The organism is Allopseudospirillum japonicum (assembly GCF_900108915.1).
GTDB lineage: Bacteria > Pseudomonadota > Gammaproteobacteria > Pseudomonadales > Halomonadaceae > Pseudospirillum > Pseudospirillum japonicum.
Map to the genome: position 1 here is coordinate 230,686 of NZ_FNYH01000002.1, position 57,671 is coordinate 288,356.

The 57,671-nt window shown below is 45.5% G+C and carries 54 protein-coding genes and 1 other RNA gene (2 of these 55 only partly in view); 21 read left to right on the plus strand and 34 right to left on the minus strand.

All coding sequences use genetic code 11. The features are described from left to right. On the minus strand, positions 1 to 25 hold the beginning of the coding sequence (locus tag BMX05_RS03365) for an NADP-dependent isocitrate dehydrogenase (protein ID WP_093308548.1). 2,201 nt of this gene lie to the left of the window's left edge; the window shows 25 of its 2,226 coding nt (coding positions 1-25); it begins with the start codon at positions 23 to 25; the stop codon falls past the left edge of the window. A gap of 377 nt (positions 26 to 402) precedes the next feature. On the opposite strand from BMX05_RS03365, the gene BMX05_RS03370 reads away from it, so the two are divergent. Beyond that, the gene (locus tag BMX05_RS03370; RefSeq protein WP_093308549.1) at positions 403 to 2,745 is read left to right on the plus strand and encodes a diguanylate cyclase; all 2,343 of its coding nucleotides are present in this window, start codon (positions 403 to 405) and stop codon (positions 2,743 to 2,745) included. A gap of 79 nt (positions 2,746 to 2,824) precedes the next feature. Here BMX05_RS03370 and BMX05_RS03375 read toward each other — a convergent pair whose 3' ends face one another. Then, entirely contained in the window at positions 2,825 to 3,490 is a 666-nt protein-coding gene (locus tag BMX05_RS03375) for a YiaD family glycine zipper/OmpA-like lipoprotein (RefSeq protein ID WP_093308550.1), read from the minus strand. A gap of 474 nt (positions 3,491 to 3,964) precedes the next feature. Between BMX05_RS03375 and BMX05_RS03380 the strand changes: the two genes are divergently transcribed. From BMX05_RS03380 to BMX05_RS12955, 3 genes are read left to right on the plus strand one after another with little or no spacing between them, the layout of a single operon-like run. Next, on the plus strand, positions 3,965 to 4,477 hold the full coding sequence (locus tag BMX05_RS03380; protein WP_093308551.1) for a tetratricopeptide repeat protein: 513 nt from the start codon (positions 3,965 to 3,967) through the stop codon (positions 4,475 to 4,477). 33 nt (positions 4,478 to 4,510) lie between these two features. Next, on the plus strand, positions 4,511 to 4,654 hold the full coding sequence (locus BMX05_RS03385; protein WP_218138972.1) for a helix-turn-helix domain-containing protein: 144 nt from the start codon (positions 4,511 to 4,513) through the stop codon (positions 4,652 to 4,654). A gap of 50 nt (positions 4,655 to 4,704) precedes the next feature. Beyond that, complete coding sequence (locus BMX05_RS12955; protein WP_395854922.1) at positions 4,705 to 4,869, plus strand: zinc ribbon domain-containing protein; 165 nt, start codon at positions 4,705 to 4,707, stop codon at positions 4,867 to 4,869. Positions 4,870 to 4,976: 107 nt separating this feature from the next. On the opposite strand, the gene recN is transcribed toward BMX05_RS12955, so the two are convergent. Then, positions 4,977 to 6,638: a DNA repair protein RecN gene (recN, locus tag BMX05_RS03395; RefSeq protein ID WP_093308552.1), complete on the minus strand. Its 1,662-nt coding sequence runs from the start codon at positions 6,636 to 6,638 to the stop codon at positions 4,977 to 4,979. A 208-nt stretch (positions 6,639 to 6,846) separates the two neighbouring features. Between recN and grpE the strand changes: the two genes are divergently transcribed. The 8 genes from grpE (at position 6,847) to BMX05_RS03435 (ending at position 15,750) form a co-directional block, all read left to right on the plus strand. Further along, a complete protein-coding gene (gene grpE / locus BMX05_RS03400) occupies positions 6,847 to 7,410 on the plus strand; it encodes a nucleotide exchange factor GrpE (protein WP_093308553.1) in 564 nt (187 codons plus the stop codon). A 201-nt stretch (positions 7,411 to 7,611) separates the two neighbouring features. After that, positions 7,612 to 9,534: a molecular chaperone DnaK gene (gene dnaK, locus BMX05_RS03405; RefSeq protein ID WP_093308554.1), complete on the plus strand. Its 1,923-nt coding sequence runs from the start codon at positions 7,612 to 7,614 to the stop codon at positions 9,532 to 9,534. 184 nt (positions 9,535 to 9,718) lie between these two features. Beyond that, the gene (dnaJ, locus tag BMX05_RS03410) at positions 9,719 to 10,864 is read left to right on the plus strand and encodes a molecular chaperone DnaJ (RefSeq protein WP_093308555.1); all 1,146 of its coding nucleotides are present in this window, start codon (positions 9,719 to 9,721) and stop codon (positions 10,862 to 10,864) included. A 123-nt stretch (positions 10,865 to 10,987) separates the two neighbouring features. Continuing rightward, positions 10,988 to 11,608, plus strand: a complete 621-nt coding sequence (gene gmk, locus BMX05_RS03415; RefSeq protein WP_093308556.1) for a guanylate kinase — start codon at positions 10,988 to 10,990, stop codon at positions 11,606 to 11,608. Between the two features lie 156 nt (positions 11,609 to 11,764). Continuing rightward, positions 11,765 to 12,007 (plus strand): DNA-directed RNA polymerase subunit omega, encoded by a 243-nt coding sequence (rpoZ, locus tag BMX05_RS03420; protein ID WP_093308557.1) that lies wholly within the window; start codon positions 11,765 to 11,767, stop codon positions 12,005 to 12,007. A 183-nt stretch (positions 12,008 to 12,190) separates the two neighbouring features. Then, a complete protein-coding gene (gene spoT / locus BMX05_RS03425; protein WP_093308558.1) occupies positions 12,191 to 14,305 on the plus strand; it encodes a bifunctional GTP diphosphokinase/guanosine-3',5'-bis pyrophosphate 3'-pyrophosphohydrolase in 2,115 nt (704 codons plus the stop codon). Positions 14,306 to 14,344: 39 nt separating this feature from the next. Beyond that, complete coding sequence (locus BMX05_RS03430) at positions 14,345 to 14,734, plus strand: RidA family protein (RefSeq protein WP_093308559.1); 390 nt, start codon at positions 14,345 to 14,347, stop codon at positions 14,732 to 14,734. Between the two features lie 122 nt (positions 14,735 to 14,856). Continuing rightward, complete coding sequence (locus tag BMX05_RS03435; protein ID WP_093308560.1) at positions 14,857 to 15,750, plus strand: helix-turn-helix transcriptional regulator; 894 nt, start codon at positions 14,857 to 14,859, stop codon at positions 15,748 to 15,750. Here BMX05_RS03435 and BMX05_RS03440 read toward each other — a convergent pair. The 9 genes from BMX05_RS03440 to def form a co-directional block, all read right to left on the minus strand. Beyond that, positions 15,730 to 16,143, minus strand: a complete 414-nt coding sequence (locus BMX05_RS03440; RefSeq protein WP_093308561.1) for a hypothetical protein — start codon at positions 16,141 to 16,143, stop codon at positions 15,730 to 15,732. The two genes, BMX05_RS03435 and BMX05_RS03440, sit on opposite strands and share 21 nt — an antisense overlap. Before the next feature lie 14 nt (positions 16,144 to 16,157). Then, the gene (gene trxA, locus BMX05_RS03445) at positions 16,158 to 17,006 is read right to left on the minus strand and encodes a thioredoxin (RefSeq protein WP_093308562.1); all 849 of its coding nucleotides are present in this window, start codon (positions 17,004 to 17,006) and stop codon (positions 16,158 to 16,160) included. Positions 17,007 to 17,086: 80 nt separating this feature from the next. Continuing rightward, positions 17,087 to 17,467: a DUF2628 domain-containing protein gene (locus tag BMX05_RS03450; RefSeq protein ID WP_093308563.1), complete on the minus strand. Its 381-nt coding sequence runs from the start codon at positions 17,465 to 17,467 to the stop codon at positions 17,087 to 17,089. Positions 17,468 to 17,507: 40 nt separating this feature from the next. Then, positions 17,508 to 18,959 carry a TrkH family potassium uptake protein gene (locus tag BMX05_RS03455; protein WP_093308564.1) on the minus strand — a complete coding sequence of 484 codons (1,452 nt, stop codon included), beginning with the start codon at positions 18,957 to 18,959 and terminating at the stop codon, positions 17,508 to 17,510. A gap of 23 nt (positions 18,960 to 18,982) precedes the next feature. Next, entirely contained in the window at positions 18,983 to 20,362 is a 1,380-nt protein-coding gene (gene trkA, locus BMX05_RS03460; RefSeq protein WP_093308565.1) for a Trk system potassium transporter TrkA, read from the minus strand. Positions 20,363 to 20,449: 87 nt separating this feature from the next. Continuing rightward, on the minus strand, positions 20,450 to 21,328 hold the full coding sequence (locus tag BMX05_RS03465) for an RNA-guided endonuclease InsQ/TnpB family protein (protein ID WP_093308566.1): 879 nt from the start codon (positions 21,326 to 21,328) through the stop codon (positions 20,450 to 20,452). A 91-nt stretch (positions 21,329 to 21,419) separates the two neighbouring features. Then, on the minus strand, positions 21,420 to 22,730 hold the full coding sequence (rsmB, locus tag BMX05_RS03470; RefSeq protein ID WP_093308567.1) for a 16S rRNA (cytosine(967)-C(5))-methyltransferase RsmB: 1,311 nt from the start codon (positions 22,728 to 22,730) through the stop codon (positions 21,420 to 21,422). After that, positions 22,727 to 23,716, minus strand: coding sequence for a methionyl-tRNA formyltransferase (gene fmt / locus BMX05_RS03475; protein ID WP_093308568.1), 990 nt, complete (start codon positions 23,714 to 23,716; stop codon positions 22,727 to 22,729). The genes rsmB and fmt overlap by 4 nt, the downstream gene beginning before the upstream one ends. A 104-nt stretch (positions 23,717 to 23,820) precedes the next feature. Then, positions 23,821 to 24,333, minus strand: coding sequence for a peptide deformylase (def, locus tag BMX05_RS03480; RefSeq protein ID WP_093308569.1), 513 nt, complete (start codon positions 24,331 to 24,333; stop codon positions 23,821 to 23,823). Between the two features lie 180 nt (positions 24,334 to 24,513). Between def and BMX05_RS03485 the strand changes: the two genes are divergently transcribed. Further along, a complete protein-coding gene (locus BMX05_RS03485; protein ID WP_093308570.1) occupies positions 24,514 to 25,659 on the plus strand; it encodes a LysM peptidoglycan-binding domain-containing protein in 1,146 nt (381 codons plus the stop codon). Positions 25,660 to 25,711: 52 nt separating this feature from the next. Here BMX05_RS03485 and BMX05_RS03490 read toward each other — a convergent pair whose 3' ends face one another. Beyond that, on the minus strand, positions 25,712 to 26,086 hold the full coding sequence (locus BMX05_RS03490; protein WP_093308571.1) for a hypothetical protein: 375 nt from the start codon (positions 26,084 to 26,086) through the stop codon (positions 25,712 to 25,714). 333 nt (positions 26,087 to 26,419) lie between these two features. Between BMX05_RS03490 and phaR the strand changes: the two genes are divergently transcribed. Next, complete coding sequence (phaR, locus tag BMX05_RS03495; RefSeq protein ID WP_245710419.1) at positions 26,420 to 26,962, plus strand: polyhydroxyalkanoate synthesis repressor PhaR; 543 nt, start codon at positions 26,420 to 26,422, stop codon at positions 26,960 to 26,962. 109 nt (positions 26,963 to 27,071) lie between these two features. On the opposite strand, the gene BMX05_RS03500 is transcribed toward phaR, so the two are convergent. Beyond that, positions 27,072 to 27,458 (minus strand): phasin family protein, encoded by a 387-nt coding sequence (locus BMX05_RS03500; protein ID WP_177166770.1) that lies wholly within the window; start codon positions 27,456 to 27,458, stop codon positions 27,072 to 27,074. 430 nt (positions 27,459 to 27,888) lie between these two features. Between BMX05_RS03500 and BMX05_RS03505 the strand changes: the two genes are divergently transcribed. Continuing rightward, complete coding sequence (locus BMX05_RS03505; RefSeq protein WP_093308573.1) at positions 27,889 to 28,140, plus strand: hypothetical protein; 252 nt, start codon at positions 27,889 to 27,891, stop codon at positions 28,138 to 28,140. Positions 28,141 to 28,178: 38 nt separating this feature from the next. Here the strand turns inward: BMX05_RS03505 and metW are convergent, their stop codons facing one another. The 11 genes from metW to BMX05_RS03560 form a co-directional block, all read right to left on the minus strand. Further along, positions 28,179 to 28,769, minus strand: coding sequence for a methionine biosynthesis protein MetW (gene metW, locus BMX05_RS03510; RefSeq protein WP_093308574.1), 591 nt, complete (start codon positions 28,767 to 28,769; stop codon positions 28,179 to 28,181). Between the two features lie 12 nt (positions 28,770 to 28,781). Continuing rightward, complete coding sequence (gene metX / locus BMX05_RS03515) at positions 28,782 to 29,999, minus strand: homoserine O-succinyltransferase MetX (protein ID WP_093308575.1); 1,218 nt, start codon at positions 29,997 to 29,999, stop codon at positions 28,782 to 28,784. A 14-nt stretch (positions 30,000 to 30,013) separates the two neighbouring features. Then, a complete protein-coding gene (locus BMX05_RS03520; RefSeq protein WP_093308576.1) occupies positions 30,014 to 30,349 on the minus strand; it encodes a DUF167 family protein in 336 nt (111 codons plus the stop codon). Beyond that, positions 30,350 to 30,946: a YggT family protein gene (locus tag BMX05_RS03525; protein WP_093308577.1), complete on the minus strand. Its 597-nt coding sequence runs from the start codon at positions 30,944 to 30,946 to the stop codon at positions 30,350 to 30,352. A gap of 30 nt (positions 30,947 to 30,976) precedes the next feature. Then, entirely contained in the window at positions 30,977 to 32,980 is a 2,004-nt protein-coding gene (locus BMX05_RS03530) for an LTA synthase family protein (protein WP_245710421.1), read from the minus strand. A 90-nt stretch (positions 32,981 to 33,070) separates the two neighbouring features. Next, positions 33,071 to 33,880, minus strand: a complete 810-nt coding sequence (locus tag BMX05_RS03535; protein WP_093308578.1) for a hypothetical protein — start codon at positions 33,878 to 33,880, stop codon at positions 33,071 to 33,073. Next, complete coding sequence (locus tag BMX05_RS03540) at positions 33,877 to 35,508, minus strand: methyl-accepting chemotaxis protein (protein WP_177166771.1); 1,632 nt, start codon at positions 35,506 to 35,508, stop codon at positions 33,877 to 33,879. The genes BMX05_RS03535 and BMX05_RS03540 overlap by 4 nt, the downstream gene beginning before the upstream one ends. A gap of 62 nt (positions 35,509 to 35,570) precedes the next feature. Continuing rightward, a complete protein-coding gene (locus tag BMX05_RS03545) occupies positions 35,571 to 36,770 on the minus strand; it encodes a class I SAM-dependent rRNA methyltransferase (protein WP_093308580.1) in 1,200 nt (399 codons plus the stop codon). Positions 36,771 to 36,811: 41 nt separating this feature from the next. Then, a complete protein-coding gene (gene gcvH, locus BMX05_RS03550) occupies positions 36,812 to 37,186 on the minus strand; it encodes a glycine cleavage system protein GcvH (RefSeq protein ID WP_093308581.1) in 375 nt (124 codons plus the stop codon). 26 nt (positions 37,187 to 37,212) lie between these two features. Continuing rightward, a complete protein-coding gene (locus BMX05_RS03555) occupies positions 37,213 to 37,533 on the minus strand; it encodes an RnfH family protein (RefSeq protein ID WP_093308582.1) in 321 nt (106 codons plus the stop codon). Next, on the minus strand, positions 37,523 to 37,957 hold the full coding sequence (locus tag BMX05_RS03560; protein WP_093308583.1) for a type II toxin-antitoxin system RatA family toxin: 435 nt from the start codon (positions 37,955 to 37,957) through the stop codon (positions 37,523 to 37,525). Before BMX05_RS03560 ends, BMX05_RS03555 begins: the two co-directional genes overlap by 11 nt. Before the next feature lie 209 nt (positions 37,958 to 38,166). Between BMX05_RS03560 and smpB the strand changes: the two genes are divergently transcribed. Both smpB and ssrA read left to right on the plus strand, forming a co-directional pair. Then, positions 38,167 to 38,646: an SsrA-binding protein SmpB gene (smpB, locus tag BMX05_RS03565; RefSeq protein ID WP_093308584.1), complete on the plus strand. Its 480-nt coding sequence runs from the start codon at positions 38,167 to 38,169 to the stop codon at positions 38,644 to 38,646. Between the two features lie 73 nt (positions 38,647 to 38,719). Continuing rightward, positions 38,720 to 39,074: a transfer-messenger RNA gene (gene ssrA, locus BMX05_RS03570) on the plus strand. 26 nt (positions 39,075 to 39,100) lie between these two features. Here the strand turns inward: ssrA and BMX05_RS03575 are convergent. Then, a complete protein-coding gene (locus tag BMX05_RS03575; RefSeq protein WP_093308585.1) occupies positions 39,101 to 39,853 on the minus strand; it encodes an enoyl-CoA hydratase-related protein in 753 nt (250 codons plus the stop codon). A gap of 75 nt (positions 39,854 to 39,928) precedes the next feature. Between BMX05_RS03575 and BMX05_RS03580 the strand changes: the two genes are divergently transcribed. Then, entirely contained in the window at positions 39,929 to 42,136 is a 2,208-nt protein-coding gene (locus tag BMX05_RS03580) for a tRNA(Met) cytidine acetyltransferase TmcA domain-containing protein (protein ID WP_093308586.1), read from the plus strand. Here BMX05_RS03580 and BMX05_RS03585 read toward each other — a convergent pair. After that, the gene (locus BMX05_RS03585; protein WP_093308587.1) at positions 42,117 to 42,587 is read right to left on the minus strand and encodes a DUF2202 domain-containing protein; all 471 of its coding nucleotides are present in this window, start codon (positions 42,585 to 42,587) and stop codon (positions 42,117 to 42,119) included. The two genes, BMX05_RS03580 and BMX05_RS03585, sit on opposite strands and share 20 nt — an antisense overlap. Positions 42,588 to 42,754: 167 nt before the next feature. Here BMX05_RS03585 and trmL point away from each other — a divergent pair, with 167 nt between their 5' ends. Genes trmL through BMX05_RS03600 form a run of 3 tightly spaced genes read left to right on the plus strand, consistent with a single transcriptional unit; the run spans position 42,755 to position 45,708 of the window. Then, on the plus strand, positions 42,755 to 43,219 hold the full coding sequence (gene trmL, locus BMX05_RS03590; RefSeq protein WP_093308588.1) for a tRNA (uridine(34)/cytosine(34)/5-carboxymethylaminomethyluridine(34)-2'-O)-methyltransferase TrmL: 465 nt from the start codon (positions 42,755 to 42,757) through the stop codon (positions 43,217 to 43,219). Positions 43,220 to 43,240: 21 nt separating this feature from the next. Next, positions 43,241 to 45,298, plus strand: a complete 2,058-nt coding sequence (gene rep, locus BMX05_RS03595) for a DNA helicase Rep (RefSeq protein ID WP_093308589.1) — start codon at positions 43,241 to 43,243, stop codon at positions 45,296 to 45,298. A gap of 5 nt (positions 45,299 to 45,303) precedes the next feature. Continuing rightward, positions 45,304 to 45,708: a hypothetical protein gene (locus BMX05_RS03600; protein ID WP_093308590.1), complete on the plus strand. Its 405-nt coding sequence runs from the start codon at positions 45,304 to 45,306 to the stop codon at positions 45,706 to 45,708. 12 nt (positions 45,709 to 45,720) lie between these two features. Here the strand turns inward: BMX05_RS03600 and BMX05_RS03605 are convergent, their stop codons facing one another. The 7 genes from BMX05_RS03605 to aroK all read right to left on the minus strand — a co-directional run. Further along, entirely contained in the window at positions 45,721 to 47,376 is a 1,656-nt protein-coding gene (locus BMX05_RS03605) for a methyl-accepting chemotaxis protein (RefSeq protein ID WP_177166772.1), read from the minus strand. Between the two features lie 101 nt (positions 47,377 to 47,477). Then, complete coding sequence (locus BMX05_RS03610; RefSeq protein WP_093308592.1) at positions 47,478 to 48,110, minus strand: CoA pyrophosphatase; 633 nt, start codon at positions 48,108 to 48,110, stop codon at positions 47,478 to 47,480. 98 nt (positions 48,111 to 48,208) lie between these two features. Continuing rightward, positions 48,209 to 49,627, minus strand: a complete 1,419-nt coding sequence (locus tag BMX05_RS03615) for an FAD-dependent oxidoreductase (protein WP_093308593.1) — start codon at positions 49,625 to 49,627, stop codon at positions 48,209 to 48,211. A gap of 141 nt (positions 49,628 to 49,768) precedes the next feature. Next, the gene (gene gltB, locus BMX05_RS03620; protein WP_093308594.1) at positions 49,769 to 54,223 is read right to left on the minus strand and encodes a glutamate synthase large subunit; all 4,455 of its coding nucleotides are present in this window, start codon (positions 54,221 to 54,223) and stop codon (positions 49,769 to 49,771) included. A gap of 437 nt (positions 54,224 to 54,660) precedes the next feature. After that, entirely contained in the window at positions 54,661 to 56,307 is a 1,647-nt protein-coding gene (locus BMX05_RS03625; RefSeq protein ID WP_093308595.1) for an AAA family ATPase, read from the minus strand. Positions 56,308 to 56,342: 35 nt separating this feature from the next. After that, entirely contained in the window at positions 56,343 to 57,452 is a 1,110-nt protein-coding gene (gene aroB, locus BMX05_RS03630) for a 3-dehydroquinate synthase (protein ID WP_093308596.1), read from the minus strand. Between the two features lie 38 nt (positions 57,453 to 57,490). Next, a protein-coding gene (gene aroK / locus BMX05_RS03635; RefSeq protein ID WP_093308597.1) for a shikimate kinase AroK crosses the window boundary here: on the minus strand, positions 57,491 to 57,671 show its final stretch. It continues 386 nt past the right edge of the window; 181 of the gene's 567 nt are visible here — the last part of the coding sequence; its start codon lies off the right edge, out of view; the stop codon is at positions 57,491 to 57,493.

The window sequence follows — 57,671 nt, forward strand, 5'->3', positions numbered from 1 at the left end:
AAATGGTATTTTTGTTTGTAGTCATTTTTCATCCCCAAATTTATCTGCTTGATGCCTCAAGGCGTTACCTTATCAGTAGCATGCCGACACCCTCTACCAAGAGGCCAAGCTATTTTAGTAGGTTTTGCGCGGCAGATTATACCGAAAGAATGCGCAAGGTAACACGTTTCGCCTTTGCACTTAAGGATAATACCCTGGGGTTTTTTGTAAAAAATCTACAGTCTGGGCAAAGTTTCTGCAGTTAAACTTTCACCTTTTGACACATATCTACTTTTATGTGTGCAATCAGCATAAGATGATATCAAGCTTGCCAGTAATTCACCTTTGCTTACAGGTTTTAGATGCAAAACCGAGTAAACTCCTCCCTTGGATACCGGCATTGGACACCTTAGAGGTCTTGGAGTGACACAAAAAAACGCCACCTTATATACTCATAAACGCACCTTAAGTTTAGTGCTTTTGCTTGCTTTAGGGGCCATTTTACTACTTTGGCAACGTTGGCAAGTGCAAATAGATGCCTACATTAATCAAAGCCGGTTCCAACTAGAAAGCCAATACTATGGCTTTTTACAAAAGCACACACATTTTATGGATGTGCTTGCTTCTCATATGATGGCGCGTGAAGATGTATTAACTATGTTAAATATGGCAAATCAAGATGAAGCTTGGCGACGTCAAGCCGCACGCCATGAGCTTTATTTAACTTTAGCAGAACCTTATTTACAACTTGGCCACTTGGGAATCGAACAAATGCAATTTGTTAACCGCCAAGGGCAAAGTATCTTACGCTTACATGCACCAGATCATTATGGCGATCCAATTCAAACCATCCGCCCTAACTTTAGTTTATTAGCACAACGCCAACAGCCATTATATGGTTTTGAGCAGGGTGCTTTTTTTAGCGGATTTCGAGGTCTATATCCTTTATATCAAGCGAAAGAATATCTTGGTGTACTTGAGTTTGGCTATGCTGCCAGCACACTTGCAAAAGCATTAAATACTTTAATGCCAGCAGATTATTACTTGTTAGCTCCTATGCCAAAAGCACAGGCATTACAGGATTATTTAGAAAAAGAAAATACATTACGTCACCAACATCTAGATTTTCTGCCGGATCATTATCTGCAACTTTTGTGGAACTCGCATACACAAACACCAGACGCTTATGCACTAGAACACATCAAAAATTTATTATCCCAGCAAGAAGAAGCCAGAACTTGGCTGTACAGTCAGCCACAGCAAGCTGCTTGGTATCGTATCGATCAGTTGAATAATTGGTGGGTGTTGTATTTATTGCCAGTGCGAGATCCACAACAAAATATTAATACTTGGATTTTGGTGGTGGAACATAATGGTGTATTACAAGAGCTATTTATTAATTGGCTAGCACAAGTTGGGATTATTTGTTTGCTTACTTTATTACTGCTTGCTTGGCTACGCCAATTACAAGTTGGTGCTAAAGGGATGCAAACCCTCATGCTGCACTTGGATAATGCACAAAAAATCGCCCATTTTGGTAGCTGGGAATACTCAGCAGCTGAGGAGCGTATTTATTTGAGCCTAGAAGCCCGACGTTTATTAAATTTGGACACAGGGCAAGACTATATTAGTTTGCCACATTTATTACAGGTGTTAACCCCAAGTCAACAAGTTCAGGCCTTACAACAAGATATCCAAGAAATGCTCGGCGGCAAGATTAATGAAGCTCGTCAACGTCTAGAATTATACCGTCCACGCTTGTCGGTTTTGGTATTAGATGTGGCTATGTTTGCATTGCGTGTTGCAGGGCAAAGGCAACGTATTTTCGGGGTGATGCGTGATGTGACCCATGAACACCAGATGCGTCAGCAGCTACGCGAGCAAGAAGAACTCTTTCGGACGCTATCAGAAAAATCCCCCTTGGGTGTCATCTTATTTCGTGAGTATCCCATTTATGCCAATGCGGCAAGCTGCAAATTGTTGGGTGTGGAGTCCAGCCAGTTAATGCGCACCCCAATTTGGCAAGTCTTTGAAGAAGGGGATAGAGAGCTGGCTTATGAGACCTTGCAACGACGCTTACGCGGTGAATTATTGCAAGAAGTGCGTGAATATACCATCCCTGTCACCACAGAAGAGCAAACACGCTGGATTTTATTTAAAGCTTCTACGGTACAACATGAAGGCCAACCTTTAGGGATGGCAGTACTTGATGATATTAGTGAGCGTTTATCGCGCGAGCAGCATTTAAAGTTCTTGGCAGAACATGATGCACTAACGGAATTACCTAATCGTCGTATTTTGCAAGCGCGTTTACGGCAATTGGCTGGTGAGTCTAGTTTAAATTGGTGTGTCTTATTTATGGATTTAGATCATTTTAAATTTGTGAATGACACTTATGGCCATGATATTGGGGATCAGGTACTGATTCAGTTTACCCGCATTGTTAAATCACAAATGCGTAAAACGGATATTTTTGGTCGTTGGGGCGGAGAAGAATTTGTGCTGTTAGCGCCTGCATCGGATATACAAGAAGCACGCAAACTGGCAGAGCGTATTCGTATTGCAGTGAGCAAAGCCGACTTATTGCCAGATCAAAACAAGCATCAAACTGTGAGTATTGGTCTTGCTCAGTGGCAGACAGGACAAGATTTAGATGAGCTGTTGCAACAAGCAGATGCGGCTGTCTATCAAGCTAAAACAGATGGGCGCAACTGTGTGCGCGTTTACACTAACTATTGTGCTTTGCCGGAGTCGCTTGATCGATAGCTTTACAGGAGCGTCTTGGCTATCCATTCCTTCATAAGGAAAGCCCCCTTTCGGGGGCAAATGTCGAGGAAAAAAAGAATTAAAGCGGTTGCAACTGAATTTCTACACGACGATTTTGTGAGCGCCCGCTTTCTACACGATTATCTGCTACTGGTTGAGACTCACCATAGCCCATCATCATTAAGCGACTGATAGCAATCCCACCGCGTGCCAGATAATTACCGACAGCATTGGCTCTTAACTCGGACAAGCGCTGGTTGTAAGATTCTGAACCTATGCTATCGGTATGACCTGCAACCAGCACGCGTGTTTTTGGATATTCTTTCAAAACAATTGCCACAGAATCCAGCACACTATAGGCGCTCGAGTTGAGTTGCGTGGCATCGTTCGCAAAAGTAATGGCATTTGGCATATTTAAAATGATGTTTTCGCCATTACGAGTGACGCTGACGCCGGTTCCTTGCAAACGCTGGCGCAACTTAGTTTCTTGCACATCCATGTAATAACCAATCCCACTACCAAGAGCAGCACCAGCGGCCGCACCGATTAACGCTTTATCTAAACGGTGACTGCTGCTGTGGGTTGCGCCTGCAATGGCTCCAACACCTGCACCTATCATAGCGCCTGTTGTCGCGTTAGACGTTTGCTGCTCGCCTGTGTAAGGATTCACAGTCGCACAACCACTCACGATCAAACTCATCGCCAAAGGAAGGGCATAAAAGCGCAATTGAGAAGCTTTACTCATTTTAAATTACCTGTTTATGGCTAAAAGAAACATACTTGTATAAAGTGCGACTTGAAAGTCGCGTTCAAGTCTAGCTTTTTTGTGATATCAGGAGTAGCTTGCCTGTACCTTTGCTAGTAAGCAAAAGAGAGCAATAAATAGCAAGCATGCAGTGCACAAAAAAACCATGCGCTAAGTCAAATAAAATAAATTTGCGTGTTAATACAAAGTCGCCTTGCAGTGTCTCTAGAAACCACTAGATTTACCCTAACGTGTGTGTTGCAAGTGCGAAATCCCCAAAGCTTCCCTTGGCTTGTTAGAGTGGTTTTTAGATAAGGGTATTGCCATCTAAGGCGTCAGCTTAAAGCAGGAAATAGCACTTACCTTTGAGCACTTGCTTGGTATAGAATGCGCGTCCGGTCGATTTTTGCCGCAAAGTCTGTGGGAAAATCGTGATTTTTACTGATTATCGACTTTATAACATGGGTAGAACTTATGGCTCGCAGTCTGGGTTTCTTCGCCGATCTAGAATATTCATTGGCAGCTAAGCTATACAGTACCCGCTGGCTTCCTCGCTCTTACCGTAAGCATCAAATGACGATGCGCTTATTTCAACGTGCAGCGGATGCCGGCCACTTAAAAGCTTTATCAACTTATGGACACTTGTTATTTCATCGTGGTTTAAGTGAGCAAGATAAGGCACAGGGCGCAAGTTACCTACTGCGTGCAGCTCAATTGGGTGAGCCGAAAAGCCAATATCAGGCGGCTTGTATTTATGAAAAAGGCTGCCATACCTACAGACGCAGTGATGAAAAAGCCGTCACTTGGTATGCTCGAGCTGGCGAGGGTGGCCATTATCTGGCAGCGATGCGCCTTGCGGAAGCTTACGCGCATGGGGATTTGGGTTTACTTCAATGTGAAAGTAAAAGTCGCCATTGGCGTGAGCTTGCGTTTGCAAACGCAAAGCGTGCTCATGAATCTGTCCAAGAATTAGCAAAAACCGCGTAAACCCTCGCCCAATCGGGCGGGGATATAAACAGCATGATCAAAGCCACGAAAGTACGCATCTACCCCACACCCGAGCAGGCAGATTTTTTAAACCGCCAGTTCGGTGCTGTGCGCTTTGCGTATAACAAGGCTTTGCATATCATCAGCTTATTGCCGATGCCAGCTGGTCAGCTTTGATCCAGAAGCTGGAATATAAAGCCAAAGAGTAAGGCAAGCATCTGGTTAAAATCGCCTCCTGGTTCGCCAGCTCCAAGACCTGCTCCTGCTGTGGGCACAAGGTAGACATTCTGTCCTTGTCAGTACGCAAGTGGACATGCCCTGTTTGTTCAGCAGGGCTTGACCGCGACACAAACGCTGCGATCAATATCCGTCAGCAGGGTGTGTCAAACTAAGGGCCGAAGGACTGTCGGTTCCTGCCAATGGAGGCTTGCGTCAATCCGGCCACGCGCCGGTTGCGGCCTGACAAGTTGGAAGCCTCGCCTGTCAGGGTGGGGAGCAGTCACGCCTGTGCCGTTGCTAATAAAGCTTGTGCATGTGCGATTGTATGGTCTGAAACGTGAATCCCGCCCAATAAACGTCCTAATTCCTGAATCCGCCCTTGAGTATCTAAGACTTGAACTTGTGTGCGTGTTTCTTCTTGTTCAACATGCTTACTAATACGCCAATGCTGATCCCCCAAGGCGGCAACCTGTGGCAGGTGTGTAATGCACAAGACTTGCCCTCTATGACCAAGACGTTGCAGTAAGCGCCCAACAATTTCTGCGGTGGCACCAGAAATTCCGACATCTACTTCATCAAAGACCCAAGTGGGTGTCCGTCGCGTTTGGGTACTTACCACCTGGATCGCAAGACTAATGCGTGACAATTCTCCACCAGAGGCAATACGTACTAAGGGTTTTGCTGGCTGGCCTGGATTGGTGGCAATGTAAAATTCTAATTGATCTGTGCCAGTGGCTGTGGCACTGCTCGTTTGTAATTGCACCTCAAAGTGTGCATTGGGCATCCCCAAAATATGTAAATGTTGATTCACCTCTGTGCTTAACGCTTGCCCCGCTTGCTGACGTGCTTGAGATAACTGGTGCGCAGCTTGCTGGTATTGTGCTCTAGCCGCTTTAATATGTTGTTCTAATATGTCTGAATCTTGGTTTTCCTGCGCTAGTTGCTGTAAATCTCGGCTAAGGCGCGCATGGAGCTGGGGTAATTCTTGCACTGCGACCTGATGTTTTCGTGCGATACGATAGATTTGATCCAAACGTTGCTCAACAAAGTGTAAGCGCTGCGGGTCCAGTTCCAAGGTAGAGACATAATGCTCTAACTCACGTGCACTTTCTTGTAATTGGATGCGTGCTTCCTGCAGCATTTTTAGGACATTATCCAAACGCGGATCTTGATGCGCTTCCAAAGTTTGTAAGGCTTGATGGGTCGCTTGTAACGCGCCACCATTTTCTTGATCACAAAGTTTTAAAGCGTGTTCACCTGCACGAATGAGACTTTCCGCTTGCGATAATTGATATTGCTCTGCCTCTAACTGCTCGATTTCGTTGGCTTCCAAAGCAAGTTGTTCTAACTCTTCCCATTGATAACGTAAAAGTTGTTCTTGGGCGGCTAAAGCGGCTTCTTGTTGCTGGCGGCGGATGTGTCGTTGTTCTAATTGTTGCCAATGGCGGTAAAGATGGCGGATTTGCTCGACTTGGGGTTCGAGGTGCGCAAATTCATCTAAAAGTACCCTGTGATTATCTGGTTTTAATAATCTGTGGTGTGCATGTTGACTATGCAAATCAAGCAAATGGCTACCGAGTTCTTTTAACTCGCTGAGGGTACAGGTGTGACCATTAATCCAAGCACGAGAGCGTCCACTACGGCTAACAACTCGGCGTAACCAACATTGATCTTGGCTATCTTGATAGCCTTTCTCTTGTAGCCAGTGCTGGGCATCTTTTGTGAGTTGGGCATAAGTAAATTCTGCTTGGATTTCTGCCTGTTTGGCACCGTGGCGTACGCTGTCGGCATCAGCGCGATCTCCTAAGACCAAGCCCAGTGCAGCAAGCAAGATCGACTTGCCTGATCCTGTCTCTCCGGTAATCACCGTCATCCCAGAGTGAAAGCTCAAGGTAAGATGATCCACAATGGCTAGATCTTGAATACTTAAGCTAGACAACATACAAGCGGTTTCCTCAAAGTGGGGAAAAAGGTGAAAAAGCATACCAGAGGTTGCCAGCTCAAAGTGAGATTTCCAAGACAAGCGAGCCTCTAGGCAGATGTGTGCTCAGCTGTAATACAAGAGATTTTATCCTACACCTTGAATCCCTTGAAAGCCTCCCCATATTAAGGCGTATCTCGATTGAATGCCTCAGTAACGGAGATCCCTTATGAGTACGCAGGATACGCAAAGCCAACAGCAAGAAACGCAAAATCCAGAGTTGGAACCACAAACAGAGACACTAGAAGCATCGACAAGTGATACCTCTGATGTCAGCACACATATCCAAACCCTAGAAGATGAGCTGGCGCACACAAAAGACCAGTTGTTGCGTGCGGCGGCTGAAATGCAAAATGTACGCCGTCGTGCAGAACAAGACGTTGAAAAAGCGCATAAATTTGGTTTGGATAAGTTTGCGCGTGAGTTGCTAACTGTTGTGGATAGTTTGGAAAAAGCGTTGGAAAATGCCCCACAAGAGGCTTCAGAGGCAGAGCAAAGCTGGCGTGAAGGGGTCGAGATGACGTTAAAACTTCTGCTCGATACCTTGAAAAAATTTGGGGTTGAACAAATAGATCCTATGGGCGCACCTTTTGATCCTCAAGTACATGAAGCGATGAGCTTAGTACCTAATCCGAATGTAGAACCAAATACAGTCATGGCGGTGATGCAAAAAGGTTATACCTTGCATGAACGCTTATTACGCCCAGCGATGGTGATGGTGTCTTCTGGCTAAGTGCGAAAAAATCTTGTTGCCTAGGCTTGAAATCTGCATCACAGCGCCAATATTCACAGCAAGATCGTTTTTACAATTTCTTTTTTAACTCTCCCCAAAGACTTTGGGGCAAATAAATGAACATTTTGGCAAGCTTGTAAGCCAACATCTAGGCCTTAATTGACAAGCTGCCAATGCCAGCTAAAAAACGCGGAGATTTTTATGGGACGTATTATTGGTATTGACTTGGGTACAACCAACTCATGTGTTGCTATTTTAGATGGTGACAAGCCTAAGGTCATCGAAAATGCCGAAGGTACACGCACCACGCCTTCTATCATTGCCTACACAGACGACGGCGAAACCCTAGTTGGTCAAAGTGCTAAGCGTCAAGCGGTAACGAACCCTAAAAATACCTTGTTCGCTGTGAAGCGCTTGATCGGTCGCCGTTTTGGTGACGATGTGGTGCAAAAAGACATCAAAATGGTACCTTATAGCATTGTAGAAGCGGACAATGGCGATGCTTGGGTCGAAGTCAAAGATAAAAAAATGGCACCGCCGCAAATCTCTGCGGAAGTGTTGAAAAAAATGAAGAAAACCGCCGAAGATTACTTAGGCGAAGCCGTGACCGAAGCGGTCATTACTGTACCGGCTTACTTTAATGATTCTCAGCGCCAAGCGACTAAAGATGCAGGTAAAATTGCTGGCTTAGATGTTAAGCGGATCATTAACGAACCCACAGCAGCAGCCCTAGCTTACGGGATGGATAAAGACCGTGGCGATAAAGTTGTGGCAGTTTACGATCTAGGGGGTGGTACCTTTGATATCTCCATTATTGAAGTGGCTGATGTCGACGGTGAAAAACAATTCGAAGTTCTTGCAACCAATGGGGATACCTTCCTTGGTGGTGAAGATTTTGATATGCGCCTTATCGAATACTTGGCAGAAGAGTTCAAAAAAGATCAAGGCATGGATTTACAAGGTGATCCTTTAGCCATGCAGCGTTTGAAAGAAGCGGCCGAAAAGGCAAAAATCGAGCTTTCTTCTAGTCAACAAACGGAAGTCAATCTGCCCTATATCACAGCAGACCAAAGTGGTCCTAAGCACTTAAATGTCAAAGTAACGCGCGCTAAGTTGGAATCCTTGGTGGAAGATTTGGTAGAGCGTTCTTTAGCACCGTGCCGCATCGCGTTAGAAGATGCAGGGTTAAGCGCAGCGAAAATCGACGACGTAATTTTGGTCGGCGGACAAACACGGATGCCTTTAGTGCAAGAGCGTGTCGCCAACTTCTTCGGTAAAGAAGCCCGCCGTGATGTGAACCCAGATGAAGCAGTCGCTGTAGGTGCAGCGATTCAAGGTGCGGTACTTTCTGGTGACGTAAAAGATGTGCTCTTGCTGGATGTGACCCCTTTGACCCTAGGGATTGAAACCATGGGTGGGGTGATGACACCCTTAATTGAGAAAAACACTACGATTCCAACCAAGAAATCTCAGGTGTTTTCAACCGCAGATGATAACCAAACTGCAGTAACCATTCATGTACTGCAAGGCGAGCGCAAAATGTCAGGCCAGAATAAATCCCTAGGTCGTTTTGACTTAGCGGATATCCCGCCTGCACCACGCGGTGTGCCACAGATCGAAGTGACTTTTGATATTGACGCCAATGGTATCTTAAACGTTTCTGCGAAAGATAAGGCGACAGGTAAAGAACAATCTATCATCATCAAAGCATCTTCTGGTCTATCGGATGAAGAAGTAGAAAAAATGGTCCGTGATGCTGAGGCACACGCTGCTGAAGACAAAAAGTTTGAAGAACTCGTCCAAGCACGCAATCAAGCAGACGGCATGATTCATGCCACACGTAAAACCATTAAAGAAGCCGGTGATAAAGCAACCGCAGCAGAAAAAGAAGCGATTGAAAAAGCGATTAGCGACTTAGAAGCTGTGTTGCAAAGCGACAATAAAGACGAGATTGAAACCAAAACCCAAGCTCTGGCAGAAGCCTCCGGCAACTTAGCGCAAAAGCTCTATGCAGAACAAGCACAAGGAGAGCAAGCAAGCCAGGCGACAGATGCAGGCGCGAAAAAGCCAGCGGATGACGCGGTTGATGCTGAGTTTGAAGAAGTGAAAGACGATAAAAAATAAGTTGGCTCCAAGTACTCAGGGTTCCCCTAGACCCTAGCTATCTATAGAACTTGGGTTTACCATTCGTCTCAAGTAAGCGCGGGAGCCTGCTCCCGCGTTTTTGTTTTATGGGCGAGTTCACTCGCATGACCTTGGGCCTGCGTATCTCATCCCGAGGTCATTTCTAGACAACAGGTTAAGAGGCATGGCCACGAAAGATTATTATCAAGTGCTCAATGTGGCACGTGATGCAGATGAGCGCGAGATTAAAAAAGCTTATCGCCGTTTAGCGATGAAATATCACCCAGATCGCAATCCAGACGACCCAGAAGCAGATCAGAAATTTAAAGAAGCAACCCAAGCTTACGAAGTCCTTTCGGATGAGAAAAAGCGTGCTGCCTATGACCAATATGGGCATGATGCTTTTGAAAATGGCGGTTTTGGCCAAGGGGGCGGTGGTTTCAGTGGTGGCGGCGGTGGTGCGAGCTTCAACGATATCTTTGGTGATATGTTCGGTGATATTTTTGGTGGCGGTGGTCGCAGTCATCCAAATGCACCACAGCGGGGTTCGGATCTTAGATATAAGTTAGATTTAGATTTAGAAGAAGCGGTAAAAGGCACTACAGTCACCATTAAAGTGCCTACCTTGGTGGCTTGTGAAGCTTGCCATGGACAGGGTACAGCAGATGGGAAAAAACCTGAAACTTGTCCAACCTGTCATGGCCAAGGTCAAGTGCGTATGCAACAAGGTTTCTTTGCGATTCAGCAAACCTGTCCGCGTTGTCATGGGCGTGGCACCCTGATTACTGATCCTTGCCGCCAATGTCATGGCCAAGGTCAAGTAGAAGAGCAAAAAACGCTTTCGGTGAAAATCCCCGCAGGTGTGGATACAGGCGACCGCATTCGTTTGTCCGGTGAAGGGGCAGCAGGTGCCAATGGTGGTCCAGCGGGTGATTTATATGTGCAGGTACAAGTACGTGAACACCCTATCTTCCAGCGTGATGGTGCGAACTTGTATTGTGAAGTTCCCATTAGTTTTGTTGATGCGGCTTTAGGTGGCGAGTTAGAAGTGCCAACCTTAGAAGGACGTGTGAAACTTAAAATCCCTGCGGAAACGCAAACCGGTAAGCTATTTCGTTTACGTAATAAAGGGGTTAAACCCATTCGTGGTGGTATGGCTGGCGATTTGTTATGTCGTGTGGTGGTGGAAACCCCAGTCAACTTAAACGCAGAGCAAAAAGAGCTCTTACAGCGCTTGCATGAGAGCATGGAAGCGACGCAGAAGCATTCGCCACGTTCGCATTCTTGGTTTGATGGGGTGAAGAAATTCTTTGAAGATATGAAACTTTAACTTTGCCAGTTGATGGCGTAAGTTTCTATTGTAAAAGTCTAAAAAGCTGCACCCATAGCCCTTGGGCTATGGGTGTTTTGTTTTATACTGGGAGTTCCAATTTATAATCAAAGAGATTTGCATATGTCTGAAGTAGGAAGCTTATATATTATTTCTGCGCCTTCAGGTGCTGGTAAAACGAGTCTAGTTGCCGCTTTATTGGCCCAAGTGCCTCAGTTGAAACTCTCTGTTTCACATACAACGCGGGCGCCGCGTCCGGGTGAACAAGATGGGGTGAACTATCATTTTGTTTCTCAGGAAGACTTTCAAAATCTGATTGCACAAACAGGGTTTTTAGAACATGCACAAGTCTTTGATCATTTTTATGGGACTTCTAAGGCTTGGGTACTGGAACAATTACAACAAGGACAAGATGTAATTTTAGAAATTGATTGGCAAGGCGCGCGCCAAGTGCGTCAAGCTTATCCGCAAGCTGTAGGGATTTTTATTTTGCCACCCTCTAAAGCGGCCTTGCAGGAACGTTTGCAAAATCGTGCGCAGGATAGTGATGAAGTGATTCAAAAACGCATGACCCAAGCGGTGGATGAGATGTCGCATTATCCGGAATATGATTATGTGATTATCAATGATGATTTTCAGCAAGCGCTCACTGAGTTAACCAGTGTATTACAAGCCAGACGTTTACGTTTGCAAGTGCAAGCTCAAAAGCAAGCCGCCTTGCTGAGCTCTTTAGTTGTATCCTAAAAAAGATTTAGGTAAGCTGACCAGTCGTAAAAAAATTTGTTGCACTGCACCTTGGATTTAACTTTAATTAATCTAGATGTGTAGTGTTTTTCGCTCAAACTTAACAGCTTGGGCACAAGACTCCCTCCTCATTATCTATAAAGGTGAAATAGGCTTATGGCTCGCGTTACGGTTGAAGATTGTTTAGAAAACGTTAGTAACCGTTTTGAGTTGGTTATGGTAGCGAGTAAGCGTGCACGCCAACTGAGTATCGGTGGTAAAGATCCGCTGGTTGCTTGGGAAAATGATAAGCCCACAGTCGTGGCCTTACGTGAAATCGCCGAAGCAAAAATTGATCCGCAATATATCTTGAGCGAAAGCGATGTGATTGCAAAACCAAGCAAGACGCTGGTGTCTTAATTATTCCTGTGGCTTGTACTTTGTGCTGGTGGTCAGCTGATTTTTTGAGCAGTTGGCGTCTGAGTGGAGGCTGACTAGAGTTTTTGGCTTCTGATCTAAAAGCGGCAAGTCCTTGATAGATATACCTCACACCATGTGAGCCGTCGTGGAATTTCGTTAACTTAAACGTATCGGTAACCTCAGATGATGACTATTGATGACCTCGCCGACCGCTTAAAAGGATATCTACCGCCAGAGGAAGTGCAAGCTGTTAGGCGTGCTTATTACTATGCAGAGCAAGCCCACTTTGATCAAAGGCGCAGCAGTGGTGAACCTTATGTCACCCATCCTTTGATGGTGGCGCACATTCTTGCCAACATCCATATGGATTATGAAAGCCTAATTGCAGCTTTACTACATGATGTGATTGAAGACACCCGAGTCACCAAGGAAGCGGTTGCACAACAATTTGGGGAATCAGTGGCAAGCTTAGTGGATGGTGTCACTAAGCTGACACAAATTCCTTTTAGCTCGAAAGCAGAAGCGCAAGCAGAAAATTTCCGCAAGATGGTGATGGCGATGGCACTGGATATTCGAGTGATTATTGTCAAGCTGGCTGACCGTCTGCACAATATGCGTACTTTAGGGGCTTTGCGACGTGATAAGAAAGTACGTATTGCGCGGGAAACTTTAGAAATTTATGCCCCTATTGCCCATCGTCTTGGTATTAACACCTTCCGTTTAGAGCTGGAAGAACTGAGTTTCCAAGCCATCTATCCCATGCGTGCAGAGCGTATTCGACGTGCAATTGCGAGTACGCGTGGCCACCGTAAAGAAGTTGTCAAAAAAATCCAACAAGTCATACAGCAGCGTTTAGAAGATGAAGGCATTGTTGGGCGCGTGATAGGGCGCGAAAAACACCTATGGTCGATTTACAGCAAAATGCGTGAACGTAAAAAATCCTTTAAAGAGATTATGGATGTCTACGGTTTTCGTATTATTACAGATAATGTTGATAATACCTATCGTGCATTAGGTGTGGTCCATAATTTATATAAACCGGTAGAAGATCGTTTTAAAGATTATATTGCTATTCCAAAAGCCAATGGTTATCAATCCTTACATACTAGTTTAATTGGTATGAATGGCATTCCTATTGAAGTACAAATCCGTACTCGAGATATGGAAGAAATGGCAAATAAAGGTATTGCATCTCACTGGTTATATAAAGCAGGTAAAACAGATAAACCCATCGGGGGCGTTAACCAAGATCGTACCCGTCAATGGGTGAAAGGTTTATTGGAAATGCAGCGTCATGCAGGTAATTCTCTAGAATTTATCGAGCATGTCAAAGATGATTTATTCCCCGATGAAATTTATATTTTTACCCCAAAAGGGGAGATTATGACCTTGCCTGTAGGGGCAACACCGGTGGATTTCGCGTATTTTGTGCATACAGACATAGGTAATGCTTGTGTTGCTTGTCGGGTTGATCGGCGTTTAGCCCCTTTATCACAAGCTTTGCGTAGCGGGCAAACTGTGGAAATCATTACTGCACCAGGGGCGCGTCCTAACCTGGCTTGGCTGAACTTTATTACCACAGCGCGTGCGCGTTCAGCAGTGCATCATTTTCTTAAAAATCAACAGGTTAGTGAATCAGTCACTTTGGGGAAACGTCTGTTAGAACGTGCCTTAGTCCATTTTGACGCGGCTCTAGAAGATGTACAAGAACACACCATGCACAAGGTGTTACAAGATTTAGGGTATCAACAACAGCAAGATTTGCTGGAAGCAATTGGTTTAGGTACACAAATGGCTTATGTCATCGCACGTAAGCTTTTAGGCTTGGTAGAAACGGAAACCCAAGCGGTGGCAAGCCGTCATACGCTCGCAATTCGTGGTACTGAAGGTATGGTAACCACGTATGCGCGCTGTTGCTATCCTCTGCCTGGTGATCCTATTATTGGCCATATTAGCTCTGGGCGCGGTATTGTCATTCACCGTGAACAATGTCCGAATTTAAATGAAGTGCGCCAAGATCCAGAAAAATGTACGCCGGTGCATTGGGCAGAAGATATTGATCGATATTTTCCTGTTGCTTTGCGGGTGGAGTTAGCAAATCAAAAAGGTAATATTGCTCAGCTTGCCACCATAGCCACAGAGTTAGATGCTAATCTTGAGCAAATTAATACGGATGAAAAAGATGCACACTTATCTATTATTAATTTAATTGTGAGTGTACAGAATCGGATTCATTTAGCACAATTAATGAAAAAAATTCGTAAATTGACCCAAGTTCACCGTATTGTAAGACGTTAATTTTAAAGTTAAGAGTTTTGAACTGAAAGGAAACTATGAATGAGCAATCGTGCGGTTATTAACACAGAAGCAGCGCCTGCAGCCATAGGTACTTATTCACAAGCGGTGAAAGTGGGCAATACAGTGTATTTATCTGGGCAAATTCCACTTGATCCAAAGACAATGGCATTAGTGAGTGAGGATTTTCGTGCACAGGCTGTACAAGTATTTACTAACTTACAAGCAGTTTGTGAAGCAGCTGGTGGTAGTTTAAAAGATATTGTTAAAGTTAATTTGTACCTAACAGATTTAGCAAACTTTGCTACGGTCAATGAGGTCATGGCAGAATTTTTTACGGCACCTTATCCCGCGCGTGCGGCGGTACAAGTATCTGCTTTGCCAAAAGCGGCACAGTTTGAAGCCGAGGCGGTCATGGTGATTGGAGACTAATCACCCACTAAGCCAAACTAAAAAGCCCTGCATTTGCAGGGCTTTTTTATGTTGTTGCTGACACAGCCTGTCAAAGCATTAAGTTATACTTGGGTTTTAGCTGATCTATAAAGGATATCAAGATGCATAAAACGGAAAAATCGCATGAAACCTTAGCCTTACGTTTAAGTAGTATCCTGTGTTTATTAAATGAAAGCGAATCGATTTCTCGGCAAGCATTAGCTCAAGAATTTAATGTCAGTGATCGTACCTTATATCGAGATTTACATGAGCGTCTTGCAGGTGTTGTTGAACATATTGGTGAAGGACGTTATCGGCTGACAACACCGTATCGTGGTCGTTTATCTACGCAAGATTTGCAACGCTTTGCCCAATTTATGGGTTTAGATGGTTTATTTCCTAAACAAGATAAATCTTTTTTGTTAGCTTTACTTGATACTCTCACCAGTAGCAGTTACTTAATTAAAGGCGGCCATTATGAGAAGCTACCACGCCCAGATTTAGTCAATCATCTTGATCCTTTAATTCAAAATAACAAGCGCTGCTGTTTCGAATATAAAGGCAAGCAACGCAAAGTAGAACCTTATCGTGTAGTGAATAATTGTGGTATTTGGTATTTGGCTGCAACAGAAAATCAAGTGCTAAAAGCCTTTAATTTAAGCCGGATTAGCTTGTTTTATGCATTAGAGGAAACGTTTGTTCCAGAGCAAGCCATTCAAAAAAGGATAGAAAAAGAAGATGGGATCTGGTTTAGCGAGAAAAAAACAGAAGTGATTGTTAATGTGAATGCTAACATTGCTTATTATTTTAAGCGCCGAGACTTGCTTCCATACCAAGAGATTGTAAAAGAGTGTAGTGATGGGGGACTAATTTTAAGCTCACAAATTAGTCATGTAAACCAAATATTGCCTTTGATTCGCTATTGGCTGCCTAATATTAATATTATCACCCCTGAGTGGTTAGGAATCCAGTTGAAGCAAGAGTTGCAAGCCTATTTAAGTGCTTCTTGTACGTAACCAAGGATATATTAAGATATTACACAAAATTAAAGATGCCCATAAGCTAAAACTTGCCCAATGTAACACCCACCAAAATTTTAAAATATCTGTAAGTCTATCACTTGTGGGTGTTGGTAAGCTAAGATGAATACTGACAACCAGTAAAAAAATAAGGGCACCTAAGTATAAGCTAAAAATTAAACGAATCAGAGATAATCTAGGTAGTAATACAAGTGCTTGTAGATAAACAAGGAAGTTGGCTATCAATAAATAGCCAAAAAGAGAGATCCAATTGGTTGACATGGCAACTAATAAAGTGCCAAGCCCTAGATTAAGAAGCACGGCATTAAATCGCCATACGCGCGTATTAAAAACTTCGTAATTCATCAAAAAAATAAGAAGCGGGCGCATGGCGAAAGTCTCAATTAGTATAAAAGTGTGAAAAGCTTACGTCGATAGTTGAGGGTCAGTGGGTGTTTATCACCGAGCATATTAAAAACATCCAACAAGGTTTTGTGAGCTATGCCATTATTATAACTCGCATCTTCACGCATCACTTGTAGTAGATGTTGTAAAGCGGTTTCTTCTTCACCCTGCAATAAAGCAAACATGGCTTTTTTGTATAAAGCTTCGGCATCTTGGCGCTCACCCAAAGCTTGGATTTCTTCCAAAGTCGGTGCTTGATCACTAAAACGCATACGCGCAAACAAGCCTTTCACCTCTGGATTCATCTTATCTGCATCAGACAGCTGATCTAAAATAGCACGCGCATCTTGGGCTTGCCCGCGTTGGATTAATAAACGTGCTAAATCGATAGACCAGTGAATTTCTTCTGGCCATTGCAGCATGGCTTGATTTAATAAATGTTGTGCTTGATCTAATTCACCAGCGGCAACGAAAGCTGCAACTTGCTCACGGATTTGATCACTGGGATCTTCTGGTAAATAAGGCTTTAAAAATTCACGGATTTTGCTTTCTGGTAAGGCGCCATTAAATTGATCCACCACTTGGCCCTCGTGCACAAGTAAAACAGTTGGCACGGAGCGTACTTGGGCTTGTGCAGCAAGTTGCTGATTTTCATCAATATTGACCTTTGCCAGAATAAAAGCGCCTTGAAATTCATCGGCGAGTTTTGTCAGTACAGGCATCAAGGCTTTACAAGGACTGCACCATTCAGCCCAGAAATCGAGCACTACAGGGGTTTGCATGGAAGCTTGCATCACCTGCATAAAATTATCAGCAGTTACATCAATAATATAAGGCGCATCAGACATAGTGAGGGTTCCTGTTTGGGTAAGTCCGCAAGATGCTAACTTAAATGGCGGTTTTGGTAATAAAAATCAAGCCTAGGGTGTTATGACTTACGTCTTGCTTCCTTGGGTTGGGCGCTACGAATGGCGGATTGGGCACTTTCAGCATTAATTTTTTTCACTAATTTATAGCCTTGTTTCTCTAGACGTTCGCAATACCAATGATTGGCTTGCATTCCCGCCCATAAAGGCACCAGGGCCAAGCCGGCAGCCACCGCCAATAGCATCATTTGTGAGTTCAGCTGTCCGGCGGTCACTAGCATGGCCCCCATCCCCGCAAAAGCAATGAATAAAATACCTGCTTTTCCCCAAAGTCCATTGGCAGCTGCCCACAAAAAGCTTGTTGCGAAAGCTGCCCAAGAAAAAGTCACAGGAATTGCACAATAACCTTTACGTTCATGGTGATAAACACGAAACACTTGCATAACCACAACCATCCACACAAAAAAGAAAAAGATGTTCGCTTTAGCGCCGCCAAAACATTGGCGTAAATAAAACGAGCAAGGTAAAAATTTCTAGGCGTCCTAACAACATAGCAATCACTAAAATCCATTTAGCTGGATCGGGAATATTGCCATAATGTGCTGCGACTTCTCCTAAACCTGGACCCAAGTTATTTAAGCAAGAACCCACTGCAGACCAAGCGGTGACCTGATCTAGGCCGGTGGCTAATAAACCAATCAGCATCACCACGAAAATCATCAGATAAACGGAGAAAAATCCCCAAACAGCTTGCGCAATTTGATCTGGAATCGAGTAATTACCCACTTTCACTGGGAAAACCCCATTGGGATGCAAGAGGCGTTTCATTTCGCGAATCCCTTGCTTGATGATTAAGTAAATACGGATCACCTTCATACCGCCAGCCGTTGAACCCGCACAGCCACCGACAAAAGCTAATAAAAACAAGGTAAAAGGTAAAACGCTCGGCCAGATGCTAAAATCTGCGACTCCAAAACCTGTGGTGGTCGCCACTGAAACCACCTCAAACACGCCTTGGCGAATGGCATCCTGATAGGTTTCTGTAGTGTGCGAGATAATTAAAATGGTGACAGTAACCACGCAGGAAATCACCAATAGCCAGAATAAAAAGCGTACTTCGGGATCTTGGGTATAATGGCGGAAGCTGCGTTCGTGCCAAGCGACAAAGTGCATGGCATAGTTGATCGAAGACACCAGCATAAAGAAAATTGCGATGCTTTCGATTAAAGCACTATCAAAATAACCTATGCTGGCATCATGGGTGGAAAAGCCACCAATGGCCACAGTAGAAAAGCTATGCCCCATAGCATCAAACCAGTTCATGCCCGCGTACCAGTAAGCAAGGAAGCAAGCAAGGGTAAGAAAAAGATAGATATACCAAAGAGTTTTAGCAGTTTCAGTAATCCTAGGGGTCAGCTTGGCGTCTTTCATAGGGCCTGGGATTTCTGTGCGATATAGTTGCATCCCGCCGATACCTAACATGGGTAAAATAGCGACTGCCAGGACGATAATCCCCATACCACCAAACCATTGTAGTTGTTGGCGATACCACAAAATAGATTCAGGTAATAAATCCAAGCCGGTAATAACAGTCGCACCTGTGGTGGATAAACCTGACATAGATTCAAATAAGGCATCGGTAAAAGAAAGATGAGGTTCGGTAGAGAAATACAGGGGTAAGGCACCGAAAAGGCCTAAAACAGACCAAAATAAAACGGTAATTAAGTATCCATCTCGGGTACGTAATTCACGCTTAATGCTTCTATGGGGTAACCAAAGAAAAAAACCCGCCAATAAAGTACAGGCAAAAGCTAATAAAAAGGCTGTATGCGAACCGTCGCTATAAATCCAAGAAATAACAACAGGTGGTAACATAGAAATGCTAAACACCATGAGCAAAATCCCAAGGATGCGTAGCGTTAATTTAATGCTCACAAGCTAACTCCCTTAAGATAAGGCTATAAATAGCCAAAGCCTGCTTCAATAAGGCGCTCAACATCACGAATCCGGCTTTTATCGACAAGGAACAAAATAATATGATCTTTTTCTTGGATCACTAAATCCCCATGGGCAATGTGCACTTCGTTATTACGTACAATGGCGCCAATGGTAGTGCCTTTGGGAAGCGGAATGTCTTCAATCGCGCGACCAACGATTTTCGATGTGCGTTCATCACCTAAGGCAACCACTTCTATTGCTTCTGCAGCCCCTCTGCGTAAAGAATGCACACTTTTGATTTCGCCGTGGCGTACATGAGTTAATAAGCTGCCAATAGTGGCTTGTTGTGGGGAAACGGCAATATCAATATCATGCCCTTGGACCAGATCAACATAAGCCGCATTATTAATTAAGGTGATAACCTTACTTGCCCCCATGCGTTTTGCCAGCATAGAAGACATAATATTGACTTCATCATCATTGGTGAGCGCACAAAATAAATCAACATCTTCGATATTTTCTTCTTGTAATAATGCCTTATTGGTAGCTGAGCCATGTAAGACAACGGTGCGGTTGAGCTTGTCAGAAAGATCTTTACAACGTTTGAAATCATATTCAATGATTTTGATTTGGTATTGATGTTCTAAAGATTCCGCTAAGCGTTCACCAATGTTACCTCCACCGGCAATCATGATATAACGATAATCATGGTCTACTTTACGTAACTCACTCATCACCGCGCGGATATTGTGACGTGCCGCAATAAAAAAGACTTCATCGTCGGCTTCGATCACGGTATCCCCGTGTGGAATCATGGCGCGATCTCGCCGATAAACTGCCGCAACCCGAGTGTCTACATTCGGCATATGTTGACGTAAGGTGCCTAATTCTTGACCGACCAAAGGCCCACCATAATACGCACGTACGGCCACCAGTTGCACACGCCCATCGGCAAAGTCCAAGACTTGTAACGCCCCTGGATACTCGACTAAACGGCGAATATAGTTAGTGACGACTTGTTCTGGACTGATGGTGACATCAATAGGAATGGCAGCATCGCTAAAAAGCCCCTTGCTACGTGTTAGGTAAGCGGTGGCACGCACGCGGGCAATTTTGGTCGGTGTGTTAAATAAAGAATGGGCAACCTGACAAGCCACCATATTCACTTCGTCAGAGTTAGTCACTGCCACCAAAATATCAGCATCTTCGATGCCTGCTTGCCGCAGCACCGCAGGAAAGGAGGCACGCCCTTGGACTGTACGTATATCGAGTCGGTTTTGTAACTCACGCAGGCGCTCGCCAGAAGTATCAACAATCGTAATATCGTTATCTTCTTTGGCAAGATGTTCCGCGAGGGTGCCTCCGACCTGACCAGCACCCAAGATGATGATTTTTTTCATAAAATTAAAGTCTTCAGCGTTAAGTATCTTAAAGGCTTAGGATATGTGTGACTGCTCCCCGCCCTGACAGGCGCGGCTTCCAACTTTTCAGGCCGCAACCGGCGCGTGGCCGGATTGACGCAAGCCTCCATTGGCAGGCACCGACAGTCCTTCGGCCCTTAGTTTAATCATGCCCTGCTGACGGATATTGATCGCGGCGTTAACGTCGCGGTCAAGCGCTACTGTACAAACAGGGCATGTCCACTTGCGTACTGACAAGGGCAGAGTGTCTACCCTGTGCCCACAGCAAGAGCATGTCTTAGAGCTGGCAAACCAGGGGTCGATTTTAACCAGGTACTTGCCTTGCGCCTTGGCTTTATATTCCAACTTCTGGATCAAAGCTGACCAGCTGGCATCTGCGGTGTGCTTAGATAGCTTCCGGTTTTTCAGCAGGTTTTTGACTTTTAGTGTCTCAACAATCACCGCTTGGTTTTCGTCAACAATCGTTCGAGACAGCTTGTGCTGAAAATCAGCACGGGCGTTTTTCAGCCGCTCATGCGCCTTAGCAAGTTGAAGACGCGCTTTGATCGGCTCCATTTTTGGCACCTTGATCCAGTTTTCTCTAGCACTCACACTCATACAGTGATAGCTGGATTGCTTACCATGTTTGCGCTTGAACTTGGGGTAACGGGCGGGGCACTTGGGATCAAAGAAATTCTGGAAGGCTTTATCGAGGTTGATGCACGCTTGCTGAAGTGCAATCGAATCAAAATCCTTGAGCCAGGGATACTTGCGGGATTTCTTCGCAACAGCCAGCAGGGGCTTCATGTCCCTTTTTGCATTCAGCTTGGTGCCATGACGCTTGTACTGGCTGCTGATGATATGCAAAGCCTTGTTATACGCAAAGCGCACAGCACCGAACTGGCGTTTGAGAAGTTCTGCCTGCTCGGGTGTCGGGTAGATGCGTACTTTTGTGGCTTTGATCATGCTGTAAATAATCCAGTATTATTTATCCGCTGATATCCCTGCCCGATTGGGCGAGGGTTTACGCGGTTTTTGCTAAGGTAAGACGGGCCTGTTAAGATGCTACTTTTTTCAGGCAAGCATAGAAAAAGCCATCATGCCCTTGAGGTTGCGGCAGTAACTGACGCCCTATGCCTGATGCTTGTCCCCAAGAAAAGGTGTCCAACTTGATCACTTCAGCATCTGGGTGCTGATAGATGAAATTAGCCATCACATCCTTGTTCTCACGCGTTAAAGTTGAGCAAGTAGCATAAACTAAGATGCCGTTAGGTGTTAGTAGTGGCCACAGACTTTGTAAGAGTTTTTGTTGTATAGCAACCAGAGCATCTATATCTGAAAGGCGGCGTAGATGTTTGATATCTGGATGACGGCGAATGACCCCAGTCCCAGAACAAGGAGCATCTAGCAAAATGCGATCAAAGGCCTGACCATCCCACCAAGTATCAGGTTGTGCCGCATCCGCACAGATGAGCTGGCAAGGTGCCTGTGGTTGCAAACGATCTAGGCTCGTTTGTACGGCTTGCAAACGTTGCGGATCTTTATCGAGGGCAACTAATTCACCCAGTTGGGGATAAGCCTGCAACAAATGCATACTTTTACCACCAGGCGCACAACACGCATCCAAAACCCGCATCTTGGCTTTGACTTGCAATAGATCAGCAGCAAGTTGTGCAGCTTCATCTTGTACACTGACCCAGCCTTGGGCAAAACCTGGTAAATTTTCTACCTTAAGCGCTTGTGCAAAATAAACACCCGTGGTGGCATAAGGGGCTGGCTCAGCTTGGATGCCTTGGTCTGCAAGTGTTTTTAGGTAGTCATCTCGACTAATCGCCTGAGTATTAACACGCACGGTAAAAGGCGGGCGTTGGTTATTGGCTTCAGCAATGGCTTGCCAATCGGTACCAAAGGACTTTTTCCATGCTTTGAGTAACCAACTTGGGTGTGCATAAGCCGCTTCTTGCTTTTGGTTGGCCTGTGCAACTAGGTTTGCGCCTTCTTCTTGGACACGTCTTAAGCAAGCATTGAGTACCTTGGTTGCCCAGGTTTTATTGAGCTCGCGAGCACCTTCGACGGTTTCACTTAAGGCTGCATGGGCCGGAATCCGTGTATAGATGAGTTGATACATCCCCACCAGCAATAAAGCGTGTAAGTCGGTATCCTTATTTTTCCATGCTTGTTTAAGCAATAAGCGGCTCATCGCTTGCAAGCGTGGTAGAAAACGCATGACCCCAAAACAAATTTCTTGCACCAAGGCCGCATCTGCTGCACTTAGGCCTTGTTGTGCTTGCGCCAGTGGTTGAGTCAAAGAAGCTTTTTGTTGCAAAACTGGGCAGAGGGCTTGTGCTGCACGCGTGCGTATATTCACTGTATCGCTTCCTCCTCAGGGCAGGCAAAGCGAGTCGCTAAAAGAGGCCATTTTTGCGCATAGTTAGGCGCAAGGCTTGCAAAAGCTTGGGCTTTTTTGCCGGGAAATTGAATCACTTCAAGGCGTAATGCATCCTGTGCGCATGCGATGGTCACGCCGTGCTCATCTAGGGCAACCAAACTACCGGGAGGTGCTTGAGGATGTGGATTGGTTTGTACGCTTGCTTGCCAGATACGAAGACTAGCCGCTGGGTTAGCTTGATCTTGTGCGAGTAAAGTCCAAGCCATCGGCCAAGGATTGTATCCACGTACATAACGTGCTAACTGACTAGCAGGTAAGCGCCAATCGAGCTGAGCTTCTGCCTTAGTGAGTTTATGGGCATAAGTGACTTGGCTTTCATCTTGATGTTCTGCAACTAGGCTTTGCGCAGCCAAGTGGGGCAAGGTCTCGACAAGCGTTTGCGCACCCAGTTCGGCAAGCGCATCGTGCAAGCTGGCTGAGGTATCTTGTGCCTGAATGGGTAACTCGCGTTTGACCAGCATAGGGCCTGTATCTAAACCGGCCTGCATTTGCATTAGGGTCACACCTGTTGTGGTATCACCTTCGATAAGGGCGCGTTGAATTGGAGCGGCACCACGCCAACGCGGTAGCAAAGAAGCGTGTACATTAATACAGCCCAGTGTGGGAATATCTAAAACCGCCTGTGGCAAAATTAACCCATAAGCTACCACAATCAGTAAATCGGGTTTTAAAGCCGCTAGCTCAGCTTGCGCCTCTGGGTTTTTTAGGCTTTCGGGTTGGTAGACTGGGCATTGATGCGCTAAAGCACAGCTTTTCACTGGGCTGGGCATCAGCTTGCGTCCACGTCCTGCAGGGCGGTCTGGCTGAGTATATACAGCCACTGGTACGTAATCTTGGCTCAATAAAGCCTGTAAATGGGTTGCAGCAAATTCGGGCGTACCCGCAAAGACAAGACGTAAAGACATAAGGCTCGTTCTACCTCATCAACCTATAAAAAACGCATGATAAAACAAAGCTCAAGCGGGCAGTGCCTTGCTTGAGCTTGCATCTAAGATGATCACAATTAGGGTTAGGAAGCAGCGCGTTGACGCTTTTCTAGTTTTTTGCGTACCCGCTGTTGTTTTAATGGTGATAAATAATCCACAAATAAGCGTCCCTCCAAGTGGTCACACTCATGCTGAATACAGTGCGCAAGCAAGCCATCAGCCACAAAATTTTGTGGTTTGCCCTGAGCATCAAGCGCTTGTACTTGGATTTTTAGAGCGCGGGGGATCTCTGCTTGAATTTCAGGGACAGATAAACACCCTTCGGACATGAGTTCACGCTCGTTATCCAAAGGCTGATATTCTGGATTGATTAATACAAGTGGCTCGGATTTATCTTCAGAAACATCAATCACAATCAAACGCTTATGTACATTCACCTGAGTCGCTGCCAGCCCTATCCCAGGCGCATGATACATGGTTGCAAACATGGATTCGATCAAAGCTTGCAGCTCGGTGTTAATCTCTTCCACTGCAATCGCTTGGGCGCGTGTGCGTAGGCGTGGATCTGGATATTCGAGAATTTCGAGTAAGGGCATATGCATTACCTAAATAAACAAAAAGTACCCATGACATCCAAAAAAGGTAGAAAACCTTAGCTAGATATTCATTGAGAGTACAAAAACACCGGCTAGTTTAGCAAAAATCTGCAGGCGCGGCCTGCTTGCGGTATTCTGGTCAATAACCCATGAAGACTCCATCATTAAGGCCCCTTGATTATGCTGTTGTTAAAAAATCAGCCCCTATTAGCGGGTATGTTGGCGTTGAGCTTAAGCGCTTGTGCCACCTCACCAGACTCTGTTAACAAAATCCCAGAGATGCCTGTAGTGACAAAGGTGCCAACAGGTACACCCGAGGAACAGCTGACGCAAGCGTTACAAGAGACAGCGCCTGAAATCTATCAGGTGCGTCGTGGCGATACCTTGTGGGATATTGCCGCACGTTATTTAAAAGACCCTTGGTTATGGCCACAACTTTGGCAAGCCAATCCTCAGCTAGCCAATCCTCACCTTATCTACCCAGGCGATATTTTACACCTGATTCGGGTGGAAGGTGTGCCTCAAGTTGTGCGCGCTTCGCAAAATGGCGCGGCGCAAGCTTCAGCTTCTCGAGCAGGTCAAAAGGAGGTGGTGCGTTTAAGTCCAGAGATTCGTGAAATTCCTCTAGAAGAAGCGATTCCCACCATTCCTTTGCGGGTGATAGGTGGTTTTTTAAGTCAAAGCCGTGTGATTGATGCATCTCGGTTGAAACAAGCAGCTTATGTAGTCGGGGTTGAGGAAAATAAAGTCGTTGCAGGTGCTGGGGATGCCATTTTTGTGCGTGGTGATTTAGATGTGCAGCAAAAAAATTATGGCATCTATCGGCATGAGATTGTGTATCGAGATTTGAAAACCCAAGAGATCCTCGGGCATGAGGCCTCTTATTTAGGGCGTGCTCAGCTAGAAACTTATGCTCAACCTTTAAGCACGTTGCGTTTGAATCGTAGTCGTTTGGAAGTCCGTGCCTCTGATGTCGTTTTGCCTGGTGATGAGCAGGATGTTTTATCCTCTTTCACGCCCAAAGCACCAACACAAGAAGTCACAGGGCAAATTATTCATGTTTTAGATGGGGTAAGCCAAATTGGTCGTCATAGTGTCGTGGTGATTGATAAAGGGAAAAGCTCACAGCTGGAAACCGGTGATACGCTGTTGATTTTACAAAATATTGGCAAAGCAAAAGATCCCAAAACAGGGGAGCTACTCGCTTTGCCACCTAGTCGTGCTGGTGTGTTAATGGTCTTTCGCGTATTTGAACAAGTCAGTTACGCGATTGTGATGCAGGCGACACGCCCTTTAGATGTCGGCGATTATATTGCATCGCCATAACATCAATCAGTAGGCCGGCTCTCAAGGGTATGACTGGCCATACCCTTTATTTTTAGTCGGCGTTCGCTGTGAATTTATCTAGTGCACTACGGAAACGTTCGTACTCGCTTGAGTCAGGTAAGAAAAATAAGGTGTAATAGGCTTTAACAAATTGCGAGCTTTTGGGCGCGTTTTCTTTGTTATTAAGACGATTAGAACCATGGTTGTAACACATTTTCAGGTGGACAACTCGGGTGCTTTTAGGAATGCTAATGGTTTTGCCATCTAAAGCAGATTTTTCTTTCGATTCTTTCAAAGTATAAGTCGATAATTCAGCGACTTGCTGTAAATTTAAATAAAAATGACTGGTGACAGGCACAATGGCGTCTTTACCTGTATCATTGTTCTGCATATAAATGTGGCTGTTTTTACGAACTTTAATAAACATCTCTCGTCTCCACATGGGTTAGCAAGCCTGCTTACGCCCCTTGATGCTGATGATTTAGCAGCGATTGATCAACCACTTTGGCCACTAAAATACCTTGGTTATCTTAGTGTGGCCAAATGACATTTTCACGAAGTTTTTGCCCGCTTTATCTTACAAACTCGCCAGATCAACGGCTTGCGCTAAGTTTTTCATCAGATGCAAGTGCTTGGGGTTTGGCTAGGCTTGCGGTTACAATCAAAGTATTCAAAGCGTCAAGGATTTGAATAGGTCAAAAGGCTTGTGATATTTGTGTCATCAAATGCCTGAATACTTATTCAAGGAATATACGCTCGTTTGTTCACGACTTTAGAGGTTACTCCCTTGCGTATTATTAGGAAATATGCCAACCGCCGTTTATACGACACGTCCGAAAGTCGCTATGTCACTTTAGAAGACATTAAACAGCTTGTCACCCATAAAGAGTCATTTCGAGTAGAAGATTCACGTACAGGTGAAGACTTAACCCGTAATATTTTGCTGCAAATCATCATTGAACAAGAAAATAAATCTAGCCCTGGTGCGCCTATGTTTAGTAACAAGGTATTACAGCAGCTGATTCGTTTTTATGGTGATGGTGCCCAGCAGACCATGAGCGGTTATTTAGAGCAAAGCATTAATGCTTTTATGGAACAGCAGAAGATTTTGCGTGAACAAATGCAAAATGTGATGCATGTCAATCCCATGCAAACCAACCCTATGGAGCTGATGCGGCGGGTTGCGGAGCAAAATTTATTTTTGTGGAAATCTTTCTCGCAGGCACGCCCGCTAGATTTAGATAAAGAGACGCAAAATGCTGAGCTACAAACGCCAGCAGAGGATAGTGAGAAAAAATCATAAAAAAGGCCTAACCCTTAAGGTTAGGCCAAAAGATCTTTTGCCTGGCAGAGGGAGTGTGCTTGGGCAAAAGATGCGGGACAACTAGGAATCTAGAGAGGGCGCATCACGCTTAAGAAGCTTTAGATGCCTGCGCACGTGTTTTTGCAGCCTCAAGTTCAGAAGTTGCAGATTCTTTGGCTTCGTTCATAATGTCGAGATTTTGCTTGAGCAAGTTACCAACGCGCTCTTGCATCTCTTGTACGAAGGTATACTGGGCTTCTTGCAGGCTGCTAATATCTTTCATTTCGGCAACAGTTTTTACTTGCTGTGCCATCGCTTCTGTGCACTCAGTATAAAAATGTGCTTGTTGCGTAATAAGTTTTTCAATTGTACGTGCTTGCAATACCATGAGCTCAGCTACTGGCTGCAAAGGCTTATTGTTTGTGTTAAGCAGGTCTTGAAAAGGCTGAAAAGTTTTCATTGAGCTTTGCAGATCAGTAAACATTTTATCGAACATGGCTCTCTCCAATCGATATCTATCTAAAATGATGCCTTCACTTGTGGCTTTATTTAAAAGTTGTCGAGGCATCACCTTAATGAATTTAATGGGCTTATGCCCTAGGCTTTCTCAGTATAGGTTACGCTCATATTGCGCTGCACAATGAACGTAAGCTCAATATAGTCCGCCTCTAATAAGACGTCAAATATTTTTTTGTGCGTTGCAATACACACTAGAGTCGCAAGCTTTACCTAGACTATGCAAAGTGTAACAAAAGACTGCTTGAGCTAAAGTTACTGACTTGTCCATAATGAAGACGATTAGTTTAACTTACTACATCACCAAGTATTTGAAACAAAAACGTCTTATTCCTACACATAAACCCGATATTTTTTCTTAGTGATTTGCGTGTGTACGTAAGAACCTCAATTAGGTCAAGGATGCCACTATGAGCCGTCAAATACACATTAATATGCATATTAGAAATAGCATTATTAGTAAGTTGGGGGATAGACTCAACTTGTTGATGATGGAGGAGCAGATACCTGCAGAGGAATCTTCTGCTATGGATCTTTATGCCGTGGCGCACTTTATAACCCAAGTGGCTGTACAGGCACATGATAAAGAGTTGCTAGAATATGCGCGTAAGGTGAAAGACGCAGCGCATTCAGCTTTAATGGTGCCTGCAGAAGAAAGCTAAGCGAAAAGCCCCGTCCTTCAGGGCGGGGAATCTCAATTCTAACGACTAATGCGGTAAATGGCGACCTCGCCAAAGAAGTTAGGCCATAAATGACTCGTCCAGTGTGTTTGGTGTGCGCTATTACCGACGGCACGCGCTAAGATTTTTAAGGACTTTTGGGTGCATAAAGCTTCAAAATCTTTAAAAGTCGTTAGGTGGATATTCGGGGTGTTATACCATTGATGCGGTAAACTGCGTGATACTGGCATACGCCCTTTAAGTGCCAAGTGTAAACGACAACGCCACCAAGCAAAATTAGGGAAAGTGACAATACATTCACGACCAACACGCAGCATCTCATCTAGCATTTGATCTGGGCGCAGTAAAGCCTGCAATGCTTGGCTCATGATGACAACATCATAACTGGCATCACGAAAATTATTTAGGCCATCATCCAAATCTTGCTCAATCACATTGACGCCGCGGCGAATACAGGTGGTGATTTTTTCGGCGTCAATTTCAAGGCCATAACCGTGAATCTGGCGTGCTTGTTGCAAATAAGCAAGTAATTCTCCTTCCCCACAACCCAAATCCAAGACACGAGCTTGCGGCTCAATCCAATCAGCAATCAAGGTTAAATCTGCACGCATGAGCAAGCCTCCTTAGTGGTCTTGAGTTGGTTGGGTAATTTGCGCATGGACTTTGTGCATATAGGCGCTAAAAACCGCTTGATAGCGTGGATTAGGAATTAAAAAAGCATCATGCCCATGTGGCGAATCAATGCAGGCGTAGCTGACTGCCTTACCCGCAGCGACTAAGGCGTTGACAATCTCTTGTGAGCGTGCAGGAGCAAAACGCCAATCTGTGGTAAAGCTAATCACCATAAAATCACAAGTTGCTTGACTGACTGCAGTGACAAGATCGTCATTAAAATCGGCGGCTGGATCAAAGTAATCTAGGGCTTTGGTCATTAATAAATAGGTATTGGCGTCAAAACGCTCGGAGAAGCTTTCCCCTTGGTAACGTAAATAAGACTCGACTTGGAACTCGACATCAAAGCCATAATTCAGCTTATCAATACGCAAATCACGGCCAAATTTTTGCCCCATCGAGTGTTCAGAAAGATAAGTAATATGGCCGATCATCCGTGCTAAACGTAGACCATGTCTGGGTAAGGTGTGGTGTTCTGCGTAGCGGCCATTATAAAAATGTGGATCAGACATAATGGCTTGACGTGCTACCTCGTTAAAAGCGATATTCTGCGCGGATAAGCGTGGTGTACTCGCAATGACTACGGCGTGGCGCAAACGCTCTGGTTGGCTAATTGCCCACTGTAATACTTGCATCCCGCCGAGGCTACCGCCAATGACAGCTGCCCACTTCTGGATGCCCAAGGCATCAGCTAGACGTGCTTGGCTGTTCACCCAGTCTTTAACGGTTAACACGGGGAAATCTGGCCCGTAAGTTTTACCTGTTTCTGGGTTGATGCTACTTGGGCCAGTGGAACCATGGCAACCACCGAGGTTATTTAAAGACACCACAAAAAAGTGGCGTGTATCTATGGGCTTACCTGGACCTATATAGGCATCCCACCAGCCAGGTTTGCGTTCTTGTGCATCATAATAACCTGCCGCATGATGATTACCAGAAAGTGCATGGCAAATTAATACTGCATTGCTGGCATCTGCGTTTAACTTTCCGTAGGTTTCATACACTAGGGTGTAGGAAGCCAGCTCACGTCCACAGGCCAACATCAAAGGCGTCATAAATTCCATACTGCGTGCACTGACTAAACCAACAGAGTCGGGTGCAAAAAGGCTAGTGGCTTCCGGTGTGGCCGTGCTTGCCTGTGCAGCTACGGGCGTCGCTTGATCTGACATGGGGGCGGATTTCCTTAAGATGTAGATAAACACTCACCCAGTGCCCATAAGGCACTAGGAATACGATTTGGGGCTTGAATGCGAAGGCGTTTTTGTCGTCCTTGGGCACCTGTGATGAGGTGAACTTCTGCTTTGGTTACCCCAAAGGCTTGGGCTAACCATTTTTGTAAATAAGCATTCGCCTTGCCGTCCACAGGTGGTGCGCTAATAGCGATTTTCAGACGCGTACCATGCTGGCCTACAAAAGCATCCCGACTGGCTTTGGGCTGCAAGTGGCAATCTAAAATTAAATCACCCTGTACCCAATGCGCGAAAGGTGCCTGCCAGTTTTCTAGGTTGGTGGCAGGCATTTAGACTCCCATCACCATAGCCACTGGCATACCTGCAAGTTGGACTAGGGTGCCGATTAAAAGCATTTCCAAGATACTAATGCCTAAAAATAGGAAGATAGGCGATAAGTCCAAGCCACCAAGAGAAGGCAATACACGGCGAATCGGGGCCATGACAGGTTCTGTCAGTTGATAAACTAATAAAGCACCAGGATGATTGGCATTTGGAGCAATCCAGCTGAGGATGATAGAAATGATCAGGGCAAAAAAGTAGATATCTAGAATCACAGACACTAAGGCACCTAAAGCACCAAAGAGCATATTAGGGATAGGCGCCATGCCATAGCCTGCCATGCTCAGTAAAATCAACATAGCAACTAATTTAACGACTAAGGCCAAAATCAAGGTGGCCAAATCAAAGCGTCCCATAGGGCGTAAAATCCCTTGTAAAGGACGTACCAGAGGATTGGTCACCTTGACTAACGATTGAGTAATGGGATTGTAATAATCCGCATTAGAAAAGTGCAGCAAGAACCTCAAAACGAGAATAAAGGTCGCAAGATGGAATAGGGTTTGCACAAGCAAAATACCTACGCCGGCAGCAGGATTTACGGGCATGATGAGATTTCTCCAATGTGATTGCCATGATTATTCGGGTAGACGGTATAATTTTTCTTGATATAGCCAAGCAGGCACTAGCGCATGCGCCAAAGCAGTGCGTGCTAAATCTGGCCAAGCAAGCTCACTCGGTTGTAGGCTTTTTTGTGCTGCTTGATACATAAAATATTTGGGCGTTTGTCCTTGTTGCAAGACGACCACTTGATCTTGGTGCATATACGCATAAATATCTTGAAACTGCATCAAAGCCCGCCCTTGATCTAGCGGTGTACGTGTCAGGTCTCTGCCAAGCATAGGATGCTGGGCTTCTATCCCCATCATAGATAAAAGTGTTGGTGCTAAATCAATTTGGCTGGCAACGCCTGCGTAGACTTCCGCCGGAATATCAGCACCTAAAATTAAGGCCGGAATATGAAATTTATCAATGGGGACTAAATCACTGCCATACACGCGTGTATCATGGTCTGCGACCACTAAAAAGAGGGTATCTTGCCAATAAGCACTTTGTTGTGCGGCTTTAAAAAATTCTCCCAACGCATAATCAGCATAACGTACGGCGTTTTCAACACTTTGTTTAGGTTCTGTTGCTTGAATGCGCCCTTCTGGATACTCAAAAGGTGAATGATTGGATGATGAAAACACTAAACCAAAGAAGGCTTGGCCCTGCGCATGCAGTTCACTAAAACGCGTATGGGCTTTCGCCATTAAATCCTCGTCGGAAACCCCCCAAGAGCCAACAAAGTTTGGCGCTTGATAATCTTTTTGATCAATAACCTTTTGAAACCCATTACCCAAAAAGAAGCCGCGCATATTATCAAAATGAGACTCGCCACCATAGATAAATTCTGTGTGGTAGCCTTGTTGATTGAGTAAATCCGCTAGGGTAAAAAAGCCGTGCTGCGATCCAGAAAGCTTGACCACACTACGGGCAGGCGTGGGTAAAAAACCACTAACGACCGCCTCAATCCCGCGTACGGAGCGTGTCCCTGTCGCGTACATACGCTGCATCCAAAAGCCTTGCTGTGCTAAACGCGCGAGATTGGGCGTGATGGCTTCTCCCCCTAAAGGCGCGACAAAACCGGCCCCTAAGCTCTCCTCTAAAATGATCACCAGATTTAAAGGACGTTCACGCAAATAACTTGGGCTTTGTTCATGCAGGGTGGGTAGCGCTGGATGCTGAAAGGCTGTGAGGGGTAATAAACTGGTTTGACGTACCCGAGTGAGCATTTCTTCGGTTGCCATCTGGCCATAAATTTCACTGGAGGTCGCTTCATCTTTCAAGGAGTAAAGCGCATAAAGCACAGAATACGTTGAATTTAATACCAGTTTATTGACTAAGTTATCGGTAGAAAAAGCAAACAAACTCGGGTTTGCCGGTCTGTGCTGTAGGCTGGAGCGTGCCCCTAACACCATAATAGGGAGAATCAATACCAGCATGCAAAGGCCAATTAAGGGATGCCAGGTATTGTTGATCTTCCGGTATTGGCTAAAAAAACGGTACACGAACACAGCCAGCGCACAAGAGAGAAGCAAGGTACTGATTAAAGTCAGCCGATAGGCTTCCCACAAGGTCGCAAAGACTTCATGTGGATAGTTAAGATACTCTACAAACAAGCGATCAGGACGAGCATCATATTGCTCTATAAAAGAAGGGGTCGCTAGTTCTAAGAAAACAATCACTACGAGAGCGAGGCTAAACCATCCAGCGAATAGATAATTACCTAGGCTTTGTAAGTTGCGATTTAAGTAAAAAAAAGGACTAAGCAAAGTAGGAATCAAAGCCAAATAACATAATAAAATAAGATCAACCCTGATCCCTTGTAATAAGACAAAGCCTAATCCATCGACTGCGTCGACTCTGGGCCATTGCCAAATGACTAAGCCTAGACGCATACAAGATAAAAGGACTAAAGCTAGCAGGAAAAACGCTGCCACAGGAGCAAAAGGCCCCAAGACGCTAAAGCGCCACCAAGGCATGTGGGCACGGGGAGTATCAAGAGAATAACCTATCGCAGGGTGACGGCGCGATTGCATATCAACAAAGCCTCTAGAGCAAACAAAAACCTGCCTCAAGCTAACGCAAGTCTATACAGGGTGCAAGTTGAAACCTTGATGCCTAAAGGCCTACAAGGTAGCGCGTGTATGGAGTTTATATTCATCTGGATCTAACAACAGACGGCGTAACGCTTTGCCTTTGTAACGCATATCATATTCTAGCAAGCGCCTGACTTGAGTTAAGGCAGCCGGAGGCATTTGTAAACCGACGGTGACACTCAGTAAGGCTTGCGGGGGAAAAGGATACCAACAGAGACCGGTTTTATCCTCTTGCTGCTTGGCCTGTGCTTGTGGACGAATCAGCCGAATTTCTTCCTCAGCAGCATACTCCAAAGGGGCATGCGATAACCCTGGAAATAAGTGCCCTTGTTTTTGCGCGCTTGGACGTTCTTTTCCATAAGTTACAGGGGTTAGCCACTGGTTTTTGCTCGCACTAAAGTAAGGGTGTCGCCCCTCAAACTCTAAGACAAGCCCTGAATATTGATGCGCATATTTATCCCAGAGCAAAGGATTGGTCACGCGCTTAAAAAATTGGCAACGTGCTAAAGTGTGATACTTGCTGGTATCAGGTAGCACCTTGGCTTTCGGTTGGCTTTGTTTACGCATACCGGCTTCGATTTGTGGACGCTTTTGAGCACATTGCTTACAGAAATAGTCAAATTTGACTAACGCACGCATGGCCTCTGGTAAGGCTTGATATTGGCGCTTGAGTTCTTGATGAAATTCCTCATCACTAATCGGTCGAAATTCAGGTTTTTTTTCAATGCAGGCGCGATTCCATTCGAAAGGATCTGGGCGCTGTGCAATTGGGGTAAAAGGTAAACAAGCCTGACGTAAAACCTCAAGTTGCGTCGGCTTGAGATATAAATAAAGTTTCATGCGTGGAAACGTCCCATCAGGGTATGCAAACGTTGAGCAAGTTGGTGCATTTGTTGGCTGGCGGCGTAGGCTTCTTGAGCCGCTTGATCACTTTCGCTAGCCAAATTATCAATCGAGGTAAGGTGCTGATTAATCGCTTCGGCAACTTGTGATTGTTGTTCGGATGCAGAAGCAATTTGATCGCTCATAGCGCGAATACGCTCAACCGAAATATGAATATGTTGTAAGGCTTGGCGCGCTTCTTGGGCTTGTGTTGAAACGGTTTGTGACTGGTGTTGGCTTTGTTGCATCGCCTGTACAGCTTGAGATGTTTGTTCCAACCAAGCATCGACAATAGTTTGAATTTCTTGGGTACTTGTATGAGTACGTGCAGCGAGTGCGCGCACCTCATCGGCAACGACAGCAAACCCACGGCCATGTTCACCAGCTCGGGCAGCCTCAATTGCGGCATTTAAGGCTAATAAGTTGGTTTGTTCAGCAACTTCTTGAATCACTTCTAACACTTTGGTGATTCTTTGGCTGTCTTGGTTTAAATGCTCAATCGCCTGTGCGCTAGCGCCTATGCTGGCAAGGAGTTGTTGTAAGGTAATTACAGTTTGCTCAACTTCATGTTGACCACAAATTGCCTGATCATCCGCATCATGGCCGGCATTGGCAGCATCTGCGGCATGTTCGGCGACATGCTGTACAGTAACCGCCATTTGATTCATGGCGACAGCCACTTGATCTGTTTGCTGTTTTTGTTGGTTAATCCGTTTGGAAGAAATCTGGGTGCGTTGAGCCACGCGATCGGCTTGGACACTGAGTTGATGGCCTGTTTCTTGTACTTGATGCACCAACTCTTGTAAATTTTCAATAAAAGCATTGAAAGCTAAGGCCAAATATCCTACCTCGTCATAACAAGCCACAGGTAAACGATGTTGTAAATCTGCTTCCCCACTGGCAATTTGTTGCATTGCAAGCATCGCTTGTCTGATGCCTTGAGCAATGCGTTTGACCAGGGTGTACATCAGCAATCCACCAATCAAGATACCGGCGAGGGTGAACCCTAAAGTCCACCAAAATTCACGTTCAATATGGGCTTGCACTCGCGCTTCTTGTTCAGCAAAGTGGTTTTTTTGTTGTTCGACCAAGGCCTGTAATTGCTGCCTGAGTTTAAACCAGCCTTTATGCTCCACTTGTACCAGATGTGCCCTTGCACCTAAATCATCCCCAGCTTCAATCAGCTGGAGCACCTGTAATTTATCCGCTTGATTTTTTTGCCAAGCTTGAGTGAATTTTTCTAAAGATGTGAGGGCTTGCCCTGTGGTTTGATATAAAACACGCAACTCAGCAAGGCTTTGATTAATACGTCCTATCGCAGCTTCAGTGACAGGACGTGCTTGAGGGAGGCTAGGATTAAGAATTTTATTGCGTACCGCAATGCCCGCAAGGAGACCATCGGCGAGCATTCCTTGCAAATGAGTCACCGCTTGCACTTCATGCTCGATGACGCTTTGATAGTCTCTTTGTGTGGCGAGTAGTTGGTACACTAAAAATCCAATGACCCCGATAAAAACACTGCTAGTAAAAAAGCTTGCTAGCAAGAGTTTGGTTTGTAAACGCCATTGATTGAGTGGCTTTAACATAGATGGCATCCCTCAAAGCTTGTGTGACTTGCAATCAAAATTCCTTTTGCAAAGTGCGTGGATTAATCACGATACACACGCACCATAAAAGCTTTTAAATATTCCGTTTCCGCAATCGCTGGGTGAATAGGGTGATCCGCACCTTGATGGCCACAAAAAAAGATTTGTGCGTGTCTATCGAGATGGCGTGCGCTGGCACGGATCGCATTAGTTAAAGCCTCTGGACTAAGATGCATGGAGCAAGAGGCACTAACTAGGGTGCCGTTTGGTTTAAGTAAGCGCATAGCTTCACGGTTAAGCTTGCTATAGGCTTGTTCCCCTTTAGGGATGTCTTTACGGCGTTTAATAAACGCGGGCGGATCGGCAATCACCACATCAAAGCGCTCATCTGCGGCTTTCAGTTGTGCCAAAATATCAAAGGCATCTCCTGCAAGCGTACTGACTTTATTAGCCACTTGATTGAGTGCCGCATTGGCTTGGACTTGTGCCAAAGCGGTCTCAGAACTATCAACGCATAACACCTGTGCCGCCCCTGCGGTGGCAGCTTGAATACCCCACCCCCCAACATAACTAAATAAATCCAGCACACGCAAGCCAGCCACTTGCTGACGTAGACGCTGGCGGTTTTCACGATGATCATAAAACCAGCCGGTTTTTTGCCCGGTAAGCAAAGGCACATAAAATTGCGTTTGGTTTTCTTGCAAGATGACCTGGTCATCAAGTTGTCCGTAGGCAATATCAATATGCGTATCTAAACCTTCTTGGCGACGACCACTACTATCATTACGCCATACAATTGCCTTGGGTTTGAGAACTTTAATTAGAGCCTCTAAGACCGCTTGGCGCTGCTGTTCCATCCCTGCGGTATTGAGTTGCACAGCTAAAACATCACCAAAGCGATCCACGATTAAACCAGGTAATAAATCACTATCGGCATAAATAAGTCGATAATAAGGGGCATGGAAACAAGCCTCGCGTAGTGCAAGGGCTTGTTTGATCCGGTGCACAAATAAAGAGACGCTTAACCCCTGTTGGGGATCACGGCTGATTAAACGCGCACATATTAAAGAATGTGGGTTGACATAGGCTACACCAAGCGCACGACCTTCGGCACTTTCCACTAAGGCTTCTTGTCCTGCTTGAAAGCCTTGTAATGGCGTTGCTTGGGTTTCAATTTCGTTAGAATAAATCCACAAATGCCCAGCACGTAGGCGGCGATCTGCTTGTTTGCGTAGTTTGAGAAGAGGCAAGGATGTGCTCACAAAATACCTGCTTTGGCTAAAAATTGATGAAAACCGCCCGATTATTGGGTAAGGCTCTGATAGGCATCCGCATCTAACAAGGCATCTAATTCAGCCAAATCACTTGCTTGAAGACGAAAAAACCAAGCGGTATAAGGTTGATCATTAATGCGCTCGGGGGCATCATTTAATGCCTCATTAATGACTACAACTTCACCACTAATCGGGGTATAAACTTCGGAAGCGGTTTTCACCGACTCTACGACAGCGACTTGTTCACCGGCTTGCACTTGACGGCCTAGTTCAGGCAGTTCAGCAAACACGATATCGCCCAACTCTTCTTGGGCAAATGCTGTGATCCCTACACTCACTAAGCCATCTTCTTCTAAGCGTGCCCATTGATGTGTGGTGGTATATTTGAGTTGACTGGTGGACATGCACAAAACCTCATGATAATCATAAGTTAATCGGATTTTTTTGCAGCTTTGGCAGCGCGGCGGGCGCGTGCTTGTTTAGGATCTGCAATCAAGGGGCGGTAGATTTCTACTCTATCGCCTTCTTCAAGGATATGTTGATCTGGCTTTAAGATCGCTTTGCCAAAAATGCCCATCGGCGCTTGCTCAAGGATTAATTCTGGAAAGTGCTCTTGAATCCCTGATAGCTGGGCTGCCTCGCGCATTTTGGTCCCTTGAGGAACTTGTAAGCGGAGGATCTTCTGCTTATGTGCCAGCGCATAAGCGACTTCAATGGTAATGCTGGCTTGCGTCTGTTGATTATCGGCCATAGACTTGATCCGCGCGTTTACAAAAAGCGTCAACTAGGGTGTTGGCAATTTGATTAAAGACACTCCCTAAAGCAAGATTTAATAAGCGCCCTGAAAGCTCAAACTCCATACTGAGGCTGACTTTACAGGCTTGCTCCCCCAAGGGGGTAAAGTGCCACTGGCCACGTAAATATTTAAAAGGACCATCGACCAAAGAAAGCTCGATATGTTCAGGCGCTTTCAGCTGATTACGGGTGGTAAAACGTTGTCGCACGCCGCCTTTACTGATTTCTAATTCGCCTACCAGATAATCCTCGCCATGCTCGACTAAGCGGGCATAGCTACACCAGGGTAGGAACTTAGGGTAAGATTCACAATCATTCACTAAATCAAACATTTGTTGCGCTGAGTGCATGACTAACGCTGAGCGTTCTACACTGCTCATGACACCTCCTAGGCGATGATATAAAAACCTATGTACGCTTGCACAAGTTTCCGTTAGCAATCAAGTGTTCATTAACCATGCTGTTGCACTGTGACAAGCAAGCGCATAGCTATCTGGGGATTTTAACGAAAAGGCGGCGTGAATGCCCTACAAAGTGTGAACAGTGTGCAGCATGTTCCAGATTGCAAATATATTGAAAAGGTCAAACCATGAGTAAGAAAAAACCTAAGGTGCCCAGCAACACCATAGCGCAAAATAAAAAGGCACGTCACGAATATCATATTGAAGAAAAGTTCGAAGCCGGTGTGGCGCTTGCTGGTTGGGAAGTGAAAAGTCTACGCGCAGGAAAAGCCCAACTAACAGATACTTATGTGCTCGTTCGTAATCAAGAGGTTTGGCTGCTAGGCTCACATATTACGCCATTAAATACTGCAAGCACCCATGTGATTGCTGACCCAACACGTACACGCAAACTCTTGCTGAAAAAACGAGAGATTGCGCGTATTTTTGGTAAAATTCAGCAAAAAGGACAAACCTGTATACCTTTGGCTCTTTATTGGAAAGGGAATAAAATTAAATGTGAAATTGCCTTGGTGACAGGTAAAAAACTACACGATAAACGTGCAACTGAAAAAGATCGTGACTGGAATCGGCAAAAAGCACGTATCGTGCGTGCACATGCAGGCTAGCTTTTGCAAATTTTCTTTGCTATCATCCTGCATCTACTTAAGCTTGGTAAGCTCAGCTTGCTAAGCCATCCCTGGGGACGACATGGCTTCGACGGCAGTGGCGAAACCCGAGGTGCATGCCGAGAGTGAGCGCCTCTCGTAAAATAACGTTCGAACTAATAGTCGCAAACGACGAATCTTACGCTCTAGCAGCTTAGGCTGCTGCCTCTGAAGGGGGATGCCTGTTGCCCTTGGACGAGGAACGAGCCCGTATAGACAGGCTCGCATCCTAAATCGCTTTTGTTTAGTGTGCTAAATCTTAAGAAAGCTCGCTGTTGGAAAGCCTGCTCGTCGGCGCTTCAACGGCTAAATTAAAAGACGAAACTAAGCATGTAGAGCTGAGGGCAGAGTACTGGCGGACGCGGGTTCGATTCCCGCCGTCTCCACCAATTTCATTTTTCTTTGATCTTCTCGATTATCCCGCCAAAATAGCTTTTTGAATTCGGGTTTCTTCCTGCACAAGCGCTTGTATTGGCGTACCTTGGTACTGGTTTTGGCACAGCACTTTCATTTGATGTAAATGAAAGCTGTTATATTGTGTCCAACGATGCGCCAAAGCTAAACCGACTTGGTAAGGATCTGAATGCACTTCGGTGACTAGGCCAAGCGCCAAAGCTTGTTGTGCATCGAGGGGATCTGCATCCAAAATCAGTTTCAGTAATTGATCATAGCGCAACAAACCAAGCGCATTTTGGCTCAAACCCATATCCGGTACCAAACCGTGGCGCATTTCTAGCAAACCCAACTGGGCATCTTCCGCAGCTAAGCGTATATCAGCCCCTAATGCCATTTGCAAACCGCCACCGAGTACATGTCCTTGTAAAATAGCGATCACAGGCACAGGGAAATAACGCCAGATTAATGCAGCTGCCTGCACCCGAGTGAGTCCTAAAGATCTAGGTAATAAAGTGCTATGATACGGGGATAATAGATATTCGATGGCTTGGGAATCGGCCTGTACTTGCTTAATATCCAAGCCCGCACAAAAGCTGGTACCTGCGCCGGTGAGTAATAAAACTTTTACCTCCGCGTCGTGCGCTTCTACGGCTAAATTTTCTCCGTGTGTTAACAGTGCATCAATGAGTGCAGGCGTCAGGGCATTATGACACTGAGGGCGGGTCAGTTGTAAGCAAGCAAGATAGGGGGCTGGATAGCAAAGCTCTACCATAATCTTTTCCTTATTTTTCGCGGAGTGTTTTTTCAGCTTAGCGAATTTTAGTATAAAATCAAACGTTTGTTTAATATGTTATTATCCGCTACAGAAACACACCAACATTTAGCAAAATATCGTGCCCAACTTGCACACATGGGTTGGCGTCAAAGCCTACATTGGCAAATGTCGCGTGCCCAAGCGCAAACCTTGCTTCTTACTTATTTGGCGGGCCTACCTGCAGGCACTCGCCTATTGTGGATTGGAGAAGCAGCACCGGTAACGGCTTTGGTGCATTTGCAGATTCAGATCTTGCCTCTTGGTAAAGCTGTTCAGGTACTCGGGCGTGAATATCAAGAAATATTTGTTGATTTAGAGGCGAGTGGTTGGGCATTAGATGCATTGGCTGCAATCAGTGGTACTTTGGTAGCTGGCGGTTTTTTGCACTGGCTATATGCAGATTTTAGTGATCCGTATCAGCAAAAATTAGCCAGTTGGCCATATCAAGACCACCAAATGCGCACGGGGTTTTTACAATATCTAGCTGAGCGATGGCAATTTCCCGAGGCCTGCATTCGTTGCTCGCCTACAGGATCCTATCAAGTGACTTTGCCTGTTTTTACTTGTCTTGAGCAAACGCCACAAGCGCCCAGTTATCGAGAACAAAACACCTGTATTGATCGGCTGATCCAAAGTATTCATACCAAAGCAGGCACTTGGGTGCTCACTGCAGACCGTGGGCGTGGTAAGACAACTGCATTAGCCTTGGCAAGTGCACGGATTTGCCAGCATGAACACACACAAAACTGGCGAATCTTATTGGTGGCTGCACGTGCTTCCTTAATCGATCAGATACTGGCAAGTTGCGCCTCTGCGCTTGATGTTGCCTATGTGGGTGGACAGCATGAATTGACTTATCAAGGGCGTCAATTGGTGTTTATGGCAGCAGATCGCTTGCAAAAATTGCCAGCCGATACTTGGCATTTATTGATTGTTGATGAGGCGGCCGCCTTGCCTTTAAGCGTGCTGCAACCTTGGTTAAAAAGGATTCAGCGGCATTGGCTGGCGACTACAGTAGAAGGTTATGAGGGCAGTGGGCGCGGTTTTAGTGTACGTTTGTTACCTTGGTTGCAAAGGTATCAACAAACAAAAGGTGGTGTGTGTGAGCTTTTATCTTTGCAAGCGCCGATTCGTTGGCAACTCGGTGATCCTTTAGAGCAACAAATCAAAGCAGATTTTTACCTCACGCAAGCGAAACCAGCACGTTTTGCGTTTGCTACTGAAAAAGTCCACATACAGCAGCTGACATTAGCAGAACGTACACCAGCAAAGATGGCTGCGATGTTTCGTTTGTTGCGCGATGCGCATTATCAAACCACAGGTGCTGATTTGCGCCAATGGTGGGATGCACCCGATATACAAATTTGGGTGGCCAGTGATCAACAAGGCCGCTTGCTAGGCGTAAGTGTGGGTATTTTTGAGGGTGGTTTTGCTACCGATTTAGCCCAAGCGATTCATTTAGGACAAAGGCGCCCGCGCGGGCATTTATTAGCGCAATCTTTAGCCTATCATGCGGGAATGGTTGAGGCAGCAACCTTGACTTATTTGCGTGTGCAACGGATTGCGGTGCGAGCACAGGTACGGCGGCAATCTGTAGGCCAAGCATTAATTCAGGCCATGCATACCAAGGCAATGCACGCAGGTTGTGATTTTCTTGGTACAAGTTTTGCGATTGATAAAGAGGTCTTGGCTTTTTGGCAGCAAGTTGCTTTACAGCCGGTTCGCTTAGGCATCCAAGCCGATCATGCCAGTGGTACTTATTCGTTAATGGCGTTGCAGCCTTTAACTCCACGGGGACAAGTTCTTTATCAAGCATTAAGAAACAGATACTTACATACTTTGCCACAGCAACTAGCTTATATGATGCCGCATCTTGATAGTGCGCTTGTCGCCCCTTTATTGTATGCACCGGAAGTGCAAACTTATCACTGGCAAAGTTATCAAGCACGCGAATTATATGCTTTACAACAAGGGCGTTCTGGTTGGTTACTCAGTTATGCTAGTTTGGCTACTTGGTGGCAACAAGTCTTGCAACAGGGGCATATACAGGGGTGGGATCCACACCAGGTGGCAGCTTTTAGTGCGCTTTTTGTACAACAGCATCCAACAGAACAAGTACAAAACCAGTATCAACGCCTTGGTAAAAAGGCCTTAGCTTTATGGATTAAGGAAGGACTCACCCAATGGCGGCAGGCGCATCCCTGCGCATGGGCGAATATGCTTAAGCAAGTGCAAGATTAAAGGCATCTAAGTGCTGATAAGAACCTTGGAGCAGGTTAGCAAATACTTGATCAAGCGCGTCTAACTGTGGATCTTGCAAGTTGGCAGTTAAATCCTCAATATCTAGCGTCTCAATCATAACGCCAATTTGCAAGGCTTGGGTTACATCCTGTGTGTCCAAAGTGAGCAAATCTGTGTATAAGATAGCGAGGTCTGGATTGATAAAATCACCAACTTCCTGTACCAGAATGTCATCTACATCAATATGAAAACGTTCTGCTTGACGTACTAAAGTATCCATGTGCTTTTGTTCAGAAGCAGCAATTTGGCTAAAAATAAATAAATCTGTATCTTCCGCCAATTGTAAATACACATCACGAGCTAATTTTTCTTCCTCCAGCATGAACTTAAGTTCATCAACCAAAGCAGGTTGGACAGGTTCGGCAGACTGAGCAAATCGACCATAACGCATGCTAGTGTCCTCTTTTTCTGTGATTCAATAAATATTGGATATTCTTATATTAGATTAAATTTTATTAGCTTTGCATGTGGTAAAAGGTCGCACCTTAGCTGCACTTGCACCCTGAAGGGAAGTCGTTATGATGCATTCCTGCTCTTGAACCAATTAGGGAAGTTGTCATGTTAAATGTGGTTTTGTATCAACCAGAAATTCCACCAAATACTGGAAACATCATCCGTTTGTGCGCCAACACTGGGTTTCATCTGCACTTGATTGAGCCTTTAGGTTTTACTTTGGATGACAAACGCTTGCGCCGTGCAGGTTTGGACTATCATGAATGGACCCAAGTGCGTTCATACGCTTCTTTGCAGGCATATCAGCAAGCACACCCAGATTCGTGCTGTTATGCCCTCACTACGAAAGGTTCGCGCCCTTATCAGCAAGTGGCTTATCAACCTGGGGATACCTTGATTTTTGGCCCAGAAACCCGAGGGTTGCCGGCGGATGTGTTAGCACAAATGCCGGAAGCACAAAAAATTAGAATTCCTATGCGTGCTGATAGTCGTAGCATGAATTTATCGAATGCTTGTGCAGTGATTATTTATCGCGCGTGGGAATCTTTAGGTTTTAGTGGTGGTCAATAAATCCCTTTTTGGAATTTAGGTATGCAAATTAATCAAGCGGAAATAAGACATAAGTTATTATATAGCTTAAATGATAAACAGCGCCAAGCCGTTTGTTTGATTGATCGACCTTTATTAGTGCTTGCAGGGGCCGGTTCAGGTAAAACTAGTGTCATTACACGCAAAATTGCTTGGTTAATTCAAGGTTGCGGGCTGCCAGCACGTTATATTACCGCGGTGACTTTCACGAATAAAGCGGCTCGGGAAATGAAAGAAAGGGTCGCTAATCTTGTACAAGGCAGGGAAGCACGTGGCCTAACGATTTCTACCTTTCATTCCCTTGGGTTGGACATTATCCGCAAAGAAGTGCAAGCGCTTGGTTATAAAGCAGGGTTTTCTTTATTTGATGCAGAAGATGCAAAAACCTTGGTACGAGATTTACTACATACCCATGCAGAAGCAGATTCAGAAAAAGTTAATTGGATTTATCAGTGTATCTCGCAATGGAAAAATGATCTGATTAGCCCTGAGCAAGCACAGACACAAGCACTAGATAAAGAAAGCTTACATGCAGCCCAAGTGTATGCTTTATACCAACGGCATTTAAAAGCCTATAATGCAGTTGATTTTGATGATCTAATTGCTTTGCCTGTGATTTTGTTTGAAAAAAATCCCCAAGTCTTAGCACGTTGGCAAGCGAGTATTCATTATTTATTAGTTGATGAGTATCAAGATACAAATACCAGTCAGTATCGACTCGTGCGCTTATTAGTCGGCGAACGTCAGCGTTTTACTGTCGTGGGTGATGATGATCAATCGATTTATGCATGGCGAGGCGCGCGTCCAGAAAATTTATTACATTTAGGGGAAGACTTCCCCAACTTATCTGTTATTAAGCTGGAACAAAATTATCGATCGACACGACGTATTTTAAAAGCAGCTAATACTCTTATTGCTAATAACCCTCATATTTATGAAAAAAAATTATGGAGTGACATGGGGGTTGGGGATCCCATTCAAGTCTGGTGCTGTGATAATGAAGAAGTGGAAGCAGAACGGGTTGCCAATGAAATTTTATTGCAAAAAATGAAAGGAATCAGCCGTTATAAAGACTTTGCTGTATTATATCGTAGTAACCATCAAGCACGTTTGTTAGAAATTAAATTACAGAGTTTCCAGATTCCTTATAAAATTAGTGGTGGTACGAGTTTTTTCTCTCGTAATGAAGTTAGAGATATCATGGCTTATTTACGTCTTATGATTAATCCAGACGATGATAATGCTTTTTTGCGCATCATTAATATTCCAAGACGTGAAATTGGTCCAGCAACCTTGGAAAAGCTAGCAACGTATGCAACCCAACGAGGGATTAGTCTACTCACAGCAATTGATGAACTTGGCTTAGAACAAATCTTAAAAGAAAGTGCTTTGCAACGTTTACGCCGTTTTAAACATTGGTTCATGAAGGTGATTGAAAATAGCGAGCGTGCAGATGCGATAGAAGCTGTACGCGAGATGGTGCAGGATTTAGATTATGAAGCTTGGTTGCATCAAAATGCCAGCGCGCCCAAAGTGGCAGAACGCCGTCTGGCGAATGTGTGGACTTTGGTCGATTCCTTACAGCAAACATTAACGCGCTTACAAGAAGATCAGCCAGAAGCAGGGTTAACTGAGGCGATTGCTCGTTTGGTGTTACGTGATATCTTGGAGCAGCAAGAAGCAGAAGACGAAAGCGATAAAGTACATCTATTAACTTTACATGCTGCTAAAGGGCTGGAATTTCCGCATGTTTTTATGTTAGGCGTAGAGGAAGACATCTTACCACATCGCAATAGCTTAGAAACGAATGCGTTAGAAGAAGAACGCCGGCTGATGTATGTGGGAATTACCCGTGCGCGCCAATGTTTGACCTTGACTTTAGCAAATGAGCGTAAGGCGTATGGGGAAAAAATCGATACCAGCCCAAGTCGTTTTTTAGATGAACTACCTGCAGATGATTTGCAATGGGAAGGACGCCAAGGAGAAGTGAAAGATCCTGAAGTAAGCTTCCAACGTGGCTTAGATCAGCTAGAAATGTTGAAGTCTTTATTAAAAGGTTGATAAGAATGCAAGCACTTAACCAACAACAAATCCAGGCAGCGGTGACTCAAGTCAGTGCTGAGCTGCTTGATGTATGGATGAAGAAAGCACAAGGTGATAAACAACAATTGGCACGAATTTTACTGGATACGGCACGTATTCGTGGCTGGACTCAGGCACAAGATATAGACACAGTGTGGTTAGATGATCACAAACAAGCCCCTTTATGGGCGGCAAAAAGTGCATTATTTTTGTTATTGCAAATGCCAAAGGTTTGTTTACAGCCTGAAAATGATTCTCAAGTATGGGGTTATGCCTATTTAATTAAGCAAATATATACAGACTTTGCCGAGGTGCCTGAAAAAGCACAAGCCTGGCCAAATTTACAGTTCTGTATGCAAAGTATACAAGCACATCAGCGTATTATTTAATTTTGCGTGCTTTTATAGCCTTGGTTGATGGCGTTTTTTCGTACTCCAGTTAGTATCTGAGACTTTAAAACCATCAACCATAGAACGTAATTTCATGCTGAGCTTATGTAAATCACCGCCAAAGCTGACAATCATTTCGCCATAATGTAGCATATTTTGGAATGAAGTTTCCATTGCATTAAAGTTGGTTTCTACTTTAGAAAAATTATTAGTTTGTAAACTTAAAGCCTGCTCAATAGCTTGAGCACGTTCAGTAATATTTTGAATTGAATCTTGAATAGCTGCCAAACTAGTACGGCTTTCTGTGACCAAGCCTTGGCTACTGCGCGCAATTTGCGCACTTTGCGCCATCACTTGTACCACCTGTGCAACTTGGGTATTGATCTCTTCCACCATACGTTGCACTTCATTGGTCGAACTATGGGTCTGTGCTGCAAGATGTCGCACTTCATCTGCAACAACGGCAAAGCCACGTCCAGCGTCACCCGCCCGTGCGGCCTCAATCGCGGCATTTAAAGCTAACAGGTTGGTTTGTTCTGCAATACCGCCAATCACATCAATAATGCCCACAATACGCTCACTACTGGCGGTTAGTTTGCTAATGGTTTGTTCTGCTTGCAAAATTTGTTCAGTCAGTTGTTGTAAAATATTGCCTGATTGGTTAATAGTCGCTTCGCTATGTTGGGTACATTGATAACCAGCCTGTGCAGCATCACGAATATTGGCCACAGCATAAGTGACTTGTTGCGCTGCATCCCGCGTGGCTTGCATGCAAGCTTGTACTTTTTGGCTATGTTGGTTTTGTTCGTTAATTGAGGTTTGTGCTTGTTGATTATTTTCCGATAACTCCTCTGCCATCGGCATCAGACGCACCACAGAACGGGTAACATCAGAAATCATTTGATCCGTTGAAGCCAAAAACCGGTTAAAAGTACGTGCCAGCTCTCCTAGTTCATCTTGACGGTTTTCTGGTAACCTTTGCGTTAAATCGCCTTCCCCTTCGACTAAATCAGCGACTAAATCACGGACTTGATAGATAGGATTTAAAATACCTTTTTGCAATCCTATACTAATAATAAGCATTAAAAGGGCCATACCACTAATAAATATCAGGCTATGGGCTCGTGTATTATAGGCAGTATTAATCTGTGAGTTGAGGGTATTATGATAGGCTTCTTTTTGGCTGTGCATCAATTGATCAATATCTTGATACATACGACTTGCAGCTGTATCAAAATCAGCCATTAATAAATTACCTTGCGCAGGGCCACCACTAATATAAGCTTCAGCCATACTTTGGCCTACTTGATAATAAGTTGCAAAGTGCTGCTTGAGGTTTTGATAAAAAGGTGCGTTTTTATGATCTAAAGATTGTATTTTTTCTAGGTGATGAGAAAAATTTTGTGCATGTTCCGCAGCAACTTTAAAACCATCATCTAGACCATCAAGTGCCCGTGTTGCACTAATATCTGTGAGCCATTGCTGAACTTGAATCACCGCAATTTGTAGTGCATAAGCATGTTCTAAACGTGGGGTATGTAAATTTGCAAAGCTTTCAGCCTCTTGAATGACCGTATCGGTTTCTAGATAAACAAAAGTGGCTTGTGCACCCAGTGCCATAAAAATAATAAAAGCAAAAAGGCGCAGTTTGGCTTGAATACTGGTCACCGATAAAATCCTCGATGCAAACGGGCTTGAGTGTAATTTAATGTAACTCTTAATCTTACGCTGAATCTGCATTAAAAGGTATAGATTAAGTTCTGATTTGCTTAAGCTTTTTGATGGGTAAAGGCCCGTTTAGGACGTACCCATAAGGGACAAGTGGCCTTAGGTGGAGTGAGTACATTGAAATCTCGCTGATAAGCTAGTGCAAGTAATTCAACAAGCATCATGGCCGATAACCCCCAGATTTCATAGCCCTGATACAAATAAGAAGGTACATAATAGGCTTGTTCACCAACATAGATAAGATCTGTGCGCTGTCGAGGGTCTTGCGCAAAGTAGGCTAAGGGTACCTGAAATACACTGGCGATTTCAGCTTCGCAAGGATGCAAATCCAGATCTGCGGCAATCAAACCAACGAAAGGTGTCACCTTGAGACCATGCAGGGAAATGACATCGCTTAATCGTCCTAAAACCTGTATTTTTTCGGGGGCCAAGCCGATTTCTTCATGGGTTTCACGAAGTGCAGTAGCTAAAATATCTGCATCTTGTGGATCACGTTTGCCTCCAGGAAAGGCGACTTGCCCACTATGACTAGAAAGGTGTGCAGCCCTTTGGGTGAAGATAATTTCAGGCTGATCACTTTGGGTGATCAAAAGGCAGACACCTGCCTGGGGTAGCTTAAAATAGCTGGATTGTGCTTGATGTTGTGCAAGGTGTTGGCGAAGTTGTGTCAACATAACAAGGGTCCTTGATCAAAAAACAACGTATAGGTTGTGATCATAACCGAAAAAAAAGGCACCCCCGCAGGGATGCCTTGAGGACAGCCTAAGTCAGCTTACACCTTTAGGTAATCTAGAATACCTTCGGCAGCTTTACGGCCTTCATCAATGGCGGTAACGACCAGATCAGAACCACGCACCATATCACCACCAGCAAAGATTTTTTCATTACTGGTTTGGAATGGATAACGGGCATTTGCCTTAGCTAAAACGCGACCTTTCTCATCGGTTTGGATCTGTTGATCAGCAAACCAAGGCGCGGGGCTCGGCTGGAAGCCAAAGGCCACCAAGACCACATCCGCAGGCAAGACTTCTTCTGAACCTGGCACAACTTCAGGACGACTGCGGCCGTTTTCGTCGGGTGCACCCATTTGTGTGCGCACCACTTTAATGCCTTCGACTTTATCCGTGCCTACAATCGCAATCGGTTGACGATTAAATAAGAATTTAACGCCTTCCTCGCGTGCATTGGCCACTTCGCGTTTGGAGCCAGGCATATTGGCTTCATCGCGACGATAAGCGCAGGTTACACTTTTGGCACCTTGGCGGATTGACGTACGGTTACAGTCCATGGCGGTATCACCACCACCGAGAACCACCACACGTTTGCCTTGCATACTCACGTAGTCTTCAGGATCTTTCTCAAAGCCTAGGCAGTGATTTACATTGGAAATCAAAAAATCCAAGGCATCATAGACACCAGGTAAATCTTCGCCAGGGAAGCCACCTTTCATATAGGTGTAGGTACCCATACCCATAAAGACGGCATCGTATTCTTGCAGCAGGGTATCAATACTGATATCGCGGCCAATTTCTGTATTGAGGCGGAATTCGACACCCATACCCTCAAAAATATCACGGCGGCGGGCCATCACTTGTTTTTCAAGCTTAAACTCTGGAATACCAAAGGTGAGCAAACCACCAATTTCAGGGTTGCGATCAAACACCACAGCTTTTACGCCGTTACGCGCGAGAATATCCGCACACCCCAAGCCTGCAGGGCCAGCACCAATGATAGCGACTTTTTTGTCTGTGGGGACCACATGAGACAAATCAGGACGCCAGCCCATCGCAAAGGCGGTATCGGTAATGTACTTTTCTACCGAACCTATGGTGACAGCGCCAAAACCATCATTGAGGGTACAAGAGCCTTCACATAAGCGATCTTGCGGACACACCCGTCCACACACCTCAGGTAGGGAGTTGGTTTGATGACACAACTCCACCGCTTGCATGATATTGCCTTCGCTCACTAGTTTGAGCCAGTTTGGAATATAGTTATGAACCGGACATTTCCATTCGCAATACGGGTTACCACAGGCAAGGCAACGATGTGCTTGCTGGGAGGCTTGCTTGGATTGGAAAGGTTCGTAAATTTCCACGAAAGCTTTCTTACGTACATGAACCGGCTTTTTGCTTGGATCTTGACGGCCCACATCCAAAAATTGGAAATCGTTATTCAGTCGTTCAGCCATAAACAGCCTTTAACCTCATTCAGCAATCAGGGAACTGATAGCACTTACCAATGAAAGCGCTTTTTGTACTTACAAGGCGCTTGCGACCTACAGGGAGTCAACAAGCGCGATTGAGTGATAAAAAGCACCTACCTGAGATGTTTATTCAGGACGTTGGCGTGTGTTATCGAGTAAATGGCTCAGATTAGCCGCCTTAGGTTTCACCAGCCAGAAGTGACGGATGAAATCAGAGAACTCGGCTAGGATCTTGCGTCCCCATGCACTGTCTGTTTCATCAACAAACTCCTGAATAACCTCACGTAAATGATGACGGTAAGCTTCCATTGCTTCGGTATTGATTCTGTGGAGATCAACTAACTCATGGTTGTATTTATCCATGAAAGTGCGCTCTAAATCCAATACGTAAGCAAAACCCCCGGTCATCCCAGCACCAAAGTTATAGCCGGTATCACCAAGTACACAGACTAAACCGCCGGTCATATATTCACAGCAGTGGTCGCCAGCGCCTTCTACAACGGCCATCGCACCTGAGTTACGTACCGCAAAGCGCTCACCTGCACGACCAGAGGCAAACAGCTTACCGCCTGTGGCACCATATAAGCAGGTGTTCCCCATGATAGAGGTTTTATGGCTCGCAAAGACGCTACCTTGTGGTGGTACAATCACCAACTTGCCGCCATTCATACCTTTGCCTACATAATCGTTGGTATCCCCTTCGATATACAGATGCAGGCCTTGGGCATTCCAGACGCCAAAGCTTTGTCCAGCAACCCCGTTAAAGCGAACGACTAAAGGTTTTTTCAACCCTTGGTTACCATAACGCTTCGCGATTTCACCTGAGATACGCGCACCAATCGAGCGGTCACAGTTGGTGATATGATAGCTGAACTCACCACCGCTTTTGCTTTCAATGCTGGCAAGCATGTCAGTAACCATACGCTCAGCCAGCTCACCTTTATCAAAGGGTTGGTTACGGCTGATTTGGCAGAACTGAGGTTTATCTGCAGGAATATGGTCATTGACCAATAAACGGCTAAGATCTAGTTTTGCCTGTTTGGCGGTTTGACCTTCGAACATACAGAGTAAGTCTGTGCGCCCGATCAAATCCGTTAATTGACGAACGCCAAGCATGGCCATAATTTCGCGCACTTCCTCACCGATAAAGCGGAAGTAGTTTTTCACCATTTCCACCGTACCACGGAAGTGCTGCTCGCGTAGCGCTTCGTTTTGTGTGGCGACCCCGGTAGCGCAGTTATTTAGGTGGCAAATACGTAGATATTTACAACCTAAGGCCACCATAGGTGCGGTACCAAAGCCGAAACTTTCTGCACCTAAAATCGCGGCTTTAATCACATCTAAACCGGTTTTAAGGCCGCCATCTGTTTGTAGACGGATTTTGTCACGTAGATTATTGATACGCAGTGCTTGTTGCACTTCAGCAAGGCCGATCTCCCACGGAGAACCTGCATATTTAATCGAAGTCAGCGGAGATGCGGCGGTACCTCCATCATAACCAGAGACGGTAATTAAATCGGCATACGCCTTAGCAACCCCAGTAGCAATGGTGCCTATGCCAGGTTCAGAGACGAGCTTGACCGAGACTTGTGCTTGTGGGTTGACCTGCTTGAGGTCAAAGATCAATTGCGCCAAATCTTCGATGGAATAGATATCATGGTGCGGCGGTGGCGAAATCAAAGTCACACCAGGCACACTGTGACGCAGGCGTGCAATTAATGCGTTGACCTTACCGCCGGGCAACTGGCCACCCTCACCGGGTTTAGCGCCTTGCGCCACCTTGATTTGCAAAACTTCAGCATTGGATAAATACGCAGGCGTGACCCCAAAACGTCCCGAAGCGATTTGCTTGATTTTGGACATTTTCATGGTGCCATAACGTGCAGGATCTTCGCCGCCTTCACCTGAGTTAGAACGTGCACCGAGCTCATTCATCGCTTGCGCAAGGGCTTCGTGTGCTTCTGGAGACAGTGCACCTAAAGACATCCCGGCAGAATCAAAGCGTGGCAATAGCTGCTCTAGGCTTTCGACTTCCTCTAACGGAATTGGCTGGGTTTGCGTGTTGAGTTTAAGCAAATCACGTAAGGTTGCAACGGGACGCTCATTGACTAAGTTAGCAAACACTTTCCAATCACGATAATCGCCCGTTTGGACCGCGTGCTGCATGGCCTTGATCACGTCTGGGTTGTACGCGTGATATTCACCACCGTGGACAAACTTCAGCAAACCCCCGTGTTCGATCGGTTTACGTTTACTCCACGCCATCTCAGCCAGTAACTCTTGCTCGAGTTGGAAATCACTAAAGCCTGCACCACTGACACGAGAAGCCACCCCTTTAAAGCAGAGGTCGACAATCTCATCATCTAACCCAATGGCTTCAAACAGTTGCGAGCCACGGTAAGAGGCCAAGGTCGAAATCCCCATTTTAGAGAGGATTTTCAACAAGCCTTTTTGAATCCCTTTGCGATAAGCGTGACGCGCTTCCCCAGGATCTCCTTGCAATTCGCCGCTGCGGTTCAAATCTGCTAGCAGCTGATAGCTAAGGAAAGGATAAATCGCTGTGGCACCAAAACCAAAGAGCACCGCCATATGATGCGGATCACGCGCCCAGCCAGTTTCTACAATGATATTGGCATCGCAACGTAGGCCAGTTTCACAGAGCCTGTGATGCACCGCACCTGTTGCCATCAAAGCATTAATGGGCAGTTGGCCTTGTTGGATCTGCTTATCAGAAAGCACCAGCAAAACGCGACCAGCACGCACGGCAGCTTCTGCTTGATCACACACTTGGACTAAGGCCTCTTTTAAGCCTTGTGTTTGTGGATCAAACTGCAGGTTAATCAACTCATGCGCAAAATTGGGATTGTCATTGTTGAGCAGGCTGTTGAATTTGCGTGGTGACAGCACAGGCGTTGTTAAAATAATGCGCTCTGCGTGTTCAGGGGAATCTTCGAAGACATTGAGTTCACGCCCGATACACGTTTCCAACGACATCACTACAGCTTCACGTAGCGGGTCGATGGGTGGGTTGGTCACCTGAGCAAATTTCTGCCGGAAATAATCAGCAACATGACGCACACGCTGAGACAAGACCGCCATTGGGGTATCATCCCCCATAGAACCAACCGCTTCTTGTCCTGATTCTGCTAAAGGACGCAAGATTTGATCACGCTCCTCAAAGCTCACTTGGAACATTTTCATGTAAGTGGCGAGGGTTTCTTGATCGAGTGCTGGCGGTTTAGGACCGGTTTCTTTCAGCGTAGATTCTAAATAAGTCGATTGCTCACGTAGCCATTTTTTAAAAGGCTGGGCAGTTTTTAAGCGATCATCGACGTCTTTAGTATGCATGACATCGCCGGTCAAAGTATCGACAGCAAGGACTTGGCCTGGACCAACACGCCCTTTTGACAGCACATCTTCCGGTTTGTAGTCGTACACACCGATTTCTGACGCCAGCGTAATATAACCGTTTTTGGTGATCACATAACGCGCAGGACGCAACCCGTTACGGTCGAGCATACATACGGCATAGCGGCCATCGGTCAGCACCATACCTGCGGGGCCATCCCAAGGCTCCATATGCATGGAGTTATATTCGTAGAAGGCACGCAAATCCGCATCCATATTTTGCACGTTTTGCCATGCAGGTGGGATCATCATGCGTACCGCACGGAATAAATCCATACCGCCAAGTAGTAAAACTTCTAACATGTTATCCATGGAAGAAGAATCAGAACCTTGGGTATTGACGACTTGGTCTAATTGCTCGATATCGGGCAACTGATCACTTTTGAAGTTTTTCTTACGTGCATTCGCCCAGTTGCGGTTGGCTTCAATCGTGTTGATTTCGCCATTGTGCGCCAAGAAACGAAATGGTTGGGCTAGTGGCCACTTAGGATCTGTGTTGGTGGAAAAACGCTGGTGGAAAACACAAATTGCCGTTTGTAAACGCGCATCGCTTAAGTCTTGATAGAACTTAGGCAAGTCAGCTGGCATCGTAAGGCCCTTATAGGAAATCACTTGCGAAGAAAGCGAGCTGACATAAAAATCTGGATCGTCTTTAAGCGCCATTTCGGCCTGACGACGCGCCATAAATAAGCGCACATTAAAATCGGAATCTTTTTCAAGATTCGCAGGGGCATTAATAAACACCTGCTTGAAACTAGGCATACAGGCAAGCGCCATCGGCCCGCAGACGGAAGGGTCTACAGGCACATCGCGCCAACCGACAAGGTGTAAACCTTGATCAATTAAGGCTTGGTTTAGGGTATCTTGCGCGTGCTGGGCTTTTTGGGCATCGGTGGATAAGAAAATCATACCGACGCCGTAGCGATCTGCCAGCTCAGTGCCAAACAGCTCCCCGGCAATAGTGCGCAGGAAGGAATCCGGTTTTTTGAGCAGCAGACCGCAGCCGTCGCCTGTTTTGCCATCAGCGGCGATACCGCCACGGTGAGTCATACAGGTCAGCGCTTCGATGGCTGTCTGCAACAGATTATGGCTCGATTCCCCATGCATATGGGCAATTAAGCCAAACCCGCAGTTATCCCTAAACTCACCAGGATGGTACAGACCAGTTCTCATAAGCTAACTCTCGCTGGTTAAAGTCGTTGATTCAGCTTCAATAAATTTGTATTGTCTCAATAAGTTATGAAGCTGCCTTGGCCTGAGCTGCGCCCTTTTTTCAGGGTCAAAGGGTAAACGATTTTACACATCTCGCCTTAACTCGACAAATACTAAGTCATTTTTAAGGCGCTCAAAGGCCACTAACGCTTAAGCGATGACGGCTTAAACGTCTGATTAAAATAGAGAAGAGAAAATTTGAGTGGCGTCTTTTCTGCCTTAGCAAAAAAACCTAGGCTTGTGGCCTAAGCGTGTGAAATGCACACGCTTTTTCCACTCGCTGCACTTAATCCCATGTCGGCCCAAGTGAAGCTGATTTTGCACAAGTCCGCGTGTGATGGATGTACGAACCCATGCAGCAGAGGTGCTTTTGGTGCTTGCCGAAGCTGCACCTAGGCTTATCTACTTTGAATATCTTTATGCACACTGGCAAAACTGCGTGCCCAAGGCTTGCGGCTTTGCAGGTCTGCAGATAGGGCTTCTATCGCTTTCACTGCGGCGTCTCGACTGTCATAGTTGCCATAGACTACCACAAACCAAGGTTTACCGTTATAGCGCCCTTCAAAGTAACTCAATTCGCTTTTATCGGCTTGTGACTGAATAAAACGAATCGCGCCTTGCTCGTCCTGTGTACCCAGCATTTGTAAGGTGTAATGGTTTTTAGGCGCCTGTAATAAAGCCTGCTCACGCTTGTAATCATTGTTGGTGCTAGTATTGGTCGCTGCAGGTGTTGGTGCGGGCTTGGGCGGTGCTACCACAGGCTGAGGTTCAGGCTTGGGTGCAGGTTTAGGCGCAGGCGGTGGCTCAGGTTGCTCCAAAATCACAGGTTTGGGCTCAGGAGGCAAATTGAGCTCAGGCTGTGATAAAGAGGAACTAGGACGCGGAATATCATTGAAATCCTGTTCGTTATCTAGGTCAGGCTCTGAACGTATAGGATCGACGACCTCTAAGGGGCGGCTTGGTGGTTTAATTGCGAGTTCCAGTTCAAGATTTTTACCTGTGTCCAAATCATCACGGAACATAAACAAAGCAATCACGACCAGAGCCACTAAAACAACAGCGCCAATATGCCAAAAAGGAATCGGGCGGTTGGATTTTTTCTTAGGTGCCGCTTTTTTCGGGGCAGGTTTTTTATCTGCTTTCATACTAGGCGCGGCCTTGGGCGCCGCTTGTGCTTTTGCCGCTCCCATAGAAGCAGCTAGGCTGGCGGCTTGTGCTTGTAAGTCTGGTTCTGCGGGGATTTCATCCACTGCAGCTTGTGGTCTTTGTTTACGCAAAAATTCCAGTAGCAATTGGTTAAGACGTAAAGGGTTACCAGAAGATTGGCGAAACAGGTGATCAAATTGGGTTTCGTTCAGTGGTAAGCTGGTTAACCCAGCAGCACGACATCTTTGCTGTAAATAAACACGCGCTTCTGACTCTGTTAAAGGTAAAAGCTCTAAATGATGGCCAACGGCTTCATAACGCGTGAGATTCGCCGGTGAAGTGAGTAACCTCATTAATTCAGGACGCGCAAACATGAGCAAATGCGGGCGTTGGCTATCGTCTTCAACCACGGCTAATTCAAGCAGTAAATTTAACGCATCATGGCGCAGCTCGTGGGCATTATCTAAGATAATCAGGCAGTTGGAGCCCATATCTTGTAAGTGCTGACAGTGAGATTTGATTTGTTCGACATACTCAAGGACATCCGCCTTAGCGCTTAAAGGTAAGTGCAAATGTTTACCCAAGTTCGCTAAAAGTTGCGCGGCGCTTGGCATATGAGCAGCATCTAAAGCATGAGCTTGGATACTTTGATCAAACCCCTCCAACAAACGCGTTTGTAAGGTGGTTTTACCGCTGCCTTGTGCTCCGGTCACGACCAACATGAGGTTGCTATAACGGCTAAGGTGAGCAAGCAGATCTAGGTATTTGCTGTATTGTTTGGTAGCAAATAAGGAAGTGTCTTCTTGTCCATCTAGTGCTTTGAGCATCTCATAAGCGGAGCCAACGCCCTGAGCTTCGGATACCATGGGTTCGTGCTTATTATCGCTAGTGTGGCGCATAGCTTACATATCCACCTTGATCAGAAATAAGCTTCTTACATGCATGCTTGTTGTTGAGCCTCTAGGTGCACTTGGTTCAAGGTGTCATGTAAGACGCTAATCGGAAAGTCCTGTGTAATCACAGCTTGCCCCAAATCTTGTAACAAGATCAACCTTAGACGGCCATCGAGTACTTTTTTATCCACCGCCATATGGGTGAGAAAATCCTGTACTTGCATTTGCGCAGGGGGCAAATACGGTAGTTGGGCCGCTTGTAATAAAGCTTGTACGCGTGCTACTTGGGCTTGCGTTAACCAGCCTAGGGCACAAGACATACGTGCCGCTAAATACATGCCGACAGCTACGGCTTCACCATGTAACCATTGGCCATACCCCATATGGGTTTCAATAGCGTGTCCGAAAGTATGGCCTAAGTTTAATAAAGCACGTACGCCTTGTTCGCGCTCATCGGCGGCGACAATTTGGGCTTTTGCTTGGCAGGATCTTAAGACAGCCTCCCCAAGGCGTTCACTGTGATAGGCGCAAAGTTCTGGGAGGTGCTTTTCAAGCCAAGTAATAAAATCTGCATCCCCGAGTAAGGCATATTTGATGATTTCTGCTAAGCCGGCTGAGAGTTCGCGTGCTGGTAAACTCGTTAGAACTTGGGTATCTGCAAGTACAAGTTGAGGCTGCCAAAAGGCCCCTATCATGTTTTTACCCAAGGGGTGGTTGACACCGGTTTTGCCGCCTACGGAAGAATCGACTTGAGACAGTAGCGTGGTTGGAATCTGAATAAAATTGACGCCCCTTTGATAGCAAGCTGCAGCAAAACCCACCATATCCCCAATCACACCACCACCTAAAGCGATTAGGGTGCAGGTACGATTAAAGCGATGTTCTAGCAGTGCATCAAAGATCTGGTTCACTGAGTCTAGCGTTTTGTAAACTTCCCCATCCGGTAAAATACAGGTTTCTACTTGGTGGCCTAAAGAAGTTAAAGTGGCTTTCAGTGGTGCCAGATATAAAGGCGCAACCAAGGTGTTACTAACAAGCATCACTTGACGTGTTTGCAGATGCGGTGCGAGTAAATCTGCACGGGTTAATAGATGGGGCGCAATATGTATAGGATAGCTGCGGTGGCCTAAATCCACTTCAAGTGTATGCATATAAAGTCTCCGTAAGGCATCAAGCAGGCAAGTTCCTTTTAGTCGTCGCCCAATACGTCATCTATCTCTGGTTGGGCCTGAAGGTGGCCGGCTTGAGTGAGCTGATGCTGAATTTCCTGAATAACATAGCGGGGTGGGCGTCGATCGGTACGTACGATTAAATCCGCAAGCTGGCGGTATAAAGGATCACGTTGCTCAAAGAGTTCGCGCAACTTAGCT

Coding starts and splice junctions, on each gene's coding strand:
- BMX05_RS03375 (WP_093308550.1), bottom strand. CDS start 3,490: ATGAGTAAAGCTTCTCAATTGCGCTTTTATGCCCTTCCTTTGGCGATG.
- BMX05_RS03380 (WP_093308551.1), top strand. CDS start 3,965: ATGGCTCGCAGTCTGGGTTTCTTCGCCGATCTAGAATATTCATTGGCA.
- BMX05_RS03385 (WP_218138972.1), top strand. CDS start 4,511: ATGATCAAAGCCACGAAAGTACGCATCTACCCCACACCCGAGCAGGCA.
- recN (WP_093308552.1), bottom strand. CDS start 6,638: ATGTTGTCTAGCTTAAGTATTCAAGATCTAGCCATTGTGGATCATCTT.
- grpE (WP_093308553.1), top strand. CDS start 6,847: ATGAGTACGCAGGATACGCAAAGCCAACAGCAAGAAACGCAAAATCCA.
- dnaK (WP_093308554.1), top strand. CDS start 7,612: ATGGGACGTATTATTGGTATTGACTTGGGTACAACCAACTCATGTGTT.
- dnaJ (WP_093308555.1), top strand. CDS start 9,719: ATGGCCACGAAAGATTATTATCAAGTGCTCAATGTGGCACGTGATGCA.
- gmk (WP_093308556.1), top strand. CDS start 10,988: ATGTCTGAAGTAGGAAGCTTATATATTATTTCTGCGCCTTCAGGTGCT.
- rpoZ (WP_093308557.1), top strand. CDS start 11,765: ATGGCTCGCGTTACGGTTGAAGATTGTTTAGAAAACGTTAGTAACCGT.
- spoT (WP_093308558.1), top strand. CDS start 12,191: ATGATGACTATTGATGACCTCGCCGACCGCTTAAAAGGATATCTACCG.
- BMX05_RS03430 (WP_093308559.1), top strand. CDS start 14,345: ATGAGCAATCGTGCGGTTATTAACACAGAAGCAGCGCCTGCAGCCATA.
- BMX05_RS03435 (WP_093308560.1), top strand. CDS start 14,857: ATGCATAAAACGGAAAAATCGCATGAAACCTTAGCCTTACGTTTAAGT.
- BMX05_RS03440 (WP_093308561.1), bottom strand. CDS start 16,143: ATGCGCCCGCTTCTTATTTTTTTGATGAATTACGAAGTTTTTAATACG.
- trxA (WP_093308562.1), bottom strand. CDS start 17,006: ATGTCTGATGCGCCTTATATTATTGATGTAACTGCTGATAATTTTATG.
- BMX05_RS03450 (WP_093308563.1), bottom strand. CDS start 17,467: ATGCAAGTGTTTCGTGTTTATCACCATGAACGTAAAGGTTATTGTGCA.
- trkA (WP_093308565.1), bottom strand. CDS start 20,362: ATGAAAAAAATCATCATCTTGGGTGCTGGTCAGGTCGGAGGCACCCTC.
- BMX05_RS03465 (WP_093308566.1), bottom strand. CDS start 21,328: ATGATCAAAGCCACAAAAGTACGCATCTACCCGACACCCGAGCAGGCA.
- fmt (WP_093308568.1), bottom strand. CDS start 23,716: ATGTCTTTACGTCTTGTCTTTGCGGGTACGCCCGAATTTGCTGCAACC.
- def (WP_093308569.1), bottom strand. CDS start 24,333: ATGCCCTTACTCGAAATTCTCGAATATCCAGATCCACGCCTACGCACA.
- BMX05_RS03485 (WP_093308570.1), top strand. CDS start 24,514: ATGCTGTTGTTAAAAAATCAGCCCCTATTAGCGGGTATGTTGGCGTTG.
- BMX05_RS03490 (WP_093308571.1), bottom strand. CDS start 26,086: ATGTTTATTAAAGTTCGTAAAAACAGCCACATTTATATGCAGAACAAT.
- BMX05_RS03500 (WP_177166770.1), bottom strand. CDS start 27,458: ATGTTCGATAAAATGTTTACTGATCTGCAAAGCTCAATGAAAACTTTT.
- BMX05_RS03505 (WP_093308573.1), top strand. CDS start 27,889: ATGAGCCGTCAAATACACATTAATATGCATATTAGAAATAGCATTATT.
- metW (WP_093308574.1), bottom strand. CDS start 28,769: ATGCGTGCAGATTTAACCTTGATTGCTGATTGGATTGAGCCGCAAGCT.
- metX (WP_093308575.1), bottom strand. CDS start 29,999: ATGTCAGATCAAGCGACGCCCGTAGCTGCACAGGCAAGCACGGCCACA.
- BMX05_RS03520 (WP_093308576.1), bottom strand. CDS start 30,349: ATGCCTGCCACCAACCTAGAAAACTGGCAGGCACCTTTCGCGCATTGG.
- BMX05_RS03525 (WP_093308577.1), bottom strand. CDS start 30,946: ATGCCCGTAAATCCTGCTGCCGGCGTAGGTATTTTGCTTGTGCAAACC.
- BMX05_RS03530 (WP_245710421.1), bottom strand. CDS start 32,980: ATGCAATCGCGCCGTCACCCTGCGATAGGTTATTCTCTTGATACTCCC.
- BMX05_RS03535 (WP_093308578.1), bottom strand. CDS start 33,880: ATGAAACTTTATTTATATCTCAAGCCGACGCAACTTGAGGTTTTACGT.
- BMX05_RS03540 (WP_177166771.1), bottom strand. CDS start 35,508: ATGTTAAAGCCACTCAATCAATGGCGTTTACAAACCAAACTCTTGCTA.
- gcvH (WP_093308581.1), bottom strand. CDS start 37,186: ATGTCCACCAGTCAACTCAAATATACCACCACACATCAATGGGCACGC.
- BMX05_RS03555 (WP_093308582.1), bottom strand. CDS start 37,533: ATGGCCGATAATCAACAGACGCAAGCCAGCATTACCATTGAAGTCGCT.
- BMX05_RS03560 (WP_093308583.1), bottom strand. CDS start 37,957: ATGAGCAGTGTAGAACGCTCAGCGTTAGTCATGCACTCAGCGCAACAA.
- smpB (WP_093308584.1), top strand. CDS start 38,167: ATGAGTAAGAAAAAACCTAAGGTGCCCAGCAACACCATAGCGCAAAAT.
- BMX05_RS03575 (WP_093308585.1), bottom strand. CDS start 39,853: ATGGTAGAGCTTTGCTATCCAGCCCCCTATCTTGCTTGCTTACAACTG.
- BMX05_RS03580 (WP_093308586.1), top strand. CDS start 39,929: ATGTTATTATCCGCTACAGAAACACACCAACATTTAGCAAAATATCGT.
- BMX05_RS03585 (WP_093308587.1), bottom strand. CDS start 42,587: ATGCGTTATGGTCGATTTGCTCAGTCTGCCGAACCTGTCCAACCTGCT.
- trmL (WP_093308588.1), top strand. CDS start 42,755: ATGTTAAATGTGGTTTTGTATCAACCAGAAATTCCACCAAATACTGGA.
- rep (WP_093308589.1), top strand. CDS start 43,241: ATGCAAATTAATCAAGCGGAAATAAGACATAAGTTATTATATAGCTTA.
- BMX05_RS03600 (WP_093308590.1), top strand. CDS start 45,304: ATGCAAGCACTTAACCAACAACAAATCCAGGCAGCGGTGACTCAAGTC.
- BMX05_RS03610 (WP_093308592.1), bottom strand. CDS start 48,110: ATGTTGACACAACTTCGCCAACACCTTGCACAACATCAAGCACAATCC.
- BMX05_RS03615 (WP_093308593.1), bottom strand. CDS start 49,627: ATGGCTGAACGACTGAATAACGATTTCCAATTTTTGGATGTGGGCCGT.
- gltB (WP_093308594.1), bottom strand. CDS start 54,223: ATGAGAACTGGTCTGTACCATCCTGGTGAGTTTAGGGATAACTGCGGG.
- BMX05_RS03625 (WP_093308595.1), bottom strand. CDS start 56,307: ATGCGCCACACTAGCGATAATAAGCACGAACCCATGGTATCCGAAGCT.
- aroB (WP_093308596.1), bottom strand. CDS start 57,452: ATGCATACACTTGAAGTGGATTTAGGCCACCGCAGCTATCCTATACAT.